This is a genomic window from Burkholderia glumae LMG 2196 = ATCC 33617, assembly GCF_000960995.1.
GTDB lineage: Bacteria > Pseudomonadota > Gammaproteobacteria > Burkholderiales > Burkholderiaceae > Burkholderia > Burkholderia glumae.
In genome coordinates this window covers 3,574,298-3,631,968 of the sequence record NZ_CP009435.1, presented here as the reverse complement: position 1 = coordinate 3,631,968, position 57,671 = coordinate 3,574,298, and the positions used below count along the sequence as shown (strand labels likewise).

Annotated in this window: 42 protein-coding genes and 2 tRNA genes (2 of these 44 running past the window's edge); 34 read left to right on the top strand and 10 right to left on the bottom strand. The window is 70.2% G+C overall.

The features are described from left to right. The 8 genes from KS03_RS28735 to KS03_RS28700 form a co-directional block, all read left to right on the top strand. Nucleotides 1–912, top strand: the end of a protein-coding gene (locus KS03_RS28735) for a VC_2705 family sodium/solute symporter (RefSeq protein WP_015876480.1). It extends 1,101 nt beyond the left edge of the window; the window shows 912 of its 2,013 coding nt (coding positions 1,102–2,013); the start codon falls outside the window, past its left edge; it ends in the stop codon at nt 910–912. A 486-nt stretch (nt 913–1,398) separates the two neighbouring features. Further along, complete coding sequence (locus KS03_RS28730; RefSeq protein ID WP_015876479.1) at nt 1,399–3,336, top strand: sensor histidine kinase; 1,938 nt, start codon at nt 1,399–1,401, stop codon at nt 3,334–3,336. Nucleotides 3,337–3,633: 297 nt separating this feature from the next. Next, nucleotides 3,634–6,750 (top strand): type VI secretion system Vgr family protein, encoded by a 3,117-nt coding sequence (locus KS03_RS31925; RefSeq protein WP_015876478.1) that lies wholly within the window; start codon nt 3,634–3,636, stop codon nt 6,748–6,750. A gap of 75 nt (nt 6,751–6,825) precedes the next feature. Continuing rightward, complete coding sequence (locus tag KS03_RS31920; protein WP_015876477.1) at nt 6,826–11,616, top strand: RHS repeat-associated core domain-containing protein; 4,791 nt, start codon at nt 6,826–6,828, stop codon at nt 11,614–11,616. Then, complete coding sequence (locus tag KS03_RS28715; RefSeq protein ID WP_026051730.1) at nt 11,613–12,047, top strand: hypothetical protein; 435 nt, start codon at nt 11,613–11,615, stop codon at nt 12,045–12,047. Before KS03_RS31920 ends, KS03_RS28715 begins: the two co-directional genes overlap by 4 nt. A gap of 67 nt (nt 12,048–12,114) precedes the next feature. Beyond that, nucleotides 12,115–12,378 (top strand): PAAR domain-containing protein, encoded by a 264-nt coding sequence (locus tag KS03_RS28710; RefSeq protein WP_015876475.1) that lies wholly within the window; start codon nt 12,115–12,117, stop codon nt 12,376–12,378. A gap of 92 nt (nt 12,379–12,470) precedes the next feature. Continuing rightward, a complete protein-coding gene (locus KS03_RS28705; RefSeq protein WP_015876474.1) occupies nt 12,471–12,746 on the top strand; it encodes a DUF3761 domain-containing protein in 276 nt (91 codons plus the stop codon). Between the two features lie 243 nt (nt 12,747–12,989). Next, a complete protein-coding gene (locus KS03_RS28700; protein WP_015876473.1) occupies nt 12,990–14,951 on the top strand; it encodes a methyl-accepting chemotaxis protein in 1,962 nt (653 codons plus the stop codon). 278 nt (nt 14,952–15,229) lie between these two features. On the opposite strand, the gene KS03_RS30670 is transcribed toward KS03_RS28700, so the two are convergent. Then, entirely contained in the window at nt 15,230–15,367 is a 138-nt protein-coding gene (locus KS03_RS30670; protein ID WP_230674508.1) for a hypothetical protein, read from the bottom strand. A 280-nt stretch (nt 15,368–15,647) separates the two neighbouring features. On the opposite strand from KS03_RS30670, the gene KS03_RS31915 reads away from it, so the two are divergent. Next, nucleotides 15,648–15,857: a hypothetical protein gene (locus KS03_RS31915; protein WP_127913930.1), complete on the top strand. Its 210-nt coding sequence runs from the start codon at nt 15,648–15,650 to the stop codon at nt 15,855–15,857. Nucleotides 15,858–16,297: 440 nt separating this feature from the next. Here the strand turns inward: KS03_RS31915 and KS03_RS28695 are convergent. Beyond that, nucleotides 16,298–16,388: transfer RNA gene (locus tag KS03_RS28695), tRNA-Ser, on the bottom strand. A 415-nt stretch (nt 16,389–16,803) separates the two neighbouring features. Between KS03_RS28695 and KS03_RS28690 the strand changes: the two genes are divergently transcribed. Further along, the gene (locus tag KS03_RS28690) at nt 16,804–17,778 is read left to right on the top strand and encodes a cupin domain-containing protein (RefSeq protein ID WP_015876472.1); all 975 of its coding nucleotides are present in this window, start codon (nt 16,804–16,806) and stop codon (nt 17,776–17,778) included. 104 nt (nt 17,779–17,882) lie between these two features. Here the strand turns inward: KS03_RS28690 and KS03_RS28685 are convergent, their stop codons facing one another. Beyond that, nucleotides 17,883–18,143: a hypothetical protein gene (locus KS03_RS28685; protein ID WP_017433576.1), complete on the bottom strand. Its 261-nt coding sequence runs from the start codon at nt 18,141–18,143 to the stop codon at nt 17,883–17,885. A 251-nt stretch (nt 18,144–18,394) separates the two neighbouring features. On the opposite strand from KS03_RS28685, the gene KS03_RS28680 reads away from it, so the two are divergent. Then, nucleotides 18,395–19,840, top strand: a complete 1,446-nt coding sequence (locus KS03_RS28680; RefSeq protein ID WP_015876471.1) for an NAD-dependent succinate-semialdehyde dehydrogenase — start codon at nt 18,395–18,397, stop codon at nt 19,838–19,840. Between the two features lie 166 nt (nt 19,841–20,006). On the opposite strand, the gene KS03_RS28675 is transcribed toward KS03_RS28680, so the two are convergent. Continuing rightward, nucleotides 20,007–21,173: an alkane 1-monooxygenase gene (locus tag KS03_RS28675; RefSeq protein WP_015876470.1), complete on the bottom strand. Its 1,167-nt coding sequence runs from the start codon at nt 21,171–21,173 to the stop codon at nt 20,007–20,009. 536 nt (nt 21,174–21,709) lie between these two features. On the opposite strand from KS03_RS28675, the gene KS03_RS28670 reads away from it, so the two are divergent. From KS03_RS28670 to hutG, 9 genes are all read left to right on the top strand, one after another. Beyond that, nucleotides 21,710–23,173 (top strand): cryptochrome/photolyase family protein, encoded by a 1,464-nt coding sequence (locus KS03_RS28670; RefSeq protein ID WP_035982133.1) that lies wholly within the window; start codon nt 21,710–21,712, stop codon nt 23,171–23,173. 153 nt (nt 23,174–23,326) lie between these two features. Further along, nucleotides 23,327–24,115 (top strand): 4'-phosphopantetheinyl transferase family protein, encoded by a 789-nt coding sequence (locus KS03_RS28665; RefSeq protein ID WP_015876468.1) that lies wholly within the window; start codon nt 23,327–23,329, stop codon nt 24,113–24,115. Nucleotides 24,116–24,453: 338 nt separating this feature from the next. Beyond that, complete coding sequence (hutH, locus tag KS03_RS28660; RefSeq protein ID WP_015876467.1) at nt 24,454–25,977, top strand: histidine ammonia-lyase; 1,524 nt, start codon at nt 24,454–24,456, stop codon at nt 25,975–25,977. A gap of 4 nt (nt 25,978–25,981) precedes the next feature. After that, nucleotides 25,982–26,677, top strand: coding sequence for a histidine utilization repressor (gene hutC / locus KS03_RS28655; protein WP_015876466.1), 696 nt, complete (start codon nt 25,982–25,984; stop codon nt 26,675–26,677). Nucleotides 26,678–26,765: 88 nt separating this feature from the next. Then, nucleotides 26,766–28,454 (top strand): urocanate hydratase, encoded by a 1,689-nt coding sequence (hutU, locus tag KS03_RS28650; protein WP_015876465.1) that lies wholly within the window; start codon nt 26,766–26,768, stop codon nt 28,452–28,454. A gap of 5 nt (nt 28,455–28,459) precedes the next feature. Then, nucleotides 28,460–29,092, top strand: a complete 633-nt coding sequence (locus KS03_RS28645; RefSeq protein WP_015876464.1) for a HutD/Ves family protein — start codon at nt 28,460–28,462, stop codon at nt 29,090–29,092. 4 nt (nt 29,093–29,096) lie between these two features. Then, a complete protein-coding gene (hutI, locus tag KS03_RS28640; protein WP_015876463.1) occupies nt 29,097–30,320 on the top strand; it encodes an imidazolonepropionase in 1,224 nt (407 codons plus the stop codon). A gap of 52 nt (nt 30,321–30,372) precedes the next feature. After that, the gene (locus KS03_RS28635) at nt 30,373–31,749 is read left to right on the top strand and encodes a formimidoylglutamate deiminase (RefSeq protein ID WP_015876462.1); all 1,377 of its coding nucleotides are present in this window, start codon (nt 30,373–30,375) and stop codon (nt 31,747–31,749) included. Nucleotides 31,750–31,809: 60 nt separating this feature from the next. Next, nucleotides 31,810–32,613 carry an N-formylglutamate deformylase gene (gene hutG / locus KS03_RS28630; RefSeq protein ID WP_015876461.1) on the top strand — a complete coding sequence of 268 codons (804 nt, stop codon included), beginning with the start codon at nt 31,810–31,812 and terminating at the stop codon, nt 32,611–32,613. Between the two features lie 55 nt (nt 32,614–32,668). Here the strand turns inward: hutG and KS03_RS28625 are convergent, their stop codons facing one another. Beyond that, nucleotides 32,669–34,156, bottom strand: a complete 1,488-nt coding sequence (locus KS03_RS28625; RefSeq protein WP_015876460.1) for an aldehyde dehydrogenase — start codon at nt 34,154–34,156, stop codon at nt 32,669–32,671. A gap of 441 nt (nt 34,157–34,597) precedes the next feature. Here KS03_RS28625 and KS03_RS30665 point away from each other — a divergent pair, with 441 nt between their 5' ends. From KS03_RS30665 to KS03_RS28605, 5 genes are all read left to right on the top strand, one after another. Continuing rightward, on the top strand, nt 34,598–34,888 hold the full coding sequence (locus KS03_RS30665) for a hypothetical protein (protein ID WP_230674398.1): 291 nt from the start codon (nt 34,598–34,600) through the stop codon (nt 34,886–34,888). Between the two features lie 186 nt (nt 34,889–35,074). Further along, nucleotides 35,075–35,857, top strand: coding sequence for a gamma-glutamyl-gamma-aminobutyrate hydrolase family protein (locus tag KS03_RS28620; protein ID WP_015876458.1), 783 nt, complete (start codon nt 35,075–35,077; stop codon nt 35,855–35,857). Nucleotides 35,858–35,902: 45 nt separating this feature from the next. Beyond that, nucleotides 35,903–37,237: a glutamine synthetase family protein gene (locus KS03_RS28615; protein WP_015876457.1), complete on the top strand. Its 1,335-nt coding sequence runs from the start codon at nt 35,903–35,905 to the stop codon at nt 37,235–37,237. Between the two features lie 47 nt (nt 37,238–37,284). Continuing rightward, nucleotides 37,285–38,712, top strand: coding sequence for an aspartate aminotransferase family protein (locus KS03_RS28610; protein ID WP_015876456.1), 1,428 nt, complete (start codon nt 37,285–37,287; stop codon nt 38,710–38,712). 293 nt (nt 38,713–39,005) lie between these two features. After that, nucleotides 39,006–39,503: a DUF2846 domain-containing protein gene (locus tag KS03_RS28605; RefSeq protein WP_015876455.1), complete on the top strand. Its 498-nt coding sequence runs from the start codon at nt 39,006–39,008 to the stop codon at nt 39,501–39,503. 212 nt (nt 39,504–39,715) lie between these two features. Here KS03_RS28605 and KS03_RS28600 read toward each other — a convergent pair. The 3 genes from KS03_RS28600 to argA form a co-directional block, all read right to left on the bottom strand. Next, nucleotides 39,716–39,790, bottom strand: a tRNA-Val gene (locus KS03_RS28600). Nucleotides 39,791–40,033: 243 nt separating this feature from the next. Next, the gene (locus tag KS03_RS28595; RefSeq protein WP_015876454.1) at nt 40,034–40,309 is read right to left on the bottom strand and encodes an oxidative damage protection protein; all 276 of its coding nucleotides are present in this window, start codon (nt 40,307–40,309) and stop codon (nt 40,034–40,036) included. A gap of 49 nt (nt 40,310–40,358) precedes the next feature. Beyond that, on the bottom strand, nt 40,359–41,726 hold the full coding sequence (argA, locus tag KS03_RS28590) for an amino-acid N-acetyltransferase (protein WP_015876453.1): 1,368 nt from the start codon (nt 41,724–41,726) through the stop codon (nt 40,359–40,361). A gap of 23 nt (nt 41,727–41,749) precedes the next feature. Between argA and hrpA the strand changes: the two genes are divergently transcribed. The 5 genes from hrpA to KS03_RS28565 all read left to right on the top strand — a co-directional run bounded on the left by hrpA (nt 41,750) and on the right by KS03_RS28565 (nt 50,020). Beyond that, nucleotides 41,750–45,982, top strand: coding sequence for an ATP-dependent RNA helicase HrpA (gene hrpA, locus KS03_RS28585; RefSeq protein WP_015876452.1), 4,233 nt, complete (start codon nt 41,750–41,752; stop codon nt 45,980–45,982). A gap of 99 nt (nt 45,983–46,081) precedes the next feature. Beyond that, a complete protein-coding gene (locus KS03_RS28580; RefSeq protein WP_015876451.1) occupies nt 46,082–47,080 on the top strand; it encodes a YVTN family beta-propeller repeat protein in 999 nt (332 codons plus the stop codon). 16 nt (nt 47,081–47,096) lie between these two features. Beyond that, nucleotides 47,097–48,089 (top strand): sterol desaturase family protein, encoded by a 993-nt coding sequence (locus KS03_RS28575; protein ID WP_015876450.1) that lies wholly within the window; start codon nt 47,097–47,099, stop codon nt 48,087–48,089. 288 nt (nt 48,090–48,377) lie between these two features. Further along, nucleotides 48,378–49,208, top strand: a complete 831-nt coding sequence (locus KS03_RS28570; RefSeq protein ID WP_015876449.1) for an EI24 domain-containing protein — start codon at nt 48,378–48,380, stop codon at nt 49,206–49,208. Beyond that, nucleotides 49,205–50,020 carry a competence/damage-inducible protein A gene (locus KS03_RS28565; protein WP_015876448.1) on the top strand — a complete coding sequence of 272 codons (816 nt, stop codon included), beginning with the start codon at nt 49,205–49,207 and terminating at the stop codon, nt 50,018–50,020. The genes KS03_RS28570 and KS03_RS28565 overlap by 4 nt, the downstream gene beginning before the upstream one ends. 112 nt (nt 50,021–50,132) lie before the next feature. Here the strand turns inward: KS03_RS28565 and KS03_RS28560 are convergent, their stop codons facing one another. Further along, nucleotides 50,133–50,597 (bottom strand): rhodanese-like domain-containing protein, encoded by a 465-nt coding sequence (locus KS03_RS28560; RefSeq protein ID WP_015876447.1) that lies wholly within the window; start codon nt 50,595–50,597, stop codon nt 50,133–50,135. Nucleotides 50,598–50,973: 376 nt separating this feature from the next. Between KS03_RS28560 and glnA the strand changes: the two genes are divergently transcribed. The 4 genes from glnA to KS03_RS28540 all read left to right on the top strand — a co-directional run bounded on the left by glnA (nt 50,974) and on the right by KS03_RS28540 (nt 57,504). Next, nucleotides 50,974–52,389 carry a type I glutamate--ammonia ligase gene (gene glnA / locus KS03_RS28555; protein WP_015876446.1) on the top strand — a complete coding sequence of 472 codons (1,416 nt, stop codon included), beginning with the start codon at nt 50,974–50,976 and terminating at the stop codon, nt 52,387–52,389. A gap of 164 nt (nt 52,390–52,553) precedes the next feature. Continuing rightward, the gene (gene glnL, locus KS03_RS28550) at nt 52,554–53,696 is read left to right on the top strand and encodes a nitrogen regulation protein NR(II) (protein ID WP_015876445.1); all 1,143 of its coding nucleotides are present in this window, start codon (nt 52,554–52,556) and stop codon (nt 53,694–53,696) included. A gap of 39 nt (nt 53,697–53,735) precedes the next feature. After that, entirely contained in the window at nt 53,736–55,223 is a 1,488-nt protein-coding gene (ntrC, locus tag KS03_RS28545; protein ID WP_015876444.1) for a nitrogen regulation protein NR(I), read from the top strand. A 172-nt stretch (nt 55,224–55,395) separates the two neighbouring features. Next, nucleotides 55,396–57,504 carry a prolyl oligopeptidase family serine peptidase gene (locus KS03_RS28540; RefSeq protein WP_017432490.1) on the top strand — a complete coding sequence of 703 codons (2,109 nt, stop codon included), beginning with the start codon at nt 55,396–55,398 and terminating at the stop codon, nt 57,502–57,504. A gap of 61 nt (nt 57,505–57,565) precedes the next feature. Here the strand turns inward: KS03_RS28540 and xth are convergent, their stop codons facing one another. Next, nucleotides 57,566–57,671: the end of an exodeoxyribonuclease III gene (gene xth, locus KS03_RS28535; RefSeq protein ID WP_015876442.1), read on the bottom strand. Its footprint extends 671 nt past the window's final position; only the last 106 of its 777 coding nucleotides appear in the window; its start codon lies beyond the right edge, outside the window — the gene reads right to left on this strand; it ends in the stop codon at nt 57,566–57,568.

Genomic DNA, 57,671 nt, shown 5'->3' with positions numbered 1-57,671 from the left:
GCGCTGCTGCTGTGCCTGTCGCTCGGCACGGCGAGCCTGCCGCACATCCTCACGCGCTACAACACCACCACCTCGGTCGCCTCCGCGCGGCGCTCGGTCGGCTGGACGCTGTTCTTCATCGCGCTGTTCTACCTGACGGTGCCGGTGCTCGCGGTGCTGATCAAGTTCGAGATCCTCGCGCATCTGGTGGGCCGGCCGTTCGCGGCGCTGCCGCCGTGGGTCACGCAGTGGCAGCATTCCGAGCCGGGCCTGATCGGCGTGGTGGACGTGATCCGCGACGGGGTGGTGCACTGGTCCGACATCCAGATGCAGCCCGACATCGTGGTGCTGGCCGCGCCCGAGATCGCCGGGCTGCCTTATGTCATGTCGGGGCTGGTCGCGGCGGGGGCGCTGGCGGCCGCGCTGTCGACGGCCGACGGGCTGCTGCTGACGATCGCCAACGCGCTCTCGCACGACGTCTACTACCACATGGTGGCGCCCGACGCGACCGCCCAGCGCCGCGTGACGATCTCGAAGGTGCTGCTGCTCGGCGTCGCGCTGCTGGCGTCCTACGTCGCGTCGCTGAACACCGGCAAGATCCTGTTCCTGGTCGGCGCGGCGTTCTCGCTGGCCGCCTCGAGCTTCTTCCCGGTGCTGGTGCTCGCGGTGTTCTGGAAACGCACCACCACGCGCGGCGCGGTGGCCGGGATGGTCGCCGGGCTCGGCGTGTGCGTCTACTACATCGTCTCGACCTATCCGTTCTTCACGCAGCTGACCGGTTTCGCCGGCCCGACCTGGTTCGGCATCGAGCCGATCAGCTCCGGCGTGTTCGGCGTGCCGGCCGGCTTCGCGGCCGCGATCGGCGTGAGCCTGCTGGACCGGCGGCCGGATGCCTACACCCGCGCGCTGGTCGACTACATCCGGCATCCGTGACGGCGGCGTGCCGGCCCCCCGGGCCGGCCGTGATTGCCAAACGAATTGCGGCACGGCAGGATGGGCGACACTGCGGCGGGGCGGCTGCACCGGACCGCAGCGGGGCGGCGCGCCGGCCGATGCATGGCGGACGCGCGGGGCCGGGTTGCGGCGCCGCCGCCGTGATGGCCGGCCCGCCCCCGGTCGCGTCGAGCCGCCTGCGGCGCCTGCGCCGCCGATCGATCCGTAATTCGCCGAGCGCTTCATGAATGACCTGACCGACAACGACAGGAGAGCCCCGCCGCGGGGCCGCCGCGCGCGCCGCGGGCGGCCTGCCGGTATCGCGCGGGTCGGCGTGGACGGCGGCATCGCGGCAGGCGCCGGCGGGCGGACCGGCACGCGGCGCGGGCGGGCCGGTGCCACGGCGCGCCGCCGCCGCGGCCGGTGCCGCTTCGCGACCGGTCCGGCCCGCGCGCCGGGCCGCCCGGGGTGGCGGAGGGCGGCGTCATGCCCGGCTCGCGGCTGCTGAGACGGGCGCTGCCGGCGGCGCTACGGCGGCTCGGCACCTACCAGAAGATCCGCATCGGATTCCTGGTCGTCGCGGCGATCATCGCGCTGCTGTGCGCCACCATCATCGCCGGCAACGTCGACCGCTTCCGCAAGAGCAGCGGCGATCTGCAGGGCTTCGAGCTGGCGCGCAGCGCGATGGCGGCGGCCAGCATCGTGTCGGCCGAGCGCGGGCCGATGAACAACCTGCTGGTCGACCCGCAGCGCGACGACGCGCGCGAGCGCGCCGAACTGGCGGTGGCGCGGGCCGCCTCCGACCACGCGTTGCTGCGCTTTCGGGTGCTCGCCGCGCAGCAGGGCGCGCGCGGCGACGAGCAGGCGGCACGCGCGCCGGCGCTGATCGACGCGGTCGGTCTGCAACTGGCGCGGGCGCGCCGCGAGGCCGACGCGCTGGCCGCGCGCGCGCCGGTGCAACGCGAAGCGGGACAGCTGCGGCGGGTGCAGGCCGAGATGTTCGCCGTCGTCGACGCGCTGACGCCGTTGAGCGACGATCTGCTGATTCGGCTGACACGCAACAATCCCGACGTGGCGGGGGCGGTGATCCTGGCGCGTCAGGCCGGCGACCTGCGCGAATATTCGGGGCGCCTCGGCTCCAAGCTGGTCGCCGCGCTGTTCGCGCAAGTGCCGCTCGCCGACCAGCCGCTGATGGAAATCGCGCACCTGAGCGGCCAGATCGACGAACTGCGCACGCTGATCGCCAGCACCATCAAGCCCTATCTCGACGATGCCCTGCTCGCGCGCGACTTTCGCCAGCTGCGCGGTTCGATGGGCGGCGGGCTGATGCCGCTCGCCGGCTCGATCGTCGCCCAGGGCCGCGACGGCGTCTACGCCATGAGCGCGGCCGATTTCTCGCGGCAGGCGGTGCTGTATTTCCGCGCCTCCGAGCTGCTGCGCGACCGCGCGATGGCGATCGCGAGCCGCGAGGCGGTGGCGTCGCGCGACCTCGCGCGGGCCAGGGTGGTGGTGTCGGTGGCCATGGCGCTGCTGAGCCTCGTGATCCTGCTGGTGTTCGCGCGGGGCGCGCAGAACGCGCTGCTCAAGCCGCTCGGCGTGCTCGGCAAGCGCATCGCCGCGCTCGGCGACGGCGACCGTGCCGCGGCGATCCGCCCGCCCGCCGCGGCCGGCCCCGAACTGGTGCGCGTGTATCGCGCGTTCGAGACGCTGCGCCAGGCCCAGCTGCGTCGCGAGGTGCTGGAGCGCCAGCGCAGCGACATGCTGATGCTGTTCTCGCACGACATGCGCGCGCCGCTGACCTCGCTGATTACGCTTGCCGGCGCGTCCGGGCCTGCTGCCGGCGACGACACGCGGCAGCGGCTGGAGAAGGTCGAGAAGCTCGCGCGCCACACGCTGGCGATGGCCGACGGCTTCGTGCAGGTGTCACGAGCCGAGGCCAGCGAATTCGAGTCGATCCCGGTCAATCTCAGCGACCTGCTCAACGAGGCCCGCGACACGATCTGGCCGGTCGCGCACGACCGGCAGGTGGCGATCGACGACGTGCCGCGCCGCGACGACGCGATCGTCCACGGCGACCCCGCACTGTTGTCGCGGGCCTTGGTCAACCTGTTGAGCAACGCGGTGAAATACACCATGCCGCACACCCGCGTCGAGTGCGCGGTGGACATCGTCGACAATCGCTCGGCGGTGCGCTGCACGATTCGCGATCACGGTTATGGCATCGACCAGGAAGCGCAGTGCCATCTGTTCGAGCGTTACCGGCGCTTCCGGCTCGAAGGCCAGCCGGAGACCAGCGGCGTCGGGCTCGGCCTGGCTTTCGTGAAGGCGGTGATCATGCGCCACCGCGGCGAGATCCGCGTGCAGAGCGCCGCCTGGCAGGGCACCACCGTGACGATCACGCTGCCGGTGGCCCGCGAGGCCTAGCCCGGCTGCCGCCACGGCATGTCAGGAAGCGATGATTCCTATATTAAATGCCGGTATTAAGTGCCGGGAGTTGATATTTATATTGAAAATATTGCCGATTTTTCATGTCGCGCCGTGAATATCGAGGCGTTCCCCGTGTGCAATCGAACCCACACTCGCTAAATTTTGCATCGGCTGTTGGCGCATTGCCATTCTGTTGTAAATTTCAGGTTTTGTAATAATCCGCCAGGCGCCGGTGCCTTTCGATTGCCGCGCGGAGCGTCGCGCATACGAAGTGAAAGACCACGTGATCCGCGTATGAATCTCGATCAATTGACTCAGGCCATTCAGGGGGGGCTGATTCAGCAAGACCGATTGCTGAAGGCCGAGATCCCGGCGTTACCCGACAACACGCTGATTCCGCGCCGCGCGCTCGCGCATGCCGAGCTCGGCCGCGATTATTCGGTCACGCTCGACCTCGTCTCGAGCGCGGGCGACATCGAGCTGAAGACGCTGATCGCGCAGCCGATCACGCTGTGGGTCCGCCAGGCCGACCAGTCCTACCTGCCGACCCACGGCTACATCCACACCGCGCGCCGGCTCGGCGCCGACGGCAGCCTCAGTACCTACCAGGTGACGTTCGCGTCGTGGATGCACTTCCTGCGCTTTCGCAGCGACATGCGAATCTGGCAGGACCAGCCGGCCGACCAGATCGTCACCGCGGTGTTCAACGCGCATCCGCAGGCGCAGGGCCGGTTCCTGTTCCAGCTGTCCAAGCCGCTGCCGCCGCGCTCGTACTGCCGCCAGAGCGAGACGGACTGGCAGTTCGTGCATCGGCTGCTCGAATCGGAGGGGTTGTTCGGCTTCTGGCGCTTCGCGCCCGACGGCAAATCGCACACGCTGGTGGTCACCGACGATCTCCATTCGCTGGACAAGCTGGTGCCGGACACGCTCGGGTTCTGGCGCGCGGGTGCCGCCAGCGAGGCGAACGCGCTGACCCAGTGGTCGGGCTCGCGCACGCTGCAGAGCGTCACGCACACCACGCGCACGTTCGACTACAAGGCGCCCGCGCCGGCCGCCAACCCGAAGGGCACGACGCTGCCCACACGCGGCGACCAGGGCGAGCTGCCTTCGCAGCTCGAGGTCTACCACTACACGGGCGCCTACACCTACCTCGACCAGGATCGCGGCGACCATCTCTCGCGGCTGAAGCTCGAGGAATGGGAATCGCGCGCCAAGCGCTTTTATGGCGCGGGCGGCGTGTACGGGATCGACGCGGGGCGGCGCTTCACGCTCGCCGGCCACCCGGTCCACGACCGCGACGTGGCCGGCGAGCGCGAGTTCGCCACGATCCGTGTCACGCGCTACATCGAGAACAACCTGCCGCTGTCGGACCATGAGACCAGCTTCCCGCACAGCCTGAAGGCGCGCATCGACGACGCCAAGGCCGCCAGCCGCGGCGGTGCCGGCACGGTGGTCCATGCCGACGGCAGCGAGGGCTTCTTCATCGCCGAGATCGAGGCGCAGCGCACGACGGTGCCGTACCGCAGCCCGTTCGAGCACGACAAGCCCGAGATGCACCTGGAGACGGCGATCGTGGTGGGGCCGCCGGGCGAGGAGGTCTACACCGACGAGCTGAACCGCGTGAAGGTGCGCTTCGTCTGGGACCGCCTGAACGACGGCGACGAGCGTGCCTCGTGCTGGATGCGCGTGGCGCAGTCCGACACGGGCGGCGGCTACGGCGGCGTTCACATGCCGCGCGTGGGCGAGGAGGTGATCGTCGGCCACGTCGGCGGCGACTGCGACCGGCCGATCGTGCTGCATCGCGTCTACAACGGTGCGGTCAAGCCGCAGTGGCACAGCAACGGCATCCTGTCCGGCCATCGCTCCAAGGAGTACGGCGGCAGCGGCTACAACCAGATGGTGATGGACGACGCCACCGGCCAGAACCGCGTGCAGCTGATGAGCAGCAGCGCGAACAGCCTGCTGCATCTGGGCTATCTGATCGAGCAGAGCGGCAAAGCGCGCGGCGCCTACCTCGGCAGCGGCTTCGACCTGCGCACCGACGACTACGGCGCGGTGCGCGCGAGCCAGGGCCTGTACGTGACGACCTATCCGAAGGCCGCCGGCAGCCAGCCGCTCGACGTGAAGGAAACCCAGCAGCAGCTCGTGAACGCCGAGAGCGTGGTCGAGGCGATGTCGGAGGCGAGCGTGCAGCATCAGGCCGAGAGCCTGCAGGATGCGCACGACGCGATGCGCGCGCTGACCGATGCGACGCAGCACACCGTGACGGGCGCCGCCGCCTCGGGCGGCAACACCGCGGGCGGCGGCACCGGCAGCGCCAACGTGTTCCAGCAGCCGGTGATGGTGTTCGGCAGCCCGGCCGGCATCGGGCTGTCGTCGCAGCAGTCGATCCATGCGTCGGCCTCGCAGCATGTGAACCTGGTCAGTGGCGAGAGCACCCACATCGCGGCCGGCAAGTCGCTGCTGGCGAGCATCGGCCAGAAGCTGAGCCTGTTCGTGCAGAACGCCGGCATGAAGCTGTTCGCGGCCAAGGGCAAGGTCGAGATCCAGGCGCAGTCGGACAACATCGAGATGACCGCGCAGAAGGGCGTGAAGATCGTCTCCTCGACCGAGCGGATCGAGGTCGCGGCCGACCAGGGCATCCTGCTCACGAGCGGCGGCGCCTACATCCGCATCGCCGGCGGCAACATCGAGATCCACGCGCCGGGCAAGGTCGACGTGAAGGGCGCCTCGCACGTGTTCGCGGGGCCGGCCAGCATGGGCTATCCGCTGCCTTCCGCGCGCCCCGACCAGCCGGGCCAGCTCGAGCTGCTGCACCGTTACGCCAACGGCGAGGCCGTGAAGGGCGGCAAGTTCTCGGTGCTCGACGCCAATGGCGGCGTGCTGCGCCAGGGCGCGCTCGACGCGAGCGGCCGCACGGTGGTGAGCGGCGTGCCGGCCGGCGCCGCGCAGGTGCAGTTCGGCGAGGACCCGCGCAATCAGTACGACCCGGCGAGCGTGTTCAAGTCCGCCGCATGGCCCGCCAGGCCCGCCCAGGGCGGCGATGCGGCGGCCACCGCGATGTCGCAGCTCGGCGGGCTGCTGCCGGGCGCCGCGGGCGCGGCCGCGCAGGCAGCCGGGCTGGCCGGGGCGGCCGGCGGGCCGTCGCTGGCTTCGGGTGCGATGTCGGCCGTCTCGGGGGCCTCGGCGCTGGCGGGGCTGGCCGGGCAGGCGTCGGGCGGCGGCGCGGCGCAAGCGCTGTCGGGCCAGGCGCTGGGGCTTGCGCAGGCTGCCGCCATGCAGGCGCTGCCGGCCGGTGCCGGCAGCGCGCTCTCCCAGGCGAGCCAGCTCGGCGCGGCCGCCAGGCAGATCAGTACCCTCGCGCAGGGCGCGCGCGGCGCCGTCGGCGCGCTGGGCTCGCTCAAGGCGTAGTCCGCTTTCACGCATTCGTGTCAACGCCGGCCGGAGCGGCTTCCGGGCGGTCTCTTCTTTCGAACCGGAACCATCATGGCTGATTCCGCGGGCGTGCTGATGCCCAAACCCACCGACGTCTTCGTCGGCCCGCTGCTGCAGATCGAAACCGCCGACGTATCCGCCGGCATCAAGGCCTGCGATCGGTGGCTGCGCAGCATCAGCCACGACGTCATCACGATCGAGCGGCTCGAGATGGTCGCCAACGCGCTGCCGGTGGTCGCGAACATCATGTCGGCCGTCGATCTGGTGCTCGACATCAAGGACCTGATCGAACATCACCAGCGGGGCCAGGAGCCCGACCTGTTCGACTGGATCAACCTCGGCCTCGACCTGATCGGCATCATCCCGATCCCGCCCGCCACCTCCGAGTTCCGGATGGGCGCGCGGCCGGTGCTCAAGCTGGTGCGCCAGAAGATGCTCGAGAGCGGCAAGGCGGTCGGCGAGGCCACCATCCAGGTGATGCAGACGGCGCTGCTGCAGGCCGTGATCGACAGCCTCAGCGAGCAGTTCGCCGGCAAGATCCAGAGCTTCGTGGACGGCATGAAGAGCCAGCTCGGCAGCATCCTCAAGACCTGCGCCGACTACATCGAGAAGTTCCTGAACGGCTTCGCCGACCTGTTCGCCGAGGTGGCGGGCGAGAAGGCGCTGAGCACCGCGCACAACTACCGCGCCGCCGACCAGCACGCGAGCCAGATCGCCGCCGGCTTCTCGGCGCACGACGCGCGCAAGACCTTCAGCGGCCTGGGCCATCTGATCGTCGACTTCGTGAAGATCGAGGCGAAGGGCATGATCAACAGCGGCACGCGGGTCGCCAAGGCGCTCGATCTGCCGTACCGCCAAGCGCTGATGAAGATGGCGAACCTGCTGCGCGGCATGATCCCGACCGTCAAGCAGCGCATCATCGCGCTCGGCGGCGCCGACGCCGGCACCATCGGCTGGCTCATCAACCTGATCCAGCTCGCCATCGAGAAGAAGCGCGGCATCATCGAGAGCAAGCGCCGCCATGCCACCGGCGTGAAGGAGCGTGGCACCACCAAGGTCCATCACGAGGAAGGCGAGGGCCGGCAGGAAACGCTGCGCCATACCGAGGACGCCGAGCATCCCGGGCCGAGCCAGTGCAAGCTCGGCTGCCCGGTGTCGTCGGCCAAGTCGGCCACCCGCCACTCGGTCGGCTACGCGCTCGGCGACGAGCGGCTCGACCACGCCGATTTCGCGCTGCCGGGCACCGTGCCGGTGGTCTGGAGCCGGACCTACCGCTCGTTCTTCGACGCCAACGACGAGGCCGGCGAGATCGGCGCGCGCTGGATCACGCCGTACACCACGCGCATCGACATCCATGCCGCGCACTTCGTCTACCACGACGCGACCGGCCGCAGCGTGCAGTGTCCGCGGCTCGCGCCGGGCGAGGCGCACGACGATCGCGGCGAGAGCTTCACGCTGCTGCGGCTCGATGAGACCTGGCTCACGCTCACGCGCGCGCACGACACGCTGGAAGCCTACGAGAAGCATGGCGACGCGTTCCGGCTCGCGTTCATCAAGGATCGCGCCGGCAACCAGATCACGCTCGACTACGATCAGCGCGGGCGGCCCGCGCGGCTGATCGCGCCGCAGGCGATCGTGGTGTTCCTGCACGACGACGCGGGCCGCATCGTGGAGGCCGTGCATCACGACCGCGAGGGCGCGCGCCTGGCCACGCTCGCGCGCTACAGCTACGACCGCGACGGCGACCTGGTGGCCGCCTTCGACGAGTACGGCAACCGCCGCGAATACCGCTACCAGCATCACCTGCTCACGCATTACACGGACCGCACCGGGCGCGGCATGCATCTCGAATGGAACGGCACCGGCGCCAGGGCGAAGTGCGTGCGCGAGTACGCCGACGACGGCAGCTTCGACACGCGCTTCGCCTGGCATCCGAACTTCCGGATGGTCAGCGTCACCGATGCGCACGGCGGCGTCACGCGCCATTACTACGACCGCCACGGCTACACGTTCCGCATCATCCATCCGGACGGCGGCGAGGAGTGGATGTATCGCGACGCGAACCACAACCTCGTGCAGCACACCTATGCCGACGGCGGCGTGGAGCGGATGCACTACGACGCGCGCGACAACCTGGTGCGCCACCAGCGCGTGGACGGCAGCGTGCTCGAGATGCACTACGACGAGAAGGACCAGATGGTGCGGCTGGTCGATCCGCAAGGCTATGCCTGGCAGCGCGAGTACGACGACCAGGGCAACGTGTCGGCCGACATCGATCCGCTCGGCCACAAGACCCGCTACGTCTACGACGGCGCCGGGCGCCCCGTCGAGGTGACCGACGCGAAGGGCGGCACCAAGCTGATGGCCTACGACGATGCCGGCCAGCTCGCGTCGTATACCGACTGCTCAGGCAAGACCAGCACCTGGACCTACGACGCCCGGGGGCGGCTCGTCGCGGCCACCGATGCGGCCGGCGGCACCACCGCCTATCGCTACGCCGCCAACGGCACGCTCGAGGAAGCGAGCAGCGCGGCCGGCGTCGAGCGCTTCCAGTACGACGCCGAGGGCCGGCTGCTGGCGAGCACCGACGCGCTGCAGCGCGTCACGCGCTTCACCTACGACGCGGCCGGCCGGATCGGTGCGCGCACCGACGCGGCCGGCCACACGCTCAGCTACGGCTACGACCGGATCGGCCGGCTGGTGCGCCTGACCGACGCGAATCATGCGAGCTTCCAGTTCCGCTACGACGCGCTCGGCCGCCTGCTCGAGACGGTCGGCTTCGACGGCAAGCTCACGCGCTACGAATACGACGCCGACAGCGGCCAGCTCGCCTCGATCGACGACGCCGGGCGCATCACGCAGGTCGAGTACGACCGCGGCGGGCGCCTGGTGCGCCACGTCAGCGGCGAGGTCGAAGAGCGCTTCGCCTACGACGCGCTCGGCCGCCTGATCGACGCGCGCAACGCCCACAGCCGCGTGCAGCACTTCTACGATCCGGTCGGCAACCTGGTGCGCGAGCATCATGCGAGCATGCTGTTCGGCGAGGCGCGCAGCGTGGTCTGGCATCATGCCTACGACGAACTCGGCGCGCGCGTGCGCACCGTGCGCCCCGACGGCCACCGCGTGGACTGGCTCACCTACGGCTCGGGCTACGTCCACGGCATGGCGCTCGACGGCGAAGAGCGCGTGCAGTTCGAGCGCGACGACCTGCATCGCGAGGTGCGCCGCGCGCTGCCGGGCAAGCTGGTCGGCGAGACCACGCGCGATCCGGCGGGGCGGCTCGCCAAGCAGGCCTTGCACCGCGAGGATGCGCCGGCCGCGCTGGCCGCGCGCCACTATTGCTACGACGCGGCCAGCCAACTCACCCAGGTGGATGACAGCCAGGCCGGCTCCACCGGCTACCGCTACGACCCGGTCGGGCGGCTGATCGAGGCGGTCACGCCGAACCTCGGCGAGCGCTTCGCGTTCGATCCGGCCGGCAACTTCGTCGACGCGGCCGCCCCGGGCCTGCCCGCGGCCGGCAGCATCGCCGGCGCCGTCGGCTACGTGCCGCCCGGCACCACGCAGGCGGCGCCGCTGCCGCGCGTGCTCGGCAACCTGCTGCGCGACTACGCCGGCACCCATTTCGAATACGACGCGCAGGGCAACGTGACCGAGAAGCGCTCGCCCGGCCGCGTGCAGCGCTTCGAGTGGGACGGCTTCAACCGGCTGGTCGGCGTGCGGACCGAGACCGCCACGACGCGCACCGAGGCGCGCTACTTCTACGACGCGTTCGGGCGGCGCATCGCGCGCGTGGTGGACGGGCAGGCGAGCGTGTTCGGCTGGGACGGCGACACGCTCGCCTATGAAAGCGGCCCCGAGTACAGCCGGCACTATCTGTACGAGGCCGGCACCTTCGTGCCGCTCGCGCAGTACACCGGCGCGCCCGTGACCGGCATGCCGACGCCCGTGGCGCGCGAGCACGAACGCTACACGCCCGAGGACGACCCGCTGCTGCGGGTGCCCGAGCGCGGCGCCGAGGCGCGGCTCGCGTTCTATCACTGCGACCAGATCGGCACGCCGCGCATGATCACCGACGAGCTCGGCGAGATCGTCTGGGAGGCGCGCTACCAGGCCTGGGGCGAGGCGCGCGACGTGATCGAGCGGGTCTCGAAGGCCACCGGCGAGCGGGTGCGCAATCCGCTGCGCTTCCAGGGCCAGCACTTCGACGACGAAAGCGGGCTGGCCTACAATCGTCACCGCTACTACGCGGCCGACGTCGGGCGCTACGTGTCGAAAGACCCGGCCGAGCTGCTCGGCGGCCTGAACGAGTTCGCCTACGTGCCGAATCCGGTGCAGTGGATCGACCCGCTCGGCCTCGCCGGGACGCCGGCCGGCGGCGCGGGCGGCAAGCCGGCCCGCTGCCCGAAGTGCAATCCGTGCGAGGGGCGCAATCCCACCGCCACCGCGCGCAGCTGGCAGGGCACCGACCCGTACAGCGGCGTCGATTCATACCAGAACGTGGTGGTCAAGCGCGGCACCGTGCTCTATACCCTGTATCCGCACGGCCCCGCACCCGGCAACTACTTCGTGACCAGCAGCGGCGTGCTGGCCTCGTCAACGGCACGCGAGTACAACGATTCGGTGCAGGTCGCGCACAAGGGCAATGCATCCGGGCGGGGCATCCGCGACATGCGCACCCAACTGCATGCTTATGTCGTGACGAAGGACACCTGCATGGCCAAGGGAACGGCGGCGGCCAATCCGCACCTCGGTGCCGGTGGCGCGACGCAGTACTTTCTGGAGAATCAGGACAAGGCCAACCTGATCGATACGGGAAAAATCATCGGTTATTCGAAATGACGCTGGCACTACATATTGATTGGGCGACCGGAGCGGTGGACCTCGAGCGGGTCCGGATCGCGGTCGACGCGTCCGGCGCGCTGGCCCACGACCTTCGGGCCTTGTGTGACGCCCCGGAAAGCGTACCGAACGGCGCTTTGCGCTATCGCGTGACGAAACCCGTTTCGCTGTGCGGTTACGCCGCCCAATGCGTGTTCGACGTCAACAGCGGGCGCATCGAGGGAGTCGCGGTGCTGTTCGATTTGATCCGATTCTTCAAGGCCAGCATCACCGAGTCGAAGATCGTGCAGGCCGTCGCGGCTGCTTCGGGCCTGCAGGTGGTCAATCCGCATCCGGCCAAGGCGAGATTGGAACCGTGCGCTTGGGGCACCGCGCTGTTCAGTTTCGACCCGCGCCAGGGCGACCTGACGCTCGACCTCCAATACGCATGAGCGCTGTCAAGGGCCCGCGCGAGCCCGGGCGCGCTTCGTGCCGATTCAACGTACCAGGGAGACACAGATGAAGAACGTGATTCGCGTCGGCGATCCGACGAGCCACGGCGGCGTGGTGCAGACCGGCGATTCGAGCCTGCTGGTGGACGGCAAGCCCGTCGCGCGCGTCGGCGACCTCTGCGTGTGTCCGATCGCCGGCCACCAGGCCTGCGTGATCGCCGAGGGCAATCCGGAGTTCACCGTGGGCGGCCGCGCGGTGGCGTTCGACGGCCACAAGACGAGCTGCGGCGCGACGCTGCAATCGACGCTGACCACCTTCGGCAGCGAATGAGCCGGCTGCCGGTCCGGCCCAGGCCCGTCTAGCCGCCGCGCGCCGCCGTGCGTCACGTCCACCGATCGGCCGCGGCCGGCGCGGCGTTCGCCATGCGGCTCGCCGCGGCGTTTGCGGCCTGCCTGCTGTGCGCCGCTGCCGCCGACGCCTATCAGCCCGTGCAGCCCGTGCAGCCCGACGAGGCGCAGCTGCGGGAACACGGTCACTACCGCAACCGCGATGGCGACGAGGTCCACGCGCCCGCGCATACCAAGGACGGGCGCGTGCCCGAGGGCGCATCGGCGAGGTGCCGTGACGGCAGCTACAGCTTCAGCCGCCATCGTTCCGGTACCTGTTCGCATCACGGCGGTGTGGCCGAGTGGCAGTGAGCGCGAGGTCCGCGCCGTGCCGGCGGCCGGCGCCGGTTTTACATTTCGCAGGGAAACTGCAATATTTTTGAAATATTCATATAAAGATCGATGACAGGGTGCCGTTAAAAGGTCACCCCGTCATCCAGCCTTTCTCGGGTGGCGGCCGCGCGCACCTGTCCGCGTTCCGCTGTCCGGCCATGCGCGAAATACCCTCGTGCGCTGCCGGGCAAGCCCGATGGCTTTTCAAGTACACATACCCCTATGGATTTTTTCCCCATGCGTCGCGCCGGCATCGGCGTGCGACTCGCCGTTCTTTCCTGTCTGCTGTTCGCGCTCAGCCTTGCCGTGTTCGCCTGGGCGCTCACGCGCTCGGCGGGCCAGCAGGTCACCGGGCAGGTGCTGATGCGCATCGACGAGAAGGACCAGTCGATTGCCGAGACCATCACGCTGCTCGACACGGCGCTGACCGCCGAGGTCGGCCGCGCGATGACGCAGTTCCAGAGCCTGCTGTCGGCCGGCGTTTCGCTCGATGAGACGCGGCAGGTGGACATTCAGGGCACCCCGGCGCCCACCCTGAAGGCCGGCGAGCGCGTGCTCGACATGGATTTCTCCATCCCCGACGAGTTTCTCGCACGCAGCGGCGCGATCGCCACCGTGTTCGCGCGCCGCGGCGACGATTTCGTGCGCGTGACCACCTCGCTGAAGAAGGACGACGGCTCGCGGGCGGTCGGCACGCTGCTCGACCGCAAGGGCCCGGCCTATGGGCCGGTGCTGGCCGGGCGCACCTTCACGGGCCTGGCCGCGCTGTTCGGCAAACGTTACATCACGCAGTACAAGCCGCTCACCGACGCGAGCGGGCGCGTGATCGGCGCATTGTTCGTCGGCGTTGACGTGGGTGCCGAGATCCGCGCGATCGAGGCCGACATCCGGCAGCTGAAGATCGGCGAGCGCGGCTATTTCTTCGCGATGGACGCCTCGAACGGACCAGACCGCGGCAAGTTCACCGTGCATCCGCTGAGCGCCGGCAAGCCGGCCGACGAGACCAGCGCGCCCTACGGCCGGATGCTGGAGATGAAGCAGGGCAGGCTCGAGTATCGCTCCGTCGATGCGGCGCTGGGCGAGCATGCGCCCAGCGACAAGTACGTGTCGTTCAGCTATGTGCCCGAATGGCACTGGCTGGTGGGCGGCGTGGCGCCGCGCGACGAGGTGATGGCCGACGTGACCGCCACGCGCGACCGTTTCCTGCTGGTCGGGATGGCGCTGGTGGTGGCGTTCGGCGTGCTGTTCGTGCTGGCCGTGCGACGGCTCGTGAGCCGCCCGCTCGACGAGGCCGCAATGGCCTCCGAGCGGTTGGCCGCGGGCGACCTGAGCGTGCGCATCGGTGCCGGCAAGCCGGTGCGCGACGACGAGATCGGCCGCCTGATTCGCGCCGTCGACGGCATTGGCGACGGACTCGCGCGGATCGTCGCGCAGGTGCGCGAAGGGGCCGCCGCGATGTCCGAACGCACCGGGCAGATCGCCAGCGACAGCGGCGACATCGCCACGCGCATCGCCAGTCAGGCCGGCAACCTCGAACGCACGGCCGCGAGCATGGAGCAGCTCACCTCGAACGTGCAGCAGAATGCCGACAACGCGGTGCAGGCCAACCAGCTCGCGGCCGGCGCCTCGGAGGCCGCGCTCGAGGGCGGCCGTGCGGTGCAGCGCGTGGTCTCGACGATGGACGAGATCGGCCGCGCCGCGCGCCGCATCGCCGATATCACCAGCGTGATCGAGAGCATCGCGTTCCAGACCAACATCCTGGCGTTGAACGCGGCCGTGGAAGCGGCGCGGGCCGGCGAGCAGGGGCGCGGCTTCGCGGTGGTGGCAGGCGAAGTGCGCTCGCTCGCGCAGCGCAGCGCCGCCTCCGTCAAGGAAATCGAGGCGCTGGTGGCCGAATCGACGGGCACCGTCGAGAGCGGGGCGCGGATCGCCGGCGAGGCGAGCGCCACGATGCAGGGCATCGTCGAACGCGTGGGCCAGGTGCGCGACATCATGGGCGAGATCAGCCAGGCGTCGCGCGAGCAGTCGCAGGCCATCGAGCAGGTCAATCAGGCGGTCACGCAGATCGGCGAGGTGACGCAGCAGAACGCCCAGGTGGTGGACGATGCGCGGCGGCAGGCGGTGACGCTGCGTGACGAGGCGGGCAGACTGGCCGATGCCGTGCGGGTGTTTCGGCTGCGCTGAGGCGAAGCGGGCCGGCGGCCGGCCGTGCCGGCCCGCAGAGAAGCGGCCCGCGTCGGGATGGACGAAAGGGCGGTGCGCGCGGCGTCAAAGGGAGGCTTCGAGCGCCGCCACGCCACAAGAATGCGGGTAGGTGTAGGCTTTCCCGTTGTGACCAGAAACGCTAGGCACGCTTGGAACGCAGTCGCAACACCGGGCAAGCGAGGGCGGGTTATTCCCGCGCTCGTCTACGCCGCGGATCAATGCCGTTGCGTTCAAGCAGCTTGCGCAAGCGCGAGTTCTCAGCGAACAAGACGAGATATGAAACCACGAGCATCAGCGTCGAAAACCATTCCCCAGTCAAACGGATAACGAGCCAGCACGCGAACGCACACAGCGCCAGTGAGCAGCAGCAACAGGCGATCACCTATCCAGTTCATCGCTTGCCTCGGGTAACGAGCTTTGCGCGCATGCCGTAGCCGTTGCAGCGGACACGCTGGCGATCGATGTTTGAAGCGTCGAAAACAAGGTAGCAGGCACCGGCAACCGTAAAGCGGCCATATTGCCCTCAAACGCTTTCGAAAAGCTCACACACGTTGCCATCACTGCGCCCTCGTGTTGCTTCGATCGCGATAGGCTATCAGAGCCGCTGTACCCACTCAACGTTAGCCGGCGTCTCGGCAATGCCGCTGCATCGCCTGGCCGTGCAACGACTGGACGGTGTCGGTGGCCACCTCAGTGGATCGTCACCAGCGCCTCGCCTTCCGACACGCGGCCGTGCTGCTCGGCCGCGTGCGCGATACACCGCGGACTGCAAAAGCCGAGAGGGCCTGCGATGATCTGGCCCAGGCATCGCTGCTGAGCGGCGAGGGCGTTAATTCGTGCCGTGCGGGCCGGCACCAATTCGACTTTACTCAATTGTTGGAATGAGAAAGACGAAGTCGTTCCCCGCGACCGAGCAAAGTGGTGTGTTCCGCTCGTAGCGTTCGAAACGCTGTCAGTAGACGAACAGGGGCGGCCCGTTCCACCGAATCGTGCGAGCTTCATCAGCCGCAAAGATTATGGCCCTAACCATACATTCATCGGTTCAGCGTCAACACCGCCAGTCAGAGTGCCGCCGTCTGAGTCTCGCGCGCCCAGAGCCGAGCCGCCAACCTATCGCCCCGAGCCGCAAAAGGACGGATTTCCGGCCTACCATTGCTTGCCGGTCGAGAGGATCCGGTGGTGGGAAAAAGTTAAAGGCTGGATCGGTCGAGCTTGACGATGCGAACGGCGACTCTAGTCGCCGTTTTGCTTGTGGGTCAATTTGATGGTCACCAAATGAAAAAGCCGCTGATTTCTGACGAAATCAACGGCTTAAGCTTGGCGTTTGGCGGAGAGAGGGGGATTCGAACCCCCGATAGGCGATTAACCTATACACGCTTTCCAGGCGTGCGACTTAAACCACTCATCCATCTCTCCAGCAAGAGCGAGAGTATAGCAAACTCCGCACGCCCCCCGCCAGCCCCCTCGGCCGCCCGGCATGCCGCCGGCCGAGGCTGCGCTTCCGGCACGGCGTCCATCTGCCTTCATATTCCCGTCGCGGTCTTCGCGGTCTGGCCGCCGTCCGCGCGGCAACCCGGGCGGGCGGCAATATCGGCCGCGCCGTCCTCGGCGGGAGGCCCCCAGGCCGATGTCCGGGAACTCGGCCTAGTCGACCCAACGAACGCAGGCGTGCCGGCGGCGTGTCCCGGTGCGTGGCCATCAAGATATACGGCGCAATCCGGATTCGAGTCAATCGATCACGTTATTGGCTATATCGATGCTTTAATATCTCGGCCTAGCCATCTTCGACCACGCCCTTGCGGTTGCCCTCACGATCGAAACCGAAGCCACCATGGACCTGCTGAGCTGCCTGCTTGCCTTGATGCCCGTAACGGGCGAACTGGACGCGCGCTGCCAGTTCGGCGCGCCCTGGCGCATCCAAGGCGCGGCCGCGGCGGAGCGCGAGATTCACTATCACGTGCTGTTGCGCGGCCAGGCCTGGTTCGAGGACGGCGCCGGCCCGCCGCTCGCGATGCACGCCGGCGACATCGTGATGCTGCCGTCGGGAGCGCTGCACACGCTGCACGACGGCAGCGGCAGGAAGCCGGCGGGGGCGACGATGCAGGTCATCGACGGCCTCGACGTGGTGACGAACAAAGGGCGTGGCGCGCCGGCCGACCTGTTGTGCGGCCGTTTCCTGCTGCCCGCGCTGCCGCAGCAGTTGCTGCGCGGCCATCTGCCCGGCCGTCTGCTGGTCAGGACTTCGGCGTCCGCGAGCGGGGCCGCGGGAGGCGAGACGCCGGGCACCAACCGGCTGACGCGGCTCGTCGAACTGATGCGCGAGGAGTCGGTCGAGCTCGGCGCGGGCAGCATGGCGCTCGTCAACCATCTGTCGGGCGCGTTGTTCGCGCTGACGATGCGTTTCGCGAGCGAGGCGGGCGAGCCGCCGCGCGGCCTGCTCGCGCTGGCGGCGCGCCCGCGCCTGCAGCCGGCGCTGGCGGCGATGTTCGAGGCGCCCGAGCGGCCGTGGACGCTGCCCGAACTGGCCGAACGTTGCCACATGTCGCGCGCGACTTTCGCGCGGCACTTCGACGAGGCGCTCGGCCGCTCGGCCAGCGATCTGCTGACGACGATCCGCATGACGATGGCGGGCAAGCTGCTGGGCGAGAGCGGTCTGTCGGTCGCCGAGATCGGCGAGCGCGTCGGCTACCAGTCCGATGCCGCATTCCAGCGCGTGTTCAAGCGGCAAGTCGGCGTGACGCCGGCGCAATGGCGCGCGCGTGGCCGCGACCGCGCGCGCCGCGCGATGCAGCACGACGCGGCCTGAGGTGTACCGGCATGCGCATTGCGACGGCATGCCCCTCGCGACGCACTGCGGCGGCCCAGGGCCAGGGCTCGCCAAGCGGCCGCGACGGCCGCCGCGAGCGGGTCCTACGCGGCAGCCGGCGGCGCGGCATGCGCTTGGCCCGCGCCGCGGTCCGGCGCCGGCATGCGCGCCGCGTCCTGCCGGACCACGGGATCGAGCGGCAGCTCGACGGCGGCGGGCCAGTAGCGGGGCATCAGCGGCCTGCCGGCGTGCGGATTGCCGCATACGATCGGCGCGGTGGGCGGCAGGGTTTCGTGCCCGCGCGTCTCGTCGAGCGGGCGGCTGCCCGGCGGCCCGGCCGGGACGCTGTCACGCAGACTTTCCACGGACGCGGTACGCTTACGTTCTTGCGCGAACGGCAAGCGCCGCGCCGGAGCCGGCCATGGGCCGGCCCGCCGCCGCCCTCAGGCCGGTCGCGTCCGGGACGACACGGCACCGGTCCGGCCCGCCATGTCGTCGACGGCGCCTGCCGCCGAACCGGAAGCCGCGGGCCGCGCGCGCTGCCCACCCCCGGGTGCCGGGGCGGCGCCGGCCTGCGGTCCTGGCCGCTCATTTTCCCGATCAGGTGGATATCCAGATGACGAATACGAACTACACCGACACGCAGCTCCTCATCAACGGCGAATGGTGCGATGCCGCCAGCGGCAAGACCCTCGACGTCGTCAATCCGGCGACGGGGCAAGTGATCGGCAAGGTCGCTCACGCGGGCATCGCCGATCTCGACCGTGCACTGGACGCGGCGCAGCGCGGCTTCGAGACCTGGCGCAAGGTCAGCGCCTACGAGCGCTCGGCGTTGATGCGCAAGGCCGCGGCGCTGGTGCGCGAACGCGCGAATTCGATCGCGCAACTGATGACGCTGGAGCAGGGCAAGCCGCTCGCCGAGGCGAGGATCGAAGTGCTGTCGGCCGCCGACATCATCGAATGGTTCGCCGATGAAGGCCGTCGCGTCTATGGCCGGATCGTGCCGCCGCGCAACCTGGCGGTGCAGCAGACGGTGGTCAAGGAGCCGGTCGGGCCGGTGGCGGCGTTCACGCCGTGGAATTTCCCGGTCAACCAGGTGGTGCGCAAGCTCAGCGCGGCGCTCGCCACCGGCTGCTCGTTCCTCGTCAAGGCGCCGGAAGAAACCCCGGCCTCGCCCGCGCAACTGCTGCGCGCGTTCGTGGACGCGGGCGTGCCGGCCGGCGTGGTGGGCCTCGTGTACGGCGATCCGGCCGAGATCTCGAACTATCTGATCCCGCATCCGGTGATCCGCAAGATCACGTTCACGGGCTCGACGCCGGTGGGCAAGCAACTCGCGGCGCTGGCAGGCCAGCACATGAAGCGCGCGACGATGGAGCTGGGCGGCCACGCCCCGGTGATCGTCGCCGAGGATGCCGACCTCGAGCTCGCGGTCAAGGCCGCGGGCGGCGCGAAGTTCCGCAACGCGGGCCAGGTCTGCATCTCGCCGACGCGGTTTCTGGTCCACAACAGCGTGCGCGAGGCGTTCGTGAAGGCGCTGGTCAAGCATGCCGAAGGGCTGAAGGTGGGCGACGGCCTCGAGGCCGGCACCAGCCTCGGGCCGCTCGCGAACCCGCGCCGCCTGACGGCGATGGAGAAGGTGGTGGCCGACGCGCGCAAGGCGGGCGCGACGGTGGCCACGGGCGGCGAGCGGATCGGCTCGGCCGGCAACTTCTTCGCGCCGACCGTGCTGGCCGACGTGCCGCTCGACGCCGACGTGTTCAACAACGAGCCGTTCGGCCCGGTGGCGGCGGTGCGCGGCTTCGATTCGCTCGACGACGCGATCACCGAGGCCAACCGCCTGCCTTACGGCCTGGCCGGCTACGCCTTCACGCGTTCGTTCAAGAACGTCCATCTGCTGACGCAGCGCGTGGAAGTGGGGATGCTGTGGATCAACCAGCCGGCCACGCCGTGGCCGGAAATGCCGTTCGGCGGCGTGAAGGATTCGGGCTACGGCTCGGAAGGCGGCCCGGAAGCGCTCGAGCCGTACCTGGTCACGAAGTCGGTGACGGTCGCGGCGGTCTGATGCCCGCCGCGCGGCGCTCGGCCTGAGCCGCCGCCTGCGACGCGCGCCCGCGAGGCGCGCGTCGCCATTCCCGCCATTCCCGCCATCCGCCCAGCGGCGCCGCCAGTCCGGCTTCGCGCGCCGGGCGCATGCCGCCCCCGCGCGTCCTTGCTCCGATACGTCCCGCCTAGCCCGGCGCTCGCGCCGCGTAGTGCGCGATCACGCGCTCGCGGATCGACGGCTTGATGTTCGAGCGGCGCATGTCGCCGCCGTAGTGGGCGGCCACGCGCGGGTTCATCACGCGGAACCACAGCGGCGGCAGGTAGGCCAGCAGGATCATCGTCGCATAGCCGGACGGCAGTTGCGGGGCGTGAGCGAAGTGGCGCAGGGCCTGGTAGGGGCGCGTCGGGTGCGCGTGGTGATCGGCGTGGCGCTGGAGCTGGTAGAGGAACAGATTGGTCACGACGTGGTTGCTGTTCCACGAATGCTCGGGCGAGCAGCGCTCGTAGCGTCCGTTCGGCAGCCGTCGGCGCCCGAGCCCGTAGTGCTCGACGTAGTTGACCACTTCCAGCAGCGAGGCGCCGTAGGCGGCCTGGATCAGCAGGAACGGGATCACGCGCGGCCCGCAGCAGGCGAGCGCGACACCCCACAGCGCGGCGCTGATCGCCCAGGCGTGCAGCACCTCGTTGCGTGGCGACCAGACCGAGCGCCCGTCCTGCCGGAGCCGCCGCGCTTCCAGCCGCCAGGCCGAGGCGATGCCGCCGGCGACCGTGCGCGGCAGGAACGCCCAGAACGATTCGCCGAAGCGTGCGCTGGCCGGGTCGGGCGGCGTCGCCACGCGCACGTGGTGGCCGCGGTTGTGCTCGACGAAGAAGTGGCCGTAGGCCACCGGCGCGAGCGTGAGCTTGGCGAGCCAGCGTTCGCCGCGATGCGTCTTGTGGCCGAGTTCGTGCGCGGTGTTGATCGACACGCCGGTGGCCGCGCCCAGCGACATCGCGAAGCCCAGATAGTCGTACCAGGTGAGCGGCACGTGGTTCAGCACCCATAGCGCGACGCCGAACGACAGGTAGACGACGCCGGTGGCCAGATACACGACGTAGCGATAGTAGCGGTCGCTCTCGAGCGCGGCCACGCAGGCCTCGGGCGGGTTGCCGGCGTCGTCGCCGATCAGCCAGTCGAGCACGGGGATCACGCCGAACGCGAACAGCGGGCCGAACCACCAGAACAGATGCCAGCCCGTCGCGAGCGCAAGCAGCGCCGAGACGATCGGCAGCGTGATCGTCAGCGCGCCGAGCAGCCACCAGTAACGCTTGCCGTCGCGCCAGTCGGCTTCGGCCGGATGCGGATTTGCCATGGTCTCCTCCTGTTCCCGCCGGGCGAGCCGGCCTGCGGCACAGCGCGCGGCGGCTTCGTAGCGGGGTTGGGTTGATGTATACGGCGTGGCGGCGGGCTGCGCCAGTGCGCCGGCTAGATGGCGCACTCCAAACGCGCGGCGGGCGCCGCCGGGCGTTGGCGCGGCCCGCCGCCGGACGATTGAAACGCGCCTCGCGCGGCGGCGCGGATCTTGCTGCGTCGTGAGCGGAACCGGGCCGGCGCGTGGCGCGGTGGCCTGACGCGCGGGGCGGGCGTGGCGGCGTGGCGTGGCGGCGGCCCGCGGCGCGAAGCGCGCGACGGCGCGCGCCGTGCCGGACCGGGCACGGCGCCCCGCTGCACCGCGAGCCGTGCGGCGCCGGCCAGGCGGTCGCGCATGGTTTAATGGCGCGCGTTCAGCCCGATGCCGGCGCCCGGCGCGGGTGCGCCGCGCGGCGGTCCGGGGCCGCCGCGCGTCGTCGTCGTGTCTCGCGCCGGCCTGCATCCTTGCGTCAACCCGTTTCCACCGGAGCCTTGCCCTTGTCCGCCGATTCCCAAGCCCAGCCCGCGCTCGTCTGGTTCCGTGACGATCTGCGCGTGACCGACAACCCGGCGCTCGCGCGCGCGGCCGAGTCGGGCCGCCCGCTCGTCTGCGTCTATGTGTTCGAGCGCGACGGCACGCGTCCGCTCGGCGGCGCGGTGCGCTGGTGGCTCGACGGCGCGCTGCGTTCGCTCGATGCGAAGCTCGCCGCGCAGGGCGGCGGCCTCGTCGTGCTCGAAGGCGACGAGCGTGAGACGATCGCCGCGCTCGCCGGCGAGCTGGGCGCCGGCGCGGTCTATTGGAACCGCCGCTACGACGGGCTCGCACGCGAAACCGACGCCGCGCTGAAGCGTTCGCTGAAGGAGGCCGGTATCGAGGTGGAGAGCTTCAACGGCGCGCTGCTGCACGAGCCGTGGGAGATCCGCACCGGCAGCGGCGGCGCGTTCCAGGTGTTTACGGCCTACTGGCGTGCGGCGCGCGCGGCGGGCGAGCTGCCTGCGCCGCTCGCGGAGCCGGCGAAATGGCGCTTTCACCGGCTGCCCGAGGCGCTCGCGCGGCGCGCCACGCGCATCGACGCGCTCGGCCTGCTGCCGGTGCGCCCCGACTGGGCGGGCGGCCTGCGCGAGGCGTGGGAGCCGTCCGAGGAGGGCGGGCTCGCGCGGCTCGAAGCATTCCTCGACAAGCAGATCCGCGGCTACGGCGACGCGCGCGACCGGCCCGACCGCCCGGCCACCAGCCGGCTCTCGCCGTACCTGCGCTTCGGCCAGCTGTCGGCGCGGCAGGTCTGGCACGCGGCACAGGCCGCCGGGCGCGAGGGCGGCGCGGCGGTGGCGGCCGACATCGAGAAGTTTCTCAGCGAACTGGGCTGGCGCGAGTTCAACACGAGCCTGCTCTATCATTTTCCCGAGCTGCCGATGCGCAACTATCGCGACCGCTTCGACGCGATGCCGTGGCGCAGCGACGAGGCCGCGTTCGCTGCGTGGTGCCGCGGCCGCACCGGCTACCCGCTCGTCGATGCGGGCATGCGCGAGCTGTGGGCCACGGGCTGGATGCACAACCGCGTGCGGATGGTGACGGCCTCGTTCCTGATCAAGCACCTGCTGATCGACTGGCGCGCGGGCGAGCGCTGGTTCTGGGACACGCTGGTGGACGCCGACATTGCCAACAACTCGGCGAACTGGCAATGGGTGGCCGGCAGCGGCGCCGACGCGGCGCCGTATTTCCGGATCTTCAATCCGGTCATGCAGGGCCGCAAGTTCGATCCGGACGGCGCCTACGTGCGCCGCTGGGTGCCCGAGCTGGCGGGCCTGCCGGCCGACGCGATCCACGAGCCGTGGCGCGCCAAGCCGGTGGTGCTGGAGGCGGCCGGCGTCGTGCTCGGCCGCACCTATCCGGCGCCCATCGTCGACCACGACGCCGCGCGCAAGCGCGCGCTGGGCGCGCTCGAAGCGACCAAGCGCTAGGCGAGCCCGCCGCGGCGCGGCCGCATCGACGGGGGCGATGCAATGTGCCGGATGGCCGGTTCGGCACGGCGGGCATGGCGCCGCTGCCGTGGGATGCGATCCGGTAAGATCGGCACTCCCCGTCCGCAATCCGGCCGCGTGCCGCCCCCGTTCATGGCTTCCGTCTTCGAGACCGCATCGTCCGTTCCGTTTGCTGCCGCGCTCGCGCCGCACCGTCTGGTGCCGCTCGCGGTGCCCGAGGCTGCCGCGCGCGCCGGGGTGCAACTGCTGCGCGTCGATTTCGCGTTCGGCACGCCGCTCGACGCACCGGCCCACGCCGCGCTCGACGCGGCCGAGCGCGCGCGGGCCGCGCGCTTTCTGCGCGCCGAGGACGCGATCCGTCATGCGGCCACGCGCGCGGCGCTGCGCCATCTGCTCGGCTTCGTGCTGCAGCGTCCCGCCGCGTCGCTGCGCTTCGCGGCGGGCGAGGCCGGACGGCCGGAGCTGGCATCGGACGGCGCGGCGCCGGCGGTCGGGGCCGCGCGGCCCGATTTCAACGTCTCGCATTCGGGCGACCATGCGCTGATCGCCTGGAGCGCGACGACGCGCGTCGGCGTCGATATCGAGGCGTCCCGCACCAGCCTCGACTGGGCGTCGCTGGGGCCGTCGGTGTTCGCGCCGGCCGACGAGGCCGCCGTCCACGGCCACGCGCCGCAGGCGCGGCGCGACGCGTTCTTTCGCGTCTGGACTGCCAAGGAGGCGCTGCTGAAGGTGCTGGGCGTCGGTATCACGGGCGGCCTGACCGCGTTCTCGGTGCTCGACCCGCACGCGCCCGGCACGCTCGCACCCGTGGTGGTCGATCCGCTCGCGCCGGCAAGCGGCGTGGCGGCCTACACGGCGGCCTGGGTCGACGCCGCGCCCGGTTATGCCGCCTGCCTCGCCTGGCGGCCCGTCGGCGGCTGAGCCGCGGGGGGCCGCCGCGCACCGGCCGGCTTGCCGCGCCGCGGCCGCGGTGATCGACCGCCGGGCGGCATCCGTTCGAACTCCCGCCTGCGGCGCGCGCCGCTTCGCCTCGCCGTGCGAGGCGTCACGGCGTGCGCGCCACTGGCGGGGCCGCGCGTGGTTTTCCGCGCGTCCGGCGGCGCCCGCGAGCGCGCTTTCCGCGCCGTTTTGCGCCGGCCTCGCCCGGGGTCGGGCGGCTAGGGAAATCCCTGACGAGGGAATATTGAAAACGAATTGTCTATACAAGTTGGTGCATCTACACTGATGCGCATCTCACTTGTATAGACAGGACGCCTTTCATGATCACGTTGACCCCCGGCCATCTGACGCTCGCCCAGCTTCGCTCGATCGCCCGCGAGAACGTGCGCATCGAGCTCGATCCCGCCAGCTTCGCGGCGATCGATCGCGGCGCGCAGGCGGTGGCCGACATCGCGGCGAAGGGCGAGCCCGCCTACGGCATCAATACCGGCTTCGGCCGCCTCGCCAGCACCCACATCCCGCACGACCAGCTCGAACTGCTGCAGAAGAACCTGGTGCTGTCGCACGCGGTGGGCGTGGGCGAGCCGATGAAGCCGGCGGTGGTGCGCCTGCTGATTGCGCTGAAGCTGTCGAGCCTCGGGCGCGGCCATTCGGGCATCCGCCGCGAGGTGATGAACGCGCTCGTCACGCTTTTCAACGCCGACGTGCTGCCGCTGATCCCGGTGAAGGGCTCGGTCGGCGCCTCGGGCGACCTGGCGCCGCTCGCCCACATGTCGGCCACGCTGCTCGGCATCGGCGAGGTGTTGGTGCGCGGCGAACGCGCGAGCGCGGCCGACGGGCTGCGCTCGGTCGGCCTCGCGCCGCTCACGCTGCAGGCCAAGGAAGGCCTCGCGCTGCTGAACGGCACCCAGGCCTCCACGGCGCTCGCGCTCGACAACCTGTTTGCGATCGAGGATCTCTACCGCAGCGCGCTGGTGGCGGGCGCGCTGTCGGTGGACGCCGCGGCCGGCTCGGTCAAGCCGTTCGACGCGCGCATCCACGCACTGCGCGGCCATCGCGGCCAGATCGACGCGGCCGCGGCCTATCGCGCGCTGCTCGACGGCTCGCAGATCAACCTCTCGCATCAGGATTGCGAGAAGGTGCAGGACCCGTACAGCCTGCGCTGCCAGCCGCAGGTGATGGGCGCCTGCCTGGACCAGATGCGCCACGCGGCCGAGGTGCTGCTGGTCGAGGCGAACGCCGTGTCCGACAACCCGCTGATCTTCCCCGACACGGGCGAGGTGCTATCGGGCGGCAACTTCCACGCCGAGCCGGTGGCGTTCGCGGCCGACAACCTCGCGCTGGCCGCTGCCGAAATCGGCGCGCTCGCCGAGCGCCGCATCGCGCTCTTGATCGACACCACGCTGTCGGGCCTGCCGCCGTTCCTCGTCAAGGATGGCGGCGTCAATTCGGGCTTCATGATCGCCCACGTCACGGCCGCCGCACTGGCCTCCGAGAACAAGACGCTCGCGCATCCGGCCTCGGTCGATTCGCTGCCGACCTCGGCCAACCAGGAGGACCACGTCTCGATGGCGACCTTCGCGGCGCGCAAGCTCGGCGACATCGCCGAGAACGTCGCCGCCATCATCGCGATCGAGCTGCTGGCCGCCGCGCAGGGCGTGGACCTGCGCCAGCCGCACGAGACCAGCCCGGCGCTCGCCAAGGCGATGCGGGTGATCCGCGAGCAGGTGCCGCACTACGACCTCGACCGCTACTTCGCGCCCGATATCGCGTCGATCACGCAGCTGGTGCGCGCCGGCGCGTTCGCCGCGCTGAGCCCGCTGTCGTTCGCCTCGGAGCAGTAAGGCGATGAAGCCGCCCGCCTATCAGGAGATCAAGGATTTCATCCTGGGCCGGATCCATGCGGGCGAGTGGGGCGAGGGCGATCAGGTGCCGTCCGAGAACGAGCTTGCGCGCGACTTCAAGGTGGCCCGCATGACGGTCAACCGCGCGCTGCGCGAACTGACCGCCGAGCAGGTGCTCACGCGCGTGCAGGGCGCCGGCACGTTCGTGGCGCGCCCGAAGTACGAATCGACGCTGGTCGCGATCCGCAGCATCTCGGACGAGATCATCGCGCGCGGCCATCGTCATGACGCGAAGGTGCTCGACCTCGCGGCCATCGAGGCCGACGAGGCGCTCGCGGGCGAGATGCAGCTGGCCGCCGGCGAGCGCGTGTTCCGCTCGACCATGCTGCACTACGAGAACGACGAGCCGGTGCAGCTCGAGCAGCGCTGGGTCAATCCGGCCGTGGCGGCCGGCTACGTCGAGCAGGACTTCACGGCCGTCACGCCGAACCAGTACCTGATGCGGGTCGCGCCGCTGCAGCGCGTGGAGTATCGGATCGAGGCGGCCCTGCCCGACCGCGCGATGCGCGAGCGGCTCGCGATGGGCGAGGCTGAGCCGTGTCTCGTGCTGCACCGGCGCACCTGGTCGCAGGGCGTCGTCGCCTCGATCGCGAACCTGTGGCACCCGAGCGGCCGCTATCGTTTCACCGGCCATTTCTGAACCGGCACACCCCGGCCGGCGAGCCTCGCGGCACGCCGGCCGGGGTGGCCGTCACGTATCCCTATATTTCCCTGGAGCGCCGTCGACCATGAACCATCCGAACCACATCGATCCGCGTCTGGACCCGACGCGCGTGATCCGCGCGCCGCGCGGTGCCGAGAAGACCTGCAAGACCTGGCTGGCCGAGGCCGCCTACCGGATGCTGCAGAACAACCTCGACGCCGAGGTGGCCGAGCATCCGCACGCGCTGGTGGTGTACGGCGGCATCGGCCGCGCCGCGCGCGACTGGGCATGCTTCGACCAGATCCTCGCCTCGCTGAAGGCGCTCGAGGAGAACGAAACGCTGCTGATCCAGTCGGGCAAGCCGGTCGGCGTGTTCCGCACCCATCCCGACGCGCCGCGCGTACTGCTGGCGAACTCGAACCTGGTGCCGCACTGGGCCAACTGGGACCACTTCAACGAACTCGACCGCCAGGGCCTGATGATGTATGGCCAGATGACGGCGGGCAGCTGGATCTACATCGGCAGCCAGGGGATCGTGCAGGGCACCTACGAAACCTTCTTCTCGGTGGCCAACCAGCATTTCCACGGCGATCCGTCGGGCCGCTGGATCCTGACCGGGGGACTGGGCGGGATGGGCGGCGCGCAGCCGCTCGCGGCCACCATGGCGGGCTTCTCGATGATCGCGGTGGAGTGCGACGAGTCGCGGATCGATTTCCGCCTGAAGACGCGCTATGTGGACAAGAAGGCGCGCAGCCTGGACGAGGCGCTCGCGCTGCTCGACGAGGCGAAGCGCGGCGGCCGGCCGGTGTCGATCGGCCTCGTCGGCAACGCGGCCGACGTGTTTGCCGAGGTCGTGGCGCGCGGCATCACGCCGGACTGCGTGACGGACCAGACGAGCGCGCACGATCCGGTGAACGGCTACCTGCCGCAGGGCTGGAGCGTGGCGCAGTGGCAGGAGGCGCGCAAGGTCGATCCGCAGGGCATCGTTGTGCCGGCCAAGCAGTCGATGGCCCGCCAGGTGCAGGCGATGCTGACGCTGCAGCAGCGCGGCGCGGCCACGCTCGACTACGGCAACAACATCCGCCAGATGGCGCTGGAAATGGGCGTGGCCAACGCGTTCGACTTTCCGGGCTTCGTGCCGGCCTATATCCGGCCGCTGTTCTGCGAGGGCAAGGGGCCGTTCCGCTGGGTGGCGCTGTCGGGGGACCCGGAGGACATCTACAAGACCGACGCGAAGGTCAAGGAGCTGATTCCCGACGATGCGCACCTGCACAACTGGCTCGACATGGCGCGCGAGCGGATCGCGTTCCAGGGGCTGCCGGCGCGGATCTGCTGGGTGGGGGTGAAGGATCGCTATCGCCTGGGGCAGGCGTTCAACGAGATGGTGAGGCGCGGCGAGCTGAAGGCGCCGATCGTGATCGGCCGGGACCACCTGGACACGGGGTCGGTGGCGAGCCCGAACCGGGAGACGGAAGCGATGAAGGACGGCTCGGACGCGGTTAGCGACTGGCCGCTGTTGAACGCGCTGCTGAACACGGCGGGCGGGGCGACCTGGGTGTCGCTGCACCACGGCGGCGGGGTGGGGATGGGCTTTTCGCAGCACGCGGGCGTGGTGATCGTGGCGGACGGCAGCGAGGCGGCGCACGAGCGGCTGGGCCGCGTGCTGTTCAACGATCCGGCCACGGGGGTGATGCGCCATGCCGATGCCGGCTATGAACTCGCGCAGCGCACCGCGCGCGAGGCCGGTCTCAAGCTGCCGATGCTGGGGCGTTGAGCGCCATGTCGATGGGCCTGGCAGCGCGCCTGTCGCTGATCCGCGCGGATCGACTCGTCGCCGCGCCCTGGAAGAACGGCGGCGGCGTGACGCGCGAGATCGCCGCCGAGCCGCCCGGCGCCTCGCTCGATGCGTTCGCGTGGCGCGTGAGCGTGGCCGACGTGGCGCAGCCCGGGCCGTTCTCGCGCTTTCCCGGCGTCGATCGCACGCTGGTGCTGCTGTCGGGCGCCGGCATGACGCTGGTGGACGGGAACGGCGCACGGCAGGTGCTGGCCGCGCCGCTCGAGCACCTCGCGTTCGCCGGCGAGACGCCGCTCTCGGCCGAGCTGGCCGACGGCCCGACGCGCGACTTCAACCTGATGACGCGCCGCGCCGTGATTAGCGGCCGCGTGTCGGTACTCGGCGAGGGCGGCGCGATCGCCTCGGACGCGCCCACGCTGCTGCTGTTCTGCGCGTGCGGGGCGCCGAGCGTCGCGCTCGACGGCGCCGGGGCCGTCACGCTCGGCGCGCTCGACACGCTGCGCGTCGACGCGCATGCCGGGGCCGGCGTGGGCGGCCGCATCACCGGCACGGTGCGCGGCGAGGGCGCGCTGCTCTGTATCGAACTGACACCGAGGGCGGCCGCGGCGGCCGCATGAACCGATGACTCCTACCGTCTGGCATCACCTCAATCTGTGCGCCGCGGGCGACCCGCGCGAGACGCTCGCCGACGCGGCGCTCGCCGTGGACGCCAGCGGCACGATCGCCTGGCTCGGCGCGCGGGCCGAGCTGCCGGCCGCCTACGCGGGCTGGTCGCGCGAAAGCCTCGGCGGCGCCTGGGTCACGCCCGGCCTGGTGGATTGCCACACGCACCTCGTCTACGGCGGCCAGCGCGCCGACGAATTCGCGCTGCGGCTGGCGGGCGCCAGCTACGAAGACGTGGCGCGCGCGGGCGGCGGAATCGTCTCGACGGTGCGCGCCACGCGCGCAGCCGACGAGGCCGCGCTGTTCGCGCAGGCGGCCTCGCGGCTGCGGCCGCTGCTGGCCGAGGGCGTGACCGCGATCGAGATCAAGTCCGGCTACGGGCTCGACCTCGAGGCCGAGCGCAAGATGCTGCGCGTCGCGCGCCGGCTCGGCGAGGCGTTCCCGGTCGAGGTCTGCACCACCTTCCTCGGTGCGCATGCGCTGCCGCCCGAATACGCGGGCCGCGCCGACGACTACATCACGCTGGTCTGCGACACCATGCTGCCGGCGCTCGCGGCCGAGGGGCTCGTCGATGCCGTGGACGTGTTCTGCGAGCGGATCGGCTTCTCGCTGGACCAGAGCCGGCGCGTGTTCGACGCGGCGCTGGCCCACGGGCTGCCGGTGAAGATGCATGCCGAGCAGTTGTCGAACGCGGGCGGCAGCGCGCTGGCCGCGAGCTACCGCGCGCTGTCGGCCGACCACCTCGAATATCTCGACGAGGCCGGCGTGATCGCGATGAAGGCGGCCGGCACGGTGGCCGTGCTGCTGCCCGGCGCCTACTACTTCATCCGCGAGACGCAGCTGCCGCCGCTCGAACTGCTGCGCCGGCACGACGTGCCGATCGCGATCGCCACCGACCACAACCCCGGCACCTCGCCGCTCAACTCGCTGCTGCTGACCATGAACCTGGGCTGCACGCTGTTTCGCATGACGGTTCCCGAAGTGCTGCTCGGCGTGACGCGACACGCGGCGGCCGCGCTCGGCCGCGCCGACCGCCACGGCCTGCTCGCCGCCGGCCGCGCCGCCGATTTCGCGGTATGGCCGGTGGCCTCGCTCGCCGAACTCGCCTACTGGTTCGGCCGGCCGCTTTGCGCGCGCGTGGTCAAGCGCGGGGCGACGGTGTTCCGCCGCGAGGCCGCCTGACGGGCGCGGCGAGCATGCCCGCAGCCACCCATTTCGAACGGAACCCGACACGATGAAACAGGCCATGCTGTTTGCCGATCATGCACTCCTGCCGGACGGCTGGCAGCGCGACGTGCTGCTGAGCTGGGACGCGCAGGGCGTGCTGCGCGAGGTGCGTGCCGGCGCCGCCTGCCCGCCCGGCGCCGCGCGTGCTCGCGGCCCGCTCGCGCCAGGCATGCCGAACCTGCATTCGCATGCGTTCCAGCGCGCGATGGCGGGGCTGACCGAGTACCGCGCCACCGCGTCCGACAGCTTCTGGAGCTGGCGCGACCTGATGTATCGCTTCGCGCTGAGGATCACGCCCGAGTCGCTGGCCGCGATTGCGCGCTGGCTCTACGTCGAGATGCTGAAGTGCGGCTACACCTCGGTCTGCGAATTCCATTACGTGCATCACGCGCAGGACGGCACGCGCTATGCGCGTCACGAGGAGCTGGCGCGGCGCGTGGTGGATGCGGCCGGCGAGGCCGGGATCGGCATCACGATGCTGCCGGTGGCCTATCAGTACAGCGGCTTCGGCGAGCAGCCGCCGCGCGACGATCAGCGCCGCTTCATCCACTCGACCGACGGCCTGCTCGCGCTGCTCGAGGCGCTGCGCTCGGCGGCGCCCGAGCACGCGGGCCTGCGCTACGGAGTCGCGCCGCACTCGCTGCGTGCCGTGTCCGAGCCCGGCCTGCACGCGCTGCTCGCAGGCCTGCCCGCCGACGCGCCGGTTCATATCCACGTTGCCGAGCAGACCGCCGAGGTGGACGACTGCCTGCGCAGCACGGGCCGGCGGCCGGTGCAGCTGCTGCTCGAGCGCTTCGCGGTGGACGCGCGCTGGTGCCTCGTGCACGCCACCCACGTCGACGCGGCCGAAACCGCCGCGCTGGCGGCGAGCGGTGCCGTGGCGGGGCTGTGCTTGACCACCGAGGCGAATCTCGGCGACGGCCTGTTCCCGGCCGCCGATTACCTCGCGCGCGGCGGCGCGCTCGGCGTCGGTTCGGACAGCCACGCCAGCGTGGACTGGCGCGCCGAGCTGCGCCTGCTCGAATACGGCCAGCGGCTTGCGCGCCGCGAACGCAACGTGCTGGCGGGCGCGCACGAGCCGCGCGTGGCCGACCGGCTGTTCGCAGCCGCGCTCGCCGGCGGCGCGCGCGCGAGTGGCCGTGCGGTCGGCGCGCTGCGCGCCGGCTGCCGCGCCGACTGGATCGTGTTCGATCCGGACCATCCCTCGCTCGTCGAGCGCGGCAGCGAGCACTGGCTGTCCGGCGCGGTGTTCGCCGAGCACGGCGAGACGCCGGTGCTCGACGTCTACACGGGCGGCGAGCGCGTGGTGGAGGCGCGCCGCCATCGCGACGAGGCGGCCGCCTACGCGGGCTACCGCCGCGCGCTCGCGCAACTGCTGCGCTGAGCGGCGCGGCTCGCCAATCGTCACCCTCCACCTCTCGATTCCTCGACAGGACCTCGAACGATGAACTCAGCGGACCAACCGGCCGTCTTTACCCTGCATCGCGGCAGCATGCCGCTCGTCGTGTCGATCCCGCACGCGGGCACCCATCTGCCCGACGACATCGCGCGCGGCATGACGCCCGTCGCGCGCCACGTCGACGACTGCGACTGGCATCTCGAACGGCTCTACGGCTTCGTGCGCGCGCTCGGCGGCTCGATGCTGGTGCCCTCGCACGCGCGTTACGTGGTGGACCTGAACCGGCCGCCCGACGACGCGAACCTCTACCCGGGGCAGGACACCACCGGGCTCGTGCCGGTCGACACCTTCGACAAGGCGCCGCTCTATCCGCACGGCGGCGCGCCCGACGCGGCCGAGATCGCGCGGCGCCGCGACCGTTACTGGCGCCCGTACCACGACGCGCTGCGCGGCGAAATCGCGCGGCTGGCGGCCGAGCACGGCCGCGTGCTGTTGTGGGAGGCGCATTCGATCCGCTCCCGGGTGCCGCGCTTCTTCGACGGGCGCCTGCCGGACTTCAACTTCGGCACCGCCAACGGCGCGAGCGCGGCGCCCGGCCTCGGCGAGGCGCTGGCCGAGGTGGTGCGCAAGCACGGCGCTTATACGGCGGTGGCGAACGGCCGCTTCAAGGGCGGCTACATCACGCGCGAATACGGCGCGCCGCAGGCGAACGTCGATGCGGTCCAGCTCGAACTCGCGCAGATCACCTACATGGAAGAAACGCGCCCCTATGCCTACGACGAGCGCAAGGCCGAGCGGGTCGGCCCGCTGCTCGAAACGCTCGTGACGACGGCGCTCGCCTATCGTTGAGCGGCGGCTGAGCGCGTGGGCGCCAGCCGCGCGAGGCGCGCCGCCGGCGCCGGCCTCAGCGCAGCCGGATCAGCGTCGATTTCAGCTCGGTGTATTTTTCGAGCGCGTGCAGCGACTTGTCCCGGCCGTTGCCGGACTGCCGGTAGCCGCCGAACGGAAAGTTCATGTCGCCGCCCTCGTCGTAGCAGTTGACCCAGACCGTACCGGCGCGGAGCCGCCGCGCCGCCTCGTGCGCGGTCGTCAGGCTGCCGGTCCAGACCGCCGCGGCGAGCCCGTAGTCGCTGTCGTTGGCGATCCGGATCGCCTCGTCGAGCGTGTCGAACACGATCAGCGACAGCACCGGCCCGAAGATTTCCTCGCGCGCAATGCGTGCGTCGGCGGTGGTCTCGAACACGGTCGGCTCCACGTAGAAGCCGCCCGGGTGCGCCGCCACGCGCTGGCCGCCCGTCAGCAGCCTGGCCTCGCTGCGGCCGGTCTCGATGTAGCCGAGCACGCGGTCGAGCTGCTTCGCGTCGATGATCGCGCCCATCGAGGTGGCCGGGTCGAGCGGATTGCCGGGCCGGTAGCCCCGGGCGGCGTCGAGCAGCTTCGCCACGAACGCGTCGCGGATCTCGCGATGCACGAGCAGGCGCGAGCCGGCCGTACACATCTCGCCCATGTTGTAGAAGATCGCGCCGGCTGCCGCCGCGGCCGCGCGGTCGAGATCGGGGCAGTCGGGCAGCACGAGGTTCGGCGACTTGCCGCCGAGTTCGAGCCAGACGCGCTTGAGGTTCGATTGGCCCGCGCACTGCATGATCTGCTTGCCGACCGCGGTCGAGCCCGTGAACGCCACGCAATCGACGTCGCGGTGCAGCGCGAGCAGCCGGCCCGGCTCGCCGCCGCCCGGCACCACGTTGAACACGCCGGCCGGGATGCCGGCCTCGAAGGCGAGCTGCGCCACGCGCAGCGCCGTGAGCGGCGACTTCTCGGAGGGCTTGAGCACCACGCTGTTGCCGGCCGCGAGCGCCGGCGCGAATTTCCAGGCCGCCATCAGCAGCGGGAAATTCCACGGCACGATCGCGGCCACCACGCCCACCGGCTCGCGCGTGACGAGGCCCACCAGCTTCGGGTCGACCGGCGCCACCTCGCCGCCGACCTTGTCGATCGCCTCGGCGAACCATTCGACGCAATAGGCCGCGCCGGGCACGTCGACCGAGCTGGTGTCGGCGATCGGCTTGCCGGCGTCGAGCGTTTCCAGCACCGCGAGTTCGTCGGCGTGTTCGCGCAGCGCCGCCGCGAAGCGCAGCAGCACGGCGCGGCGCTCGCGCGGCGCGAGGCCGGCCCAGCCGCCGCCGTCGAACGCGCGGCGTGCGGCGGCCACGGCCGCGTCGACGTCCTCGGCGCCGCAGTCGGCCACCTGCGCAAGCAGGCGCGCGTCGATCGGGCTGACGCAGTCGAAGCGGCGGCCGTGCGCGGCGTCACGGTATGCGCCGTCGATGAACGCGCGTGCCTCGATCGACAGCGACGCGGCGAGATCCTGCCAGTAGGCGAGCGTGGACGGCATCGGAAGCTCCTTCGGAACAGGCGCGCCGGCAGGCGCGCGGGGTGGCGCGCGGGCGGGCGTGCCGTGGGCTCGAGTCGGCCGGCGGCGTGCCGGCCGGGATCCACTCGCAGGGCTCGTCGGCGCCCGGATTGCGCAAGCGGCAGGGCAGCCGGGCGGCGGCTTCGACCGAGATCGGGCGGCGCCGGCCCGCGCTCGGCGGGCGGCGGGAAAGGGAACGCCCGCCCGCGGCGCTGTTGAATATTCTAAGCGGCGCGGCTGTCGCGAACCTCAGGGTAAACACGGCATCGGGAATTTTGAAACTCGTTTGACGCCATCTCGAAATCCGTTAAGCTTGGTGACAGCAAGTCGTCACGCCGATCACTCTGGCTCGCATGACGCCGGCTCGCGCGATGCGCGTTCCTTCCGATCGGTCCCGACGGCCAGCCGGCGTGTCGAGCGACCGTGCCAGTTTTGTTCACCACGGCGCTCGACGCGTTCGATACATTAAACAGTCAGTCGAGTGTGATCGTGAGAGTCCGAGGCCCCCTGGTCAAACGGGATCGAAGGCGCGACGCGGCCCTGCCGCGCGCCGTCGAGTCCCCCGAAACCGGCAGCGGCGAGTATCGCGCCAGCCCAAGCCTGCCTAATTCCGCGCCCGCCATGTCCCGGCGCGGCGTGCGCCGCTTCAATGTCGGCGCGGTCCGCGCCCACAGCGCGCTGCGCCCGTACCACGCCGCTTCGCTGTTGCCCTAGCGCCTGTCTCGCGCGTTCCCGTCGTGCCTGTCCGGCGCGCGAGGCGTGCCGGCACCTGCCCTGGCGGGCCGCCGGCTCGCCTCGGCGGCCGTCGTTTTCCGATCCGCTACCCGCTTCGCTGGCACCGGCCCGCGCGCGTCCGGCGCGGTGGCGCGCGGGTGGCCCGCACGTCCAACCGGAGCCGGCATGAGCCGATCTCGAACGTCGTGCCGCCCGGTGGTGGCCGTCAGCGCCGATCGCGGCATGGCCGGGCCGCATCCGAGCCATTCGGCCGGCGAGAAATACCTCGATGCCGTCGTCGACGGTGCCGGCGCGCTCGCGTTCGTGCTGCCGGCGCTCGGCGAGCGCCAGCCGATTCCCGACCTGCTCGCCGCGCTCGACGGGCTGCTGCTGACCGGCAGCTACTCGAATCTCGAGCCGCAGCGCTACCACGGCCCCGCCAGCGCGCCCGGCACGCTGCACGACCCGGCGCGCGACGCCACCGTGCTGCCGCTCGCGCGCGCGGCGATCGCGGCCGGCGTGCCGGTGCTCGCGCTCTGCCGCGGCCTGCAGGAACTGAACGTGACCTTCGGCGGCACGCTGCACCCGCGTCTGCACGAGGTGCCCGGCCTGGCCGATCACCGCGAGGACAAGACCGCGCCGCTCGCCGCCCAGTACGGTCCCGCGCATGCGGTGCGGCTGGTGCCGGGCGGGCTGCTCGCGCGGCTGGCCGGCGGCGCGGCCGAGGTGCAGGTGAATTCGTTGCACGCGCAAGGGATCGACCGGCTCGGCGAAGGGCTGCTCGTCGAGGCGGTCGCCCCGGACGGGCTGATCGAGGCCGTGAGCGTGCGCGACGCGCCGGGCTTCGTGCTCGGCGTGCAGTGGCACCCGGAATGGCAGTTCGCGCAGCACCCGCTGTCGCGGGCGATCTTCGCGGCGTTCGGCGAGGCCTGCCGAGCCCGCCGGCGCAAAGCAGCCGAAGCGGCCTAGGCGGCCGAGCCCGCGGGCGCGGGCAACCATCACAACGAGGCTGACATGCAAGACCTTGACGATTTCATGAAGCAGCACCGGATCACCGAAGTCGAGGCGATCATTCCCGACATGGCCGGCATTGCGCGCGGCAAGATCATCCCGCGCAACAAGTTCGAGACGGGCGAATCGATGCGCCTGCCGCAGGCGGTGATGGTGCAGACCGTCACCGGCGACTATCCCGAGGATGGCTCGCTGTCCGGCGTGACCGATCCCGACATGGTCTGCGTGCCGGACCCGTCCACCATCTGCCTGATCCCGTGGGCCGTCGATCCGACCGCCCAGGTGATCCACGACTGCGTCCATTTCGACGGCTCGCCGGTGGCGATCTCGCCGCGCTACGTGCTGCGGCGCGTGCTGGAACTGTACCGCCAGCGGGGCTGGCGGCCGGTGGTGGCGCCCGAGCTCGAGTTCTACCTGGTGGAGATGAACAAGGACCCCGACCTGCCGCTGCGCCCGCCGGTGGGCCGCACCGGGCGCGCGGAGACGGGCCGCCAGTCGTACTCGATCGAGGCCGTCAACGAATTCGATCCGCTGTTCGAGGACATCTACGAATACTGCGACATGCAGGGCCTCGACATCGACACGCTGATCCACGAGGTCGGCGCCGCGCAGATGGAGATCAACTTCCAGCACGGCGATGCGCTCTCGCTGGCCGACCAGGTGTTCCTGTTCAAGCGCACCGTGCGCGAGGCCGCGCTGCGCCACAACATGTACGCGACGTTCATGGCCAAGCCGATGGAGAACGAGCCCGGCTCGGCGATGCACATCCACCAGAGCATCGTCGACCTCGAAGACGGGCGCAACCTGTTCGTCGACGCACAGGGCGAATCGACCGACATGTTCCGCAGCTATCTGGCGGGCCTGCAGAAATACACGCCGGCGCTGATGCCGATCTTCGCGCCGTACATCAACTCGTACCGGCGGCTGTCGCGCTTCATGGCCGCGCCGATCAACGTGCAGTGGGGCTACGACAACCGCACGGTCGGCTTCCGGATCCCGCACGCGGCGCCGGCCGCACGGCGCATCGAGAACCGCATCCCCGGCGTGGACTGCAACCCGTACCTGGCACTGGCCGGCACGCTCGCGGCCGGCTATCTGGGCATCACGCAGCGCCTGAATCCGACCGCGCCGCTCGCGGCCGACGGCTACAGCCTGCCGTACCAGCTGCCGCGCAACCTGGAGGAGGGGCTCACGCTGATGGCCGCTTCCACGCCGCTTGCCGAGATTCTCGGCGAGAAGTTCGTGAAGGCGTATCTGGCGCTGAAGGAAACCGAGTACGAGGCGTTCTTCCGCGTGATCAGCTCGTGGGAGCGGCGCCATCTGCTGCTGCACGTGTGACGAAACCCGAACCCGCGGCGCTCGCGCCGCCCCACGGAGGACTCATCATGACGCAACGAATCGGCGAATCGGCCTACGTCCAGCCGGTGCGCGCACCGGCTGCGGCCGAGGCGCGCTCCACGGCCGAGTATCGCGCGCTCGACGCCGCGCATCACCTGCACCCGTTCTCGGACATGGGCGCGCTCAATCGCGCCGGCAGCCGCGTGATCACCAGCGCGCACGGCGTCCATCTGCGCGATTCGGACGGCAACCGCATCATCGACGGGATGGCCGGGCTTTGGTGCGTGAACGTCGGCTACGGCCGCGAGGAACTGATCGAGGCCGGCGCGCGGCAGCTGCGCGAGCTGCCGTTCTACAACACCTTCTTCAAGACCACGCATCCGCCCGTGATCGAGCTGTCGGCGCTGCTCGCCGAGATCGCGCCGCCCGCCTTCAACCGCTTCTTCTATTGCAACAGCGGCTCGGAAGGCAACGACACGGTGCTGCGCGTCGTCTACCAGTACTGGCGCACGCAGGGGCAGCCGCAGCGCAGGTACGTGATTTCGCGCCGCAACGGCTATCACGGCTCGACCATCGCGGGCGGCACGCTCGGCGGGATGGACTACATGCACGAGCAGATGCCGTCGAAGGTCGAGCACGTCGTGCATATCGACCAGCCGTACTTCTTCGGCGAGGCGCCCGCCGGCCAGACGCCCGAGGCGTTCGCGCTCGAACGCGCGCGGCAGCTGGAGGCGAAGATCCTCGAACTCGGCGCCGACAACGTGGCCGCGTTCATCGGCGAGCCGTTCCAGGGCGCGGGCGGCGTGATCTTTCCCGACGCGGCCTACTGGCCCGAGATCGAGCGGATCTGCCGCAAGTACGACGTGCTGCTGGTGGCCGACGAGGTGATCGGCGGCTTCGGCCGCACGGGCGAATGGTTCTCGCACCAGCACTTCGGCTTCACGCCCGACCTGATGACGCTGGCCAAGGGGCTCACCAGCGGCTATGTGCCGATGGGCGCCGTGGCGCTGTCCGATCGCATCGCCGACGCGCTGATCGCGCACGGCGAGTTCAACCACGGCATGACGTATTCGGGGCACCCGGTGGCGGCGGCCGTCGCGGTGGCGAACCTCCGGGTGCTGCGCGAGGGCGGCGTGGTCGAGCGCGTGAAGCGCGAGATCGGGCCGTATTTCCAGCGGCGCCTGCGCGAGGCGCTGGCGGGCAGCCCGATCGTCGGCGAGGTGGCGGGCGCCGGGCTCGTGGCCGGCATCCAGCTCGCCCAGGATCCGGCCGCGCGGCGCCGCTTTGCCAACGGCGGCGAGGTCGGCACGATCTGCCGCGACTACTGTTTCAACGGCAACCTCATCATGCGCGCCACCGGCGACCGCATGCTGCTGTCGCCGCCGCTCGTGGTGACGCAGCAGGACGTCGACGAGATCGTCGACAAGGCGGCCCGGGCGATCGCCTCGACCGCGCGACAGATCGACGCCGCATGAGGTGGCGCTGCACGGCGCGCGGTCGAGCGCGCTCTTGATCGCGCACCGCGCGGCGCGGCCAGGCGCTCGGCCGGGCCGCGGGCTAGGGTGCCGGCCTTCCGGCCGCGATGCGCGGGCGCGGGCCCTCAGGCGATGCTTGCGGCTTGCCGCAGGAATGTTTCGTATTGTCAAAGCGGCGTCGCGTAGCGGCGACGATGGTCGCGGCGGCAGGTCGAATCGTCTATGCTGGACGGACTGACGGCAAGCCGGCCGCGCGCCGGTTTCGTCGCGACACGGTCCACGATCCGGAGGGCATGACGATGAGGTGGAACTGGCGCACGGGCGCCGCGTTGACGTTACTGGCGGCGACGATCGCGTTTGCGGGATGCGCAGCCCCGCCGCAGAAGCCGATCTACCGCGATATGTGGGCCTCGGTGCCGGCGCCGGCCGCGGGGCAGGGACGCATCGTGTTCTTTCGCAGTGCGGCGAAGCTCGGCATGGCGAGCGGCGACCGCGTCGATGTCAACGACAAGCCTGCCGGCCAGCTGCCGGGCGGCGGCTTCTTCTATCTCGACGAGCCGGCCGGGCAGTACACCGTCACGACCTCGAGCGCGCCGGACAGGCCGCTCACGTTCTATCTGATGCAGGGCGAGACCAAGTACGTGCGCATGGGGGTGCCGTTCGCGCTGGTGGCGGGGCCGCTCACGCCGTCGCTCGAAAGCGATTCGGGCAAGGTGCGCCAGGAACTGTCGATGCTGCGCTACGTCGGTCGCGGCGACGGCGCAGGACACATGGCCGCGAAGACGCCATGAGGGCGGCCAATCCGGCGGGGCGGCGCCCGGGTCTGCGGCGTCGGACCGGCCTCGAGTGACGGGCGCCGTGCGCATGGCCGCCCGCGCGCGCACCAGCCGGCCGCGGACGTCCGCCGCGTGACGGCGCACGGTGGACCGCCGGAAAGCAAAAAGCCCCATGACGAGAGTCATGGGGCTTTTTGCTGCGATACCGTGAGGCACCGTGAATTCTTTGGTGGGCGGTACTGGGATCGAACCAGTGACCCCTGCCGTGTGAAGGCAGTGCTCTACCGCTGAGCTAACCGCCCAAAGAGCCTTGAATTATGATGGGGCTTGGTTACCGCGTCAAGCTTTTTCCATCTCATTCCGTCCGGCGGGACGCGATCCATGCCGTGGCGCGAATCGAGGCGTGATCATAGCGGCATCGCGCACTTTTATCCAGCGTTATTTGCATGGACGTCGAAAATCGTTCGATGCTGCCCCCGCAGGACATGGCGCGGGGGCGTGCGGAGCAAACGGGGCAGGCGAACGGCCGGCAGGGCGGGCGCCTCTCAGCCCTCGGTCGGCGGCACGAAGCCCGTCGCCTGGTCGGCACCCTCGCCGAAGAAATACTTCTCGGTCTGCTTGACGAGATACTGGCGCGCGCGCGGGTCGGCCATGTTCAGGCGGTTCTCGTTGATCAGCATGGTCTGCTGCTTGAGCCAGCCCTGCCACGCTTCCTTCGAGACGCTTTCATAGATCCGCTTGCCGAGTTCGCCCGGCAGCGGCGGGAAATCGAGGCCCTCGGCTTCGTGGCCGAGCTTTGCGCATTGAACCATACGGGACATCGTGGACTTCTCCTGTAATCGATTGGGGAGGGGGCGCGCGTCGCGCCGCTCAGAGCTGCTTCATCAGCACGAGCGACTTGCGCTGCCAGTTATAGAGTTTGCGGCGGTCCTCGGGCAGGTCGTCGACGCTGACCTTGACGAAGCCGCGCTTGAGGAACCAGTGCTCGGTGCGGGTCGTCAGCACGAAGATGCGCTTGAGGCCGCGCGCGCGGGCGCGCTGCTCGATGCGCTTGAGCAGGCGCTCGCCGTCGCCGGAACCCTGCGCCTCGGGCGCGACGGTCAGGCAGGCCATCTCGCCGATCTTCTCCTGCGTATAGGGGTACAGCGCCGCGCAGCCGAACAGCACGCCATCGTGCTCGATCACCGAGAAGTGGTCGATGTCGCGCTCGATCTGGTGGCGGCCGCGCCGCACCAGCGTGCCGTCGCTCTCGAGCGGCTCGATCAGCGTGAGGATGCCGCCGACGTCGTCCGGCGTGGCTTCGCGCAGGCTTTCCAGATTCTCGTAGGAGATCATGGTGCCGACGCCGTCGTGCAGGAACAGTTCCAGCAGCACGCCGCCGTCGAGCGAGTAGGGCACCAGATGCCCCCGCGCCACGCCGCCGCGGCAGCCGCGGATCGCATGCTTCAGGTAGAACGCCTCGTCGTCCTGCAGGTTGCCGGAGTCGAGCAGCTCGGCGGCCGCGTCGAGCGACATTTCACCGATCAGCTCGCCCTCCTCGTCGACGAGGCCCGGCGCGTCGGTCAGGAAGATCAGCTTGTCGGCGCGCAGCGCGATCGCGGCCGCCGAGGCGACATCCTCCATCGACAGGTTGAACGCCTCGCCCGTGGGCGAGAAGCCGAGCGGCGAGAGCAGCACGAGCTTGCGGCTCGCCAGCGAATGGCGGATCGATTCGGCATCGATCTTGCGCACCACGCCGGTGTGCTGGAAATCGACGCCGTCGAGGATACCGACCGGTCTCGCCGTCACGAAGTTGCCCGAGACCACGCTGATGTGCGCGTGCGCCATCGGCGAATTCGGCAGGCCCTGGCTGACCGCCGCCTCGATGTCCAGGCGCACTTCGCCGGCCGCTTCCTTCGACGATTCGAGCGCGCGCGCGTCGGTCACGCGCAGCCCGTGCGAGAACTCGGACTGCACGCCGTGCAGGTTCAACTGCTCCTCGAGCTGCGGGCGCGAGCCGTGCACCAGCACGATCTGGATGCCCATCGCCTGCAGCAGCGCGATGTCGGCGACGAGCGCGTTCAGCAGGCCCTGCTGCACCACCTCGCCGCCGAAGCCGATGACGAACGTGCTGTTGCGGAACTTGTGAATATAGGGCGCGACGGAGCGCATCCAGTCGACGAACTGGGCGTGGCTGATGGCGGTCGCGTCGACGGCCGGCGGCGTCGGCGCGGCGGGGAGGTCGGTTTGGGAATTCATGGGCGGGATTATAATGCGCCCCCATGTCGAATGTACCCAAAAGCTCCGCACCGAAGCGCGCGGATGCACCGGCCGATCGAGGCGCGCAGCCGTCGGCCCGTCCCCACGAATCGTCGAACCCGAAGCGTGAGCCGCGAGCCGCGCAGCCGGCGCGCATGCCGCCAGCCGAGCAGGTGCCGCGCGAAGGCGGCGAAGGCCCCGAAAGCCGCGCCCCGCGCGCCGGCCAGCCGGCTCGCGCGGCCCGCCCGTCGCGCGAGCCGCGCGCCGCGCGCCCGCCCGTCACGCCGAACCCGGTTCCGCCGCTCAGCTTTCCCGAGAGCCTGCCCGTCTCCGCCAAGCGCGAGGAGATCGCGCGCGCGATCGCCGACCACCAGGTGGTGATCGTCTGCGGCGAGACCGGCTCGGGCAAGACCACCCAGTTGCCGAAGATCTGCCTCGCGCTCGGCCGCGGGCTCGGCGCGGGCGGCCGCGGCCTGATCGGCCACACCCAGCCGCGCCGGCTGGCCGCGTCGTCCACCGGCCGCCGGATCGCCGAGGAACTCGGCACGCCGTTCGGCGAGGTGGTCGGCTACAAGGTGCGTTTTACCGACAACCTGGCACCGGGCGCCTCGGTCAAGCTGATGACCGACGGCATCCTGCTCGCCGAGACGCAGACCGATCCGCTGTTGCGGGCGTATGACACGCTGATCATCGACGAGGCGCACGAGCGCAGCCTCAACATCGATTTCCTGCTCGGCTACCTGCGCCAGATCCTGCCCAAGCGGCCGGACCTGAAGCTGATCGTGACCTCGGCGACCATCGACGCGGACCGCTTCGCGCGCCACTTCGGCAGCCCGACGCGGCCGGCGCCGGTGATCGAGGTGAGCGGCCGGCTCTATCCGGTGGAGATCCGCTACCGGCCGATCGCCGACGAGCGCTCCGCCGCCGTGCGCAACGCCGAGGGCGCCGCGAGCGGGCGCGACCGCCAGAAAACGGCGCGCGAGGCCGAGCGCGACCTGATGGACGGCATCGTCGACGCGGTCGACGAGCTGTGCCGCGAGGGGCCCGGCGACGTGCTGGTGTTCCTGCCCGGCGAGCGCGAGATCCGCGATGCGGCCGAGGCGCTGCGCAAGCACCATCCGCCGCACACCGAGATCCTGCCGCTGTTCGCGCGGCTGTCCGCGGCCGACCAGGAGCGCGTGTTCAAGGGCTCGAACGCGCGCCGAATCGTGCTGGCCACCAATGTCGCCGAGACCTCGCTGACGGTGCCGGGCATCCGCTACGTGGTCGATACCGGCCTTGCGCGCGTCAAGCGCTATTCGTACCGCAACAAGGTCGAGCAGCTGCAGGTGGAGTCGATCTCGCAGGCCGCCGCCAACCAGCGTGCGGGCCGCTGCGGGCGCGTGGCCGACGGCATCTGCATCCGTCTCTACGAGGACGCCGACTACGCCGGCCGCGCGCGCTTCACCGATCCCGAGATCCTGCGCTCGTCGCTGGCCTCGGTGATCCTGCGCATGAAGTCGCTGCATCTCGGCTCGGTCGAATCGTTTCCGTTCATCGAGCCGCCGCCGGGCCGCGCGATCGCCGACGGCTACCAGCTGCTCAACGAGCTCGGCGCGGTGGACGACGACAACGCGCTCACCCCGCTCGGCCGCGAGCTGGCGCGCCTGCCGCTCGACCCGCGGGTGGGGCGCATGATCCTTGCCGCGCGCGACCAGCAGGCGCTGCGCGAGGTGCTGATCATCGCCAGCGCGCTGTCGGTGCAGGACCCGCGCGACCGGCCGATCGAGGCGCAGGAGCAGGCCGACCAGGCGCATCGCCGCTTCGCCGACGAGCGTTCCGAATTCCTGCAATGGCTGAAGATCTGGGCCTGGTTCGAGGAGGCGGTCGCGCACAAGAAATCGAACCGGCAACTGGTGGACGCCTGCCGCGCGAACTTCCTCTCGCACCTGCGGCTGCGCGAGTGGCGCGACGTCCACTCGCAACTGCTGACCGTGGTGCGCGAGCACGGCTGGCGCCTGAACGAGACCGAGGCGACCTTCGAGCAGATCCACCTGTCGCTGCTCACCGGCCTGCTCGGCAACATCGGCATGAAGGCCGACGACGAGCCGCACTACCTGGGCGCGCGCAACATCAAGTTCCACCTGTGGCCGGGCTCGGCGCTCGCCAAGAAGGCCGGGCGCTGGGTGATGGCCGCCGAGCTGGTCGAGACGAGCCGGCTCTACGCGCGCTGCATCGCGAAGATCGAGCCTGAGTGGATCGAGAAGGTGGGCGCGCACCTGCTGAAGACGGCGCTGTCCGAGCCGCACTGGGAGAAGCGCCCGGCGCAGGTCAGCGCGTTCGAGCGCGGCACGCTCTATGGCCTCACGATCTACCACCGCCGGCGCGTGGCGTTCGGCAGGCAGGACCCGGCGCGCGCGCGCGAGCTGTTCATCCGCGGCGCGCTGGTGGACGGCGAGTTCGACACCAGGCTCGGGTTCTTCGCGCACAATCGCAAGCTATTGGCCGACATCGAGCAACTGGAGCACAAGTCGCGCCGCCAGGACGTGCTGGTGGACGACGCGCTGATCTACGGCTTCTACGACCAGGCGATCCCGGCCGGCATCCATACCGGCGCCGCGTTCGAGCGCTGGTATCGCGACGAGCTGAAGGCGAGCGGCCAGCCCGAGGACAAGCTGCGGCTGCTCTACCTGTCGCGTGACGACCTGATGCGCCACGAGGCGGCCGGCGTGACCACCGACCTGTTCCCGAAGCGGCTGACCATGGCCGGCGTGGAGATGGCGCTGTCCTATCACTTCGAGCCGGGTTCGCCGCGCGACGGCGTCACGCTGCAGGTGCCGCTCTTCGCGCTGAACCAGGTGGACGCGCGGCGCGCCGAATGGCTGGTGCCCGGCATGCTGAAGGAGAAGGTGCAGCTGCTGCTGAAATCGCTGCCGCAGAAGCTGCGCCGCCACTGCGTGCCGCTGCCCGACTACGCGGCCGGCTTCGTCGAGCGCGCCGGGGCCGAGCGCTTCGGCGCCGGCGCGCTGTTGGACGTGCTGATCGCCGACGTGCGCGGCCAGACCCAGATCGCGATGAGGGCGTCGGACTTCAAGCTCGAGACGCTGCCCGCGCACCTGTTCATGAACTTCAAGGTGATCGACGAGCACGGCCGCCAGCTCGCGATGGGGCGCAACCTCGCGCAACTGCGCGGCGAACTCGGCGCGCAGGCGCAGCAGCACTTCCAGAAGATCGCGGCGGCCACGCTCGCGCCGGCCGGCGAGGCCGCCGACGGTGCGCCGCTGGCGGCCGGTGCGGCGGGCAGCCCCGGCGCCGCGGCCGGCCAGCGCGGTCCGGGCGGCCCGGGCGGGCGTCCGGTGCCGCCGCGCAGCGTGCCGGCCGCGAGCCCCGCCGCCGGCGGCGAAGCGGCCGGCGCTGCGACCGCGCTCTACGAGAACCTGACCACCTGGAACTTCGGCAAGCTGCCCGAGCTGCTCGAGATCCGCCGGCGCGGCCAGACGCTGTACGGCTACCCGGCGCTCGTCGATCGCGGCACGCATTGCGACGTCGAGGTGTTCGATTCGCCCGAGGAAGCCGCGCGCATCCACCGCGCCGGGCTGCGCCGGCTGTTCGCGCTGCAGCTCAAGGAGCCGATCAAGTACCTGGAGAAGAACCTGCCGGGGCTGCGCGAGATGGCGATGCAGTACATGGCGCTCGGCTCGCAGGACGAGCTGCGCGACCAACTGATCGACACCGCGCTCGACCGCGCCTGCCTGCAGGACCCGCTGCCCGACGACGACGCGAGCTTCCACACGCGCCGCGACGAGGGCCGCAGCCGCCTCAACCTGCTCGCGCAGGAGATCGCGCGTCTGGTCGGGCAGATCCTCGCCGAATATGCCGGGCTCACCAAGAAACTGGCGCAGGCGAAGTCGTTCGGCGCCGCCCATGCCGACATGGTCGCGCAACTGGGCGCGCTGGTCGGCAAGCGCTTCGTGATCGACACCCCATACGCGCAGCTCGCGCATTTCCCGCGCTACCTGAAGGGCATCGCGCTGCGCATCGACAAGCTCAAGGCCGATCCGGCCCGCGACGCACGCCAGCTCGCCGAGCTCGCGCCGCTCGCGCAGCACTACCAGCGGGCGCTGTCGCAACGCGGCGGCGCGGCCGACGGGCGGCTCACCGAGTTCCGCTGGCTGCTGGAGGAACTGCGCATTTCGCTGTTCGCGCAGGAACTCCGCACGCCGATGCCGGTCTCCGTCAAGCGGCTGCACAAGGTCTGGGAGTCGCTGCAGCGCTAGCGCGGCCGCCACCGTCGCGGCGGCCGGGGCGGCCGCCCGGTCAACCGCGCGGCCGCCCGAACGTTCTACAATGACGGTTGTCACTCCACGTGGGTCTTCATGCGCAATTTCCTGTCTTTCGGTCGTGCCGCCTTGCTGGTCGGCGCCCTGGCCGCCACGGCCGCTCCGGCCGCCTTCGCCAACAACGTGATCGTGCTGAATTCGGCCGAGGCGACGCTCTCGCTGATCGACGAGAAGACGCATCAGGTGGTCGGCAACATGCCGACCGGCAAGGAGCCGCATCACCTGATGGCCACGCCGGACAATTCCTCGCTGATCGTCGCGAATTCGGTCTCGAACAGCCTGATGTTCCTCGATCCGCGCACGGGCGCGCTGCAGCGCACCGTCGAGGGCATCGACGACCCGTACCAGCTCGGCTTCTCGCCGGACCACAAGTGGTTCGTGGCGGCCGGCCTGCGGCTCGACCGCGTCGACATCTACAGCTATGACGGCCATAACGTCAAGCTGGTCAAGCGCGTGCCGCTCGCGGTGATGCCGAGCCACCTCGCGTTCACCAAAGACAGCCGCACCGTGCTGGTGTCGCTGCAGGTGTCGGGCGAGCTGGCCGCGATCGACCTGCCGACCCAGACCGTGAAATGGAAGATGAAGGTCGGCAAGGTGCCGGCCGGCCTCTGGATGACCCCCAGCGACAAGTACGTGCTGGTCGGCATGACGGGCGCCGACTACGTGGCGGTGGTGGACTGGCGCAACCAGCGGGTCGTCAAGACGATCCCGACCGGCAAGGGCGCGCACAACTTCCGCTCGCTCGCCGACGGCGTGCACGTGGCCGTCACCAACCGCGTCGCCAACACCATCAGCATCATCGACGAGAACACCCTCACCAACGTCGGCGACATCACGGGCCTGCTGCCCGGCCCCGACGACATGGAGCTGTCGGCCGATCGCAAGACGCTGTGGGTGACGTTCCGCTTCGCCAAGAAGGTCGGCGTGATCGACCTGGCGAGCCGGCGCCTGATCCAGACGATCCCGGTCGGCCGCTCGCCGCATGGCATCTATTTCTACGACCGCGCGCCGGTGACGGCGCCCAACGGCGCCTGACGGCCGGAGTTCGCCCATGCTTCACGCGATCGCCTCGATGCTCGACACCTTCGTGTCGAACCTGCAGACCTGGCTCTATGTCGACGTGGTCCAGCCGGCGTTGTTCAGGTTCGACCTGATGGATTACGACGAGGATACCTACGACGCGCTCTACTGGGTGATCGTGGGCGCGCTGCAGGTAGTGGCGATGTACGCGCTGCTGCGCCCGCTCGAGGCGCTGCGCCCGGCCGAGCGCTGGGCGCACCGCCGCGAGACGCGCGTCGACGTGATCTACACGCTGATCGCCAAGCTCGGCATCTTCACGCTGTTCTTCTTCTTCGTGATGCAGCCGTTGTTCGACGGCTTCCAGTCGTGGCTGCGCATGAAGGGCATCGCGAACCTCAATCTCGACACGCTGTGGCCCGGCGTGACCTCGCAGCCGCTCGTCGCGTTCGCGATCTACCTCGTCGTGCTCGATTTCGCCGGCTACTGGTACCACCGCTGGCAGCATCGCTTTGGCCTCTGGTGGGAGCTGCACGCCGTGCATCACAGCCAGCGCCAGATGTCGCTGTGGTCCGACGACCGCAACCACCTGCTCGACGACCTGATCCAGGGCTGCTTCTTCGCCGCGATCGCGCTGGTGATCGGCGTGCCGCCGTCGCAGTTCGTGGTGCTGACCGCCGTGTCGAACTTCCTGCAGAGCATCCAGCACACCAATGCCGTGCTGCCGTTCGGCCGGCTCGCCGAACGCCTGCTGGTGAGCCCGGCGTTCCACCGCCGCCACCACGCGGTGGGCTACGGCCACGAGGGCACCGCCTACGGCTGCAACTTCGGCGTGCTGTTTCCCTGGTGGGACATGCTGTTCCGCACCGCCTCGTGGAACCGCACGCTCGAGCCCACCGGCATCCGCGATCAATATCAGGGCGTGTCGTATGGCGAGGGCTTCTGGTCCCAGCACTGGCTCGCCATGGTGCGCATCGCGCGGCGCTTGGCGCGCCGCGCGCCGCGCGTATCGGCCGAGAGGGCCTGATCAGGGCCCGATGGCCCGCGCCTGACGCCACCGGCGGCGCCTGGCGCCGTGCCGCGTTCGTGTTCTCCGTTTGACGGCTTCATCGGCGCCGGCGGCGCGCCATGCCGCTCGACCGCGCGGGCGGCCCGGCGGCCTGCGTCGCTGCGGCGGCGCGGCCGATGCCGGCTGCGGTCGGCCCCCGTTTCCCTGCCTCGGCCGTCCGGCCGCGCGCGTTCACCGTTTTGGCGCGCGGGCGCCGCCTGGTTTATCCTTGCTGCGCGTTCCCGATTTCTTCTCGACCAGGCTCGCATGACCGATCTGTTGCGCTCCTTCGGCCGGGCATTCGCAAGCGCGCTGCACCCGCGGATGCTCTGGCTCACCTTCATGCCGTTTTTCGTCGCCGCGCTCGGCTGGGGCCTCGTGCTGTGGTTCGCCTGGCAGCCGCTCGTCGGCTTCACGCGCGTCGCGCTCGACGGCTTCGCGCTGACCGCCTGGCTCTACCGGTTCTTCGGCGCGATCGGCGTGCCGCAACTGCACGCGGTGGTGGCGCCGTTCGTGGTGGTGGCCGCGGCGATTCCGCTGATCGTGCTGACCGTGCTGCTGCTGATCGCCGGCATCTCGATGCCGGTCGTGATCGGCCACCTGTCGCGGCGTCCGTTCGCGCAGCTCGAGGCCAAGCGCGGCGGCAGCTGGTACGGCAGCGTGTTCAATTCGCTGTGGGCCGCGCTCGCCAGCATCGTGCTGCTGGTGCTCACGCTGCCGCTGTGGCTGATCCCGCCTTTCTTCGCGCTGCTGCCGCCGCTGATCTGGGGCTGGCTCACCTACCGCGTGATGACCTACGACGCGCTCGCGCTGCACGCGAGCGCCGACGAGCGGCGCTCGCTGGTGCGCCGCCACCGCTGGCCGCTGATCGGCATCGGCATCGCGAGCGGGCTGCTCGGCACGGTGCCGACGTTCGTCTGGGTATCGTCGATCTGGATGATGGTGCTGTTCCCGTTCGTCGCGGCGGCGATGATCTGGGTCTATGCGTTCATCCTCGTGTTTTCGGCGCTGTGGTTCGGTTTCTATTGCCTGCAGGCGCTGCAGGACCTGCGCGCGGCCGCCGTCGCGCATCTCCTAGTTCCGACGAGGCACGAATGAGTATCGGCATCATCATCATCGGCGACGAAATCCTCTCCGGTCGCCGCCAGGACAAGCACCTCGCCAAGCTCATCGAGCTGCTCGGCGCGCGCGGCCTCGCGCTCGACTGGGCCGAGTACGTGGGCGACTCGCGCGAGCGCATCACGGCCGCGCTCAAGCGTGCGTTCGCGGCCGGCGACATCGTGTTCTCGACGGGCGGCATCGGCGCCACGCCCGACGACCACACGCGCCAGTGCGCGGCGGCGGCGCTCGGCGTGCCGCTCGAACTGCATCCGCAGGCGAAGCAACTGATCTCGGAGCGGATTCGCGAGATGCATGGCGACGCCTCGGTGCCGATCGATTTCGATTCGCCCGAGAACCGTCACCGCTTCGAGATGGGCACGTTCCCGGCCGGCGCGACGCTGATTCCGAACGGCTACAACAAGATCCCCGGCTTTTCGTGCCGCAACGTCCACTTCGTGCCGGGCTTCCCGGTGATGGCCTGGCCGATGATGGAGTGGGTGCTCGATACCCAGTACGCGCACCTGCATCACGCCACGCCGTTCGCCGAGCGTTCGGTGCTGGTGTTCGAGCTGCCGGAGTCGACGCTCACCCCGCTGATGGAGCAGATCGAGCGCGATTTCGCCGGCGTGCGCGTGTTCAGCCTGCCGAGCGTGGGCGATGCCGAGCGCGGCGGCATCTACGCGCGGCGTCATATCGACCTCGGCGTGAAGGGCGAGCCGGAGGCCGTGGCCGCCGCGTTCGTGAAGCTGCGCGAGGGCGTCCATCAGCTCGGCGGCGACATCGTCGAACCCGAGGCGGCTTCCCGCTGAGCGGGCGCGCACGCGCCGCGCCAGCCGCTCGGCCGGCGGGAAACGACGCGGGCCGCGCGGCGCGGCCCGTCATCGGTGTGTCATCGCCCGGCCGGACGATGGCAGGCAAGGTTCAAGCGCCGATCCAGGGCAGCTGGCGATGGCACCAGCCTTCCACGGTCTTGCGATGTCCGTGCTCGTCCTTGGCTCCCTCGAAGCCTTCCAGGATGTCGAACGCCTTCGTGAAGCCGGCCTGTGCGGCAGCCACGGCCGCCAGCTTCGAGCGCGCCGCACTGCGGCACAGGAATACGATGGGGGTGCCGGCCAGCGCCTGAGCCTTCAGCTGCTCGATGAAGTCGGGGTTCGGCACGCCGCCCGGGTAGCGCGTCCATTCGACGTGGACATACTGGCTGTCGCCCACCAGCGGACGGCCGACCCAGTCGAGCTCGGCGCGCGTGCGCACGTCCACCAGCCGCGCCGCGGGGTCCAACTGCAGCAAGGCGAAGGCTTCGTCGGGCAGCAGCGCGCCGGCATAGGCGAGCTTGGCATCGGCGCGGCGTTGATCGGCTTGCGCGTAGAGCTGGTCGAGCGTGGTCATGTCGGACGTTCCGGTTGCGAATCGAACCGGCATTCTAGCGTGCCGGGCGAGGGCGCGCGGCATCACCAAAATGGTGCGTAATGGCATTTCGTCATGGGATTCGCATTGATTTGGTGCGCTTGCCGTATTTTTGCTTATATTTGGTGCGTGCGGTGTGCCGCCGTGGACGCGCGAAGCCCCGAAAGCGCGCGCGGCATCCCCGTCGCGGCGCGGGTTGCAGCGCGTCGCGCCGACTTGGCGCATCGGTGGCATGGAAGCTGCTTTAAATGTCGCGGTCATGTCGGCCACCGCTGCGCTCAGGCGCGGAAGCCGGCGCAATCCGCTTAACGGAGGCGGTCCCAGTCCGCCGGAATTGTTCAATCCAGGAGAAGAGGTTATGAGTAAAACCGTCGCCGACGTCATGCAGCTCGTGAAGGACGAGGACGTCAAGTTTGTCGATTTCCGCTTCACCGATACGCGCGGCAAGGAACAGCACGTCTCGGTGCCGGTGTCGGCTTTTGACGAAGACAAGTTCGAGAGCGGCCATGCGTTCGATGGTTCGTCGATCGCCGGCTGGAAGGGGATCGAAGCGTCGGACATGCTGCTCATGCCGGATCCGGCGGCGGCGTTCATCGACCCGTTCTACGAGGAATCGACGCTGGTGCTGACCTGCGACGTGGTCGAGCCGGCCGACGGCAAGGGCTATGAGCGCGACCCGCGCTCGCTCGCCAAGCGCGCCGAAGCCTACCTGAAGAGCACCGGCATCGGCGACACGGCGTTCTTCGGTCCGGAGCCGGAATTCTTCATTTTCGACTCGGTCCAGTGGAACACGGACATGTCGGGCACCTTCGTGAAGATCAATTCCGAGGAAGCCCCGTGGTCGTCGGGCAAGGAATTCGAAGGCGGCAACACGGGCCACCGTCCGGGCACCAAGGGCGGCTACTTCCCGGTCGCGCCGGTCGACACGTTCCAGGACATGCGTTCGGAGATGTGCCTGCTGCTCGAGCAGATCGGCATCCCGGTCGAAGTGCATCACCACGAAGTGGCGGGCCAGGGCCAGAACGAAATCGGCACGAAGTTCTCGACGCTGGTCGAGCGCGCCGACTGGACGCAATGGCTCAAGTACATCGTCCACAACGTCGCGCACTCGTATGGCAAGACGGCCACCTTCATGCCCAAGCCGGTGGTGGGCGACAACGGCTCGGGCATGCACGTTCACCAGTCGATCTGGAAGGACGGCCAGAACCTGTTCGCGGGCAACGGCTACGCGGGCCTGTCGGAAACGGCGCTGTTCTACATCGGCGGCATCATCAAGCATGCGCGCGCGCTGAACGCGATCACGAACCCGACCACGAACTCGTACAAGCGTCTGGTCCCGCACTTCGAGGCACCGGTCAAGCTGGCCTACTCGGCACGCAACCGCTCGGCGTCGATCCGCATTCCGCACGTGTCGAACCCGAAGGGCCGCCGCATCGAGACGCGCTTCCCGGACCCGATGGCCAACCCGTACCTGTGCTTCTCGGCGCTGCTGATGGCCGGCCTGGACGGCATCCAGAACAAGATCCATCCGGGCGAGGCCGCCGACAAGAACCTGTACGACCTGCCGCCGGAAGAGGATGCGAAGATCCCGACCGTGTGCGCCGGCCTCGACCAGGCGATCGAAGCGCTCGACAAGGACCGCGAGTTCCTGACGCGCGGCGGCGTGTTCACCGATGCGATGATCGACGCGTACCTGGGCCTGAAGGAACAGGAACTCGCGAAGTTCCGCATGACCACGCACCCGGTCGAGTTCGAGATGTACTACTCGCTGTAAGCGGCGATGGCGCTTCGTCACGTCATCGAGCGAAGCGCCGCCCCGCCGTCCGGCCCACGGCAGCCGCGCGCTGCCGTGAGCCGCGAACATGCGAAGGGGACGGCCTCCGGCCGTCCCTTTTTCGTTGCAGGGTTTTTTCAGCAAGGAACGGGTTCCCAAGCAAGATGGTTCTGAAGAATCTGATCAAGGCCAGGGCAGGGCAGCCGGAGCGGCTGTCGGACGATGAGCGGCTGCTCCGCTCGGGGCTGCTCGCGGGGCTCGAGGCACTGCCCACGGTGGTGCTGGTGCTCGACCGCCGCACGCTGCGCATCGCATTCGCGAATCCGTCGGCCGAGTCGATGCTCGACATCTCGCGCCGCCAGCTCGCGCAGATGCCGTGGAGCGACCTGTTTCCGAATTCCACCGAACTGGCCACCACCATCACCGCGATCGGCGAGGGGCGCTTCCAGGCCACCCATCTCGACACCGTGCTCGAGCGGCCCGGCCGCGAGGCGCTGCACGTGCATGCGATCGTCGGTTTCCTCGAGGACGCGCCCGACTACGTGCTGGTCGAGCTGTTCGAGAACGAGCGGCAGTCGCGCACCGACCGCGAGGAGCGGATCCACGACCTGACCGCGGTCAACAAGCACCTGATCCGCAATCTCGCGCACGAGATCAAGAACCCGCTGGGGGGGATCCGCGGCGCCGCGCAGCTGCTCGAGTTCGAGCTCGGCGAGCGCGAGCGCGGCGAGCTGCGCGAATACACCCAGGTAATCATCAAGGAATCGGACCGGCTGCAGACGCTGGTCGACCGGCTGCTCGAACCGCACCGGCATCCGCATATCGTCGGCGACGTGAACGTCCATGAGGTGTGCGAGCGCGTGCGCGCCGTGATGCTCGCCGAATTCCCGCGCGGGCTCACCATCGAGCGCGACTACGACGTCAGCGTGCCGGACCTGCGCGGCGACAAGGAGCAGCTGATCCAGGCGCTGCTCAACATCGTGCGCAACGCCGCACAGGCCTTGCGCGAGCGGATCGCGCAGGGCGACGCGCGCATCGAGCTGCGCACGCGCGTGGCGCGCAAGATCACGATCGGCAAGAAACTGTTCAAGCTGGCACTGGACTTGCACGTGATCGACAACGGTCCCGGCATTCCCGAGGACATCCGCGATCGGATTTTCTACCCGCTCGTGTCGGGGCGCGAGGACGGCAGCGGCCTCGGCCTCACGCTCGCGCAGACCTTCGTGCAGCAGCACGACGGCACGATCGAGGTGGAAAGCCGTCCGGGCCGCACCGAATTTCAGATTTTGCTGCCGCTCGACCATTGAGCGGCGGCGCCGCGACTCACTGAGACATCTGACCGACCTATGAAGCCGATCTGGATAGTAGACGACGACCAATCGATCCGCTGGGTGCTTGAAAAGGCGCTCGCACGCGACAGCTTCGCGACCCGGAGCTTTTCGAACGTGCGCGACGCGCTGGCCGCGCTCGATCATGAATCGCCGCAGGTGCTGGTGTCCGACATCCGCATGCCGGGCGGTTCGGGCCTCGAGCTGCTGCAGGCCATGCACGAGCGCCTGCCGGGGCTGCCCGTCATCATCATGACCGCGTTCTCCGACCTCGACAGCGCGGTGGCCGCGTTCCAGGGCGGCGCGTTCGAATATCTGGCCAAGCCGTTCGACGTCGACAAGGCCATCGAGCTTATCCGGCGCGCGGTGGAGGAAAGCCTGCGCGGCGGCGTGCCCGACGACGACAAGCTCACCGAGGCGCCCGAGATGCTCGGCCAGGCGCCCGCGATGCAGGACATGTTCCGCGCCATCGGCCGGCTCTCCCACTCGGCCGCGACCGTGCTGATCACCGGCGAATCGGGCACCGGCAAGGAGCTCGTCGCGCGCGCGCTGCACCGTCACAGCCCGCGCTCGAACGGGCCGTTCATCGCGCTGAACACCGCGGCGATCCCGAAGGACCTGCTGGAGTCCGAGCTGTTCGGCCATGAGCGCGGCGCGTTCACGGGCGCGCAGACCACGCGCCAGGGCCGCTTCGAGCAGGCCGAGAACGGCACGCTGTTCCTCGACGAAATCGGCGACATGCCGTTCGATCTGCAGACGCGCCTGCTGCGCGTGCTGTCGGACGGGCAGTTCTACCGCGTGGGCGGCCACAATCCGCTGCGCGCCAACGTGCGCGTGATCGCGGCGACCCACCAGAACCTCGAATCGCGGGTGCGCCAGGGCCTGTTCCGCGAGGACTTGTACCATCGCCTCAACGTGATCCGGCTCAGGCTGCCGCCGCTGCGCGAGCGCAGCGAGGACATCCCGCTGCTGACCAAGCATTTCCTGCAGAAGAGCGCGCGCGATCTCGGCGTCGAGCCCAAGCGCGTGTCCGACGACGCGCTCGCCTACCTCAGCGCGCTGCCGTTCCCCGGCAACGTGCGCCAGCTCGAGAACCTCGCGAACTGGCTGACCGTGATGGCGCCGGCGCAGACCGTCGAGATCAAGGACCTGCCGCCCGATCTCGGTCCCGCCCAGGCCGCGCCCGGCGAGGGCGTGACGCCGGCGGCCGTGGCCGCCAGCACCGACGCGCTGCCCAACAGCGCGACGGCCGCGGTGCCGGTGCCGGCCGCGCCCGCCGCGTCGAGCAATCCGGCCTGGGAGCAGGGCTTGCGCAGCGAGGTGGCGCGCCTGCTGCGCGAGAATTCGGCCGACGTGATGGACGAACTCGCGCGGCGCTTCGAGGCCGCCGTGATCCGCGAGGCGCTCGATTTCACGCGCGGGCGCAAGGTCGAGGCGGCCGAGCGGCTCGGCATCGGCCGCAACACGATCACGCGCAAGATTCAGGAACTGCATCTGGAGCCTTGAGCAGCGCGCGCCGGCCGCGGCTGGCCGGCGCGTCGTTCGGGGTCGAACGCAGCCGCCCGTGGCGCAATGCGACCACCCATTCGGCGGCGGCCCGGCGGCGTCCTTCGCCGCGCTTTCACCGCCTGCCGCACGATCGGACATAATCGGGGTTTGCCTTCCAGCCGAACCCGAGATGTCCGATTCGCTTCACTGGCCCGCCGGGCCGGATCCGTTCAAGTTCCTCGAATCGCTCGACAGCCGGCGCGCCCGCGCCTGGGTCGAGGCGCAGAACGCGCGCACGCATGCCGCGCTGCGCGACGACGAGGCCTATCGCGCGCTGGTCGCGCGCCTCGCGCAGGCCTACCTGCCGCGCGAGCGCCCGGTGATTCCGGCACGCTGGCGCGAGTGGGCCTACGATCTCTGGCAGGACGACCGGCATCCGAAGGGGCTCTGGCGCCGCACGCGCTGGGACGACTGGCGCGCCGGCCAGCCGCACTGGGACGTGCTGCTCGACGTCGACGCGCTCGGCGCGCACGAGCGCGAGTCCTGGGTGTTCGAGCACGACGCGATCCTCTATCCCGACGGCGACCGCGCGCTGCTGTCGCTGTCGCCGGGCGGGGCCGATGCGGTCGTGATCCGCGAGTTCGACCTGACGCGGCGCTGCTTCGTGACGGACGGCTTCACGATCGACTCGCCCGGCAACCACACCATCGACTGGATCGATCGCGACACCGTCTACGTCAGCTGGGAGCGCGACGCGGCGTCCGTCACCGAAGCCGGCTATCCCTACGAAGTGCGGCGCTGGACACGCGGCACGGCGCTCGCCGAGGCGCCCGTCGTGTTTCGCGGCGAGCCCGACGACATCAGTGCCGGCGCCGGCTACGATCCGATCGACGAGCGCCACACCGCGTGGCGCAGCGTCGATTTCTTCGATGTCCATACTTACCGGCTGGCCGCCGACGGCAGCTGGGCGCGCTACGACGTGCCCGCGCATGTGGTGGTCGGCTTCTGGCGCGGCTGGCTGATATTGGAGCCGCGCCTCGACTGGGATTGCGAGGGCACGCGGCATGCCGGCGGCTCGCTGCTGGCAATCCGCGAGGACGCGTTCCTGGCCGGCGCGCGAGGGTTTACGACGCTGTTCGCGCCGGGGCCGTCCACCTCGGCCTGCACCTGGACCCACACGCAGGGGCTGCTGATCGCGAGCTGGCTCGACGACGTGCGCAACCGCACGCTGCTCTGGCAGCCCGTGCTGCAGGACGGCGGCGGCTGGCGCTGGGAGTCGCGGCCGTTCGCCTGGCCGAACGAGGCCGAGATCGATCTCGAGCCGGTCGAATCGACGCTCGGCGACGAGGTGTTCGTCGACGCCGACACGTTCCTCGATCCGCCAGAGTGCTGGCTCGCCGATCTCGCGGACCGGGCCGACGATGCCGCCGCGCGCCGCGTGTTGCTCGACCGTCCGCCGGTGCAGTTCGACTCGGCCGGGCTCGTGGTGCGGCGCGCCACGGCGCGCTCGCGCGACGGCACCGCGGTGCCCTACACGCTGATCGGTCCGCGCGATGCGCTCGAGCCGGGCAACGGGGCGGCGCGCACGGCGCGGCCTTGCCTGCTGTCGGGTTACGGCGGCTTTGCGATTCCCAACCTGCCGGCCTATAGCGACGCGCTCGGCATCGCCTGGCTCGAACGCGGCGGCGTGGCCGCGTTCGCGCACATCCGCGGCGGCGGCGAATTCGGCTCGCGCTGGCATACCGACGCGCAGCGCGAGCACCGGCAGCGCTCGTTCGACGATTTCATCGCGGTGGCCGAGGATCTGATCGCGAGCGGCGTGACCACCGCCGCGCAGCTCGGCATCGAGGGCGGCAGCAACGGCGGGCTGCTGGTGGCCGCCTGCATGGTGCAGCGGCCCGAGCTGTTCGGCGCGGTGCTCTGCCAGGTGCCGCTGCTCGACATGCGACGCTATCCGAAGCTGCATGCGGGCGCGGCCTGGATCGACGAGTATGGCGATCCCGACGACCCGCTGCAGGGCGCGGCGCTGGCCGCCTATTCACCGTACCAGCGCGTGCGCGCGGACGTGGTCTACCCGCCGCTGCTGCTGACCACCTCGACGCGCGACGATCGCGTCCATCCCGCCCATGCGCGCAAGATGGCCGCGCGCATGCAGTCGCTCGGTCATGAGCAGATCTGGTACTGGGAGAACACCGACGGCGGCCACGGCAGCGCCGACGACCTCGAACGCGCCGAATCGGACGCGGCCGAGTTCGGCTTCCTCTGGACCCATCTGGGGCCGGCCCCAGCCAAGGGCTGACGCGGCGCGCGGCCGAACCGGCGCGTGACGGTGCCCGCGCGCGTGTTGCGCACGGGCAGGCTCATTCGACGAGCGCGAAGATGGGCGCGTGATCGGACGGCTGTTCCCAGCCGCGCGGCTCGCGGTCCACCTCGCAGGCGCGCAGCGTCGTGGCCAGCGCCGGCGAC

Coding starts and splice junctions, on each gene's coding strand:
- KS03_RS28710 (WP_015876475.1), top strand. CDS start 12,115: ATGAAGAACGTGATTCGCGTCGGCGATCCGACGAGCCACGGCGGCGTG.
- KS03_RS28540 (WP_017432490.1), top strand. CDS start 55,396: ATGTCCGATTCGCTTCACTGGCCCGCCGGGCCGGATCCGTTCAAGTTC.
- KS03_RS28705 (WP_015876474.1), top strand. CDS start 12,471: ATGCGGCTCGCCGCGGCGTTTGCGGCCTGCCTGCTGTGCGCCGCTGCC.
- KS03_RS28625 (WP_015876460.1), bottom strand. CDS start 34,156: ATGCCGTCCACGCTCGCCTACTGGCAGGATCTCGCCGCGTCGCTGTCG.
- KS03_RS31925 (WP_015876478.1), top strand. CDS start 3,634: ATGAATCTCGATCAATTGACTCAGGCCATTCAGGGGGGGCTGATTCAG.
- KS03_RS31920 (WP_015876477.1), top strand. CDS start 6,826: ATGGCTGATTCCGCGGGCGTGCTGATGCCCAAACCCACCGACGTCTTC.
- hutH (WP_015876467.1), top strand. CDS start 24,454: ATGATCACGTTGACCCCCGGCCATCTGACGCTCGCCCAGCTTCGCTCG.
- KS03_RS28570 (WP_015876449.1), top strand. CDS start 48,378: ATGACCGATCTGTTGCGCTCCTTCGGCCGGGCATTCGCAAGCGCGCTG.
- KS03_RS28665 (WP_015876468.1), top strand. CDS start 23,327: ATGGCTTCCGTCTTCGAGACCGCATCGTCCGTTCCGTTTGCTGCCGCG.
- KS03_RS28610 (WP_015876456.1), top strand. CDS start 37,285: ATGACGCAACGAATCGGCGAATCGGCCTACGTCCAGCCGGTGCGCGCA.
- KS03_RS28575 (WP_015876450.1), top strand. CDS start 47,097: ATGCTTCACGCGATCGCCTCGATGCTCGACACCTTCGTGTCGAACCTG.
- argA (WP_015876453.1), bottom strand. CDS start 41,726: ATGAATTCCCAAACCGACCTCCCCGCCGCGCCGACGCCGCCGGCCGTC.
- KS03_RS28635 (WP_015876462.1), top strand. CDS start 30,373: ATGAAACAGGCCATGCTGTTTGCCGATCATGCACTCCTGCCGGACGGC.
- hrpA (WP_015876452.1), top strand. CDS start 41,750: ATGTCGAATGTACCCAAAAGCTCCGCACCGAAGCGCGCGGATGCACCG.
- KS03_RS28620 (WP_015876458.1), top strand. CDS start 35,075: ATGAGCCGATCTCGAACGTCGTGCCGCCCGGTGGTGGCCGTCAGCGCC.
- ntrC (WP_015876444.1), top strand. CDS start 53,736: ATGAAGCCGATCTGGATAGTAGACGACGACCAATCGATCCGCTGGGTG.
- KS03_RS28565 (WP_015876448.1), top strand. CDS start 49,205: ATGAGTATCGGCATCATCATCATCGGCGACGAAATCCTCTCCGGTCGC.
- KS03_RS28605 (WP_015876455.1), top strand. CDS start 39,006: ATGACGATGAGGTGGAACTGGCGCACGGGCGCCGCGTTGACGTTACTG.
- glnL (WP_015876445.1), top strand. CDS start 52,554: ATGGTTCTGAAGAATCTGATCAAGGCCAGGGCAGGGCAGCCGGAGCGG.
- hutI (WP_015876463.1), top strand. CDS start 29,097: ATGACTCCTACCGTCTGGCATCACCTCAATCTGTGCGCCGCGGGCGAC.
- KS03_RS28560 (WP_015876447.1), bottom strand. CDS start 50,597: ATGACCACGCTCGACCAGCTCTACGCGCAAGCCGATCAACGCCGCGCC.
- KS03_RS28730 (WP_015876479.1), top strand. CDS start 1,399: ATGCCCGGCTCGCGGCTGCTGAGACGGGCGCTGCCGGCGGCGCTACGG.
- hutG (WP_015876461.1), top strand. CDS start 31,810: ATGAACTCAGCGGACCAACCGGCCGTCTTTACCCTGCATCGCGGCAGC.
- KS03_RS28675 (WP_015876470.1), bottom strand. CDS start 21,173: ATGGCAAATCCGCATCCGGCCGAAGCCGACTGGCGCGACGGCAAGCGT.
- KS03_RS28715 (WP_026051730.1), top strand. CDS start 11,613: ATGACGCTGGCACTACATATTGATTGGGCGACCGGAGCGGTGGACCTC.
- hutU (WP_015876465.1), top strand. CDS start 26,766: ATGAACCATCCGAACCACATCGATCCGCGTCTGGACCCGACGCGCGTG.
- KS03_RS28690 (WP_015876472.1), top strand. CDS start 16,804: ATGGACCTGCTGAGCTGCCTGCTTGCCTTGATGCCCGTAACGGGCGAA.
- KS03_RS30670 (WP_230674508.1), bottom strand. CDS start 15,367: ATGAACTGGATAGGTGATCGCCTGTTGCTGCTGCTCACTGGCGCTGTG.
- glnA (WP_015876446.1), top strand. CDS start 50,974: ATGAGTAAAACCGTCGCCGACGTCATGCAGCTCGTGAAGGACGAGGAC.
- KS03_RS28615 (WP_015876457.1), top strand. CDS start 35,903: ATGCAAGACCTTGACGATTTCATGAAGCAGCACCGGATCACCGAAGTC.
- KS03_RS28580 (WP_015876451.1), top strand. CDS start 46,082: ATGCGCAATTTCCTGTCTTTCGGTCGTGCCGCCTTGCTGGTCGGCGCC.
- KS03_RS28645 (WP_015876464.1), top strand. CDS start 28,460: ATGTCGATGGGCCTGGCAGCGCGCCTGTCGCTGATCCGCGCGGATCGA.
- KS03_RS28595 (WP_015876454.1), bottom strand. CDS start 40,309: ATGTCCCGTATGGTTCAATGCGCAAAGCTCGGCCACGAAGCCGAGGGC.
- hutC (WP_015876466.1), top strand. CDS start 25,982: ATGAAGCCGCCCGCCTATCAGGAGATCAAGGATTTCATCCTGGGCCGG.
- KS03_RS28700 (WP_015876473.1), top strand. CDS start 12,990: ATGGATTTTTTCCCCATGCGTCGCGCCGGCATCGGCGTGCGACTCGCC.
- KS03_RS28680 (WP_015876471.1), top strand. CDS start 18,395: ATGACGAATACGAACTACACCGACACGCAGCTCCTCATCAACGGCGAA.